The following is a 54125-nucleotide window of genomic DNA, read 5'->3' as shown; positions in this document are numbered from 1 at the left end:
GTCGTCGTCGGCTCACGACGGGCCAACGTGCCGACCGTGGCCGGCCCCACCGAGCGCACCGCGTATGCCGAGCAGCTGCGCAAGGAAGTGTCCGAAGCGCTCCACGCCCACGTGGTCGCCGAGTCTGCTGCCCCCCTGGACGCCCGCGACCCCGGCCGCCCGGCCCCCTCCCTGCCCCACATCGGCGACGTTCCTGTAGCTCGAAATGAGAGAGGCATCCGGCGTCTTGTTTCCGCTCTGTGAGCGAAGGGTGCGCGATGGTGTCGGTGCTGGGAATGCTGGAGGAGCGGGAGACAGCGGCCCGTGTGCGGGTGGAAGGGCTACGGGAGGAAGTCGCCCGGTTGGCTGAGGTGTTGGAGGCCGCCGAGATCGAGCTGGACCGGCGGGTGATCGCGAGGGAAGAGCTGGTCGAGGCCCTAACAGCCTCGGCTGCCGAGACCACCGCCGGGTCCGAGGCCGAGGAGAAAGCGGTGGTGTCGCTCGCGCCGGTGCCGGGCTCGACGGTGCCGCCCTGGCGGGAAGGGCTGCCGGTGACGGTTCTGGCGCCGGACTATCAGGGCATTCTGGGCGTGCTGGAACAGCAGCGATCCACGGGTCACGGACCGCTTCGGGCCAAGGAGATCGCGGTGGAGCTGGGCCTTGATGCGACGCCGGCGAAAGTCGAGGGACTGCGGTCGAAAGCCGGGCGCCTGGCGGAGCGCGGGTGGCTCCTCCTGGAGGTGTCGGGGGCGTTCAGTGCCGGCCGGCGGACCGTGGCCGTCGCAGACGCCGGCTCATCCGCGTGACCATCGACCACCGGATCATCGCCTCGCTGGTGGCGGGCAGGGTTTCGGTCCCGGGCCAGACGGCGGGAGTTCATCAGCCACGCGAACGTGCGCTCGGCCACCCAGCGCCTGGGCAGCACCATGAACCCCGCCATGTCGTCGATGCGCTTGACGATCTCCAAGGTCAGGGCGAGTTTGTCCCGGCACCAGCCGACGAGGGAGCCGGTGTAACCGCGGTCGGCCCACACGAGGGTGATGTCGCGGTGCAGACGGCGCAGCCGGATCAGCAGGTCCGCCGCGGCGTCCCGGTCGCCGATGTTCGCGGCGGTGACCGCGACGGCCAGGAGCAGGCCGAGGGTGTCGGTCACGGTGTGCCGCTTGCGGCCCGGTACCTTCTTCCCGCCGTCGTAGCCGCGTGAGACGGCCGGCACCGTCGCGGCGGCCCGCACCGACTGCGCGTCGATGATCCCCGCAGTGGGCTCGGCCTCGCGGCCCTCGCGCTCACGAAGCGTCCCGCGCAGCCGGTCGTGGAACTCGGCGATCAGCCCGTGCTCGCGCCAGCGGCGGAAGAAGGCGTAGACCCGGGCCCATGCGGGGAAGTCCGCGGGCATCGCCCGCCATGAGATCCCGCCCGCGACCAGGTAGCGGATCGCGTCCAGCAGCTGCCGGTGGTAGTAGCCCTCGGGCCGCCCACCCCGCCCCCTGGAACCAGGCCGGCACCGGCAGCAACGGCTGGACGGCCGCCCACTCCGCGTCTGTCATGTCCGACGGATACTGGCGCACCCGGTCCGGATGGTCGGCGGCGTTGCCGGACACGTGCGCGAGGCAATCGCGCGACCCGGCGGGTGAGTTGAAGTGAACGTGATCGACGTACAACAAAGACAACAGGGCCTCCGGGAACCACCGGAATGGGATCGCACCCCCGAGCTACCAGGAGGCCCTGTTTTCACGCGCGGAAACCGCCGCAGTCACCCGATCGAGGCTCCCGTTCGATCGACAGCCTTCGAGATCGGTACGTGCAACAACCACTTACGTGTCGGGGTGCTCCGGCAGGGCGAGCCAGTCCGACCAGGAGATCTCGCGGCCGAGGAAGCGCGGCTGCTCGAACGGCCAGTCGGCGGCGATCCACCGCGGCACCAGCTCGTCGAGGGCCTGCTCGACCTTGCTGTCCACCAGCTCGTCCACCACCCACCAGGAGATCTCGCCGTCCGCGCCGGCCTTCTCCGGTGGGTCGATGTAGACGCAGCCGAGCAGAGCTGTCTCCGCCGCGTCGAACAGCGCGTAGTTGAAAGACTGGTGTGCGGCGATCTCCTTCTCGTGCCGCAACAGGTCGGCCTGGTCGGCCTCGTAGGTCATGGTGGCTGCGGGCCAGCCCCAGGCTGGGCCGAAGATGGTCCACAGCCGCTCGCGCGAACCCATCACAGCCGGATAGTCGAGCGGGGTGTCCGCCTCCTGGATCGGCCGCAGGTGATGACCACTGCCCGGCAGCGGTACCAGGACGGGATGGACGAAGTCATCGGGGAGCCAGCTCATAGCGCCCGACCGTAGCAGCGCGCGGCCGTCCGCTCACCTGGATTTTCCCCGTACACCGCCAGGCCCTGCTCTCATGCCGGGCAGTGCCCGCGATCACCCGATCGAGACGCCCGTTCGGTCGACAGACTCCATGATCGGTATGGCAACGGCTTCTCGGGCCAGTGGGCAGTCCGGCGAAGCCGAACGCCTGTACCGTGAGACCCTGACCATCCGCGAGCGGCTGGTGAAGGCCGAGCCTGGTAACACGGTCTACGTCCGCGACCTGTCCGTCTCGTACGAGCGGCTGGGATTGATGTGTCCGAGCGATGAGTGAGCACCTCAGGCGGCAGAGTGGTTCCAGTCAGCTGTTGCGATGCGACGCCGTCTCCATGAGCAGGGGCCGTCTTGCCTGGAACTGACTGAGGAACTCGGCGTCGCAATCGCCTTTCTTGCGCAGACAGGACAGGATGCAGGCGATGCAGCTCGGGACGTGATCACGCTGCTGACCCCTTGTGAACGAGTTGGCGCCCTTACGCTCAAGGGAGCTGCGCTTCTCGCCTGGGCGCGTGGGCCCACTATGTGACGACGGTCAGGTGTCGCCGCTGTCGGTGTTGGAGGAGTAGCAGTGTTGATCACAGTGATGCTGCTGGTGACTGGCGGCCTGGCCTCGATGGATGGTTACTGCTTGAAAGGGCAGATGTAGCGCAGTGATCAGCACTTGGTCCTTCTCCTCGAACGATGCCTTCGGACCCTGCTGCCTCGAATGCTCGTGCGCAAGGGTGGGGACCGCCTACCAGGAGCGCGCGACCGCGCACGGTCCGGCGCTGGCATTCGCGTGACACACCTAGATCGGCAAGGCCCCATTCCCCGCGCATCTCCGCTCACCGGAAAGGGCTGCGCACTGCCCGGCGGCACCGAGTACGGGGCACCCCCGCGCCTGCGAGGAGAGCTCTACGTCGTCCCGCAGATCGCAGCGAAGGCCCCAGGACCTTGGGGAGGTCACACCAGGTCTGCCAGCAGCCTGCGGGACTGCTGCCTCCATGGCTGCAGTGAGCGCCGACTTCCGGCCCGTACGGCGGTACGCGCGGGCGACGTTGGCGCACAGCATCAGCTGGGACAGCCGCCCGGACCGGGCGTGAGGACGTCGTCAAACTCAAGCAGCACCTTGTCCGCCAGAGCCGGGACAGTGAGGGATGCCGACCACAAGCAAGCGGCGTCGTTGCCCACCGGTGCCCTCCCCCACGACTCCCAGTCGAGGAAGGTGAGCGTCGGCCCGGTCAGATTCGCCCAGCCCAGATCCCCATGCGCACACGACCACTCGGTGACGACGGTGACGACGGTATCGCCGTACACCTCAGTGATCCGGGCTGTCAGGTGCTCCTGTGTCACAACACCGTGCCGAGCCGGGCCGCCGCCCTGGCGGCCGCCGGCGCGTCCGGATCGTCACGGCGTACGCGCAGGAGCGCCTGCCCGAAGTCGGCCGGTCCGGGCCGGACGCCTTCCCCGGACTGCCCCTCGGCCGTCCTACTGCTCCACATACGCGCGGTAGGGGTTGCTCAACCCGACCATCTGCAACTCCCCGGACAGAACACCTAGCCGAGCACGATCTCTCCCAGCTCCTCCAGCCAGTACCTCACCCGGTGCCACCGGCTGCAGAACCGTTTCGGACGCCACCAGCCGCGCTCATCGAGCGGCCGCTGGCACTGCTTGCACCGCTTCCCTCGCGTCTGCTGTCCACCCATGACCGCGACTCTAGCCACCGGATCCGCGGACAAGTGACGGCAGCCAAGCCGGAAAGAAACAGTTACACGAAAAAGCCGACCGGACGCCGAACAAGCGACACACCACCCACCCCGCCCGGAACCCTCGGTGACGGTGAGGTCTGGGGGTCGGCGTGACGGCGGATGAAGGTGAAGACGAGCGAGCCAACCGCGGCCGCCTGCGAGGTCGACGTTGTGCGGGCCGCCCGGACTGGTGGAGCCCAACGGGCGGACGGTCATCCAGTACGGCAGCGACACGTCGACGTCGGTGCCCGGGCAGTAGGGGTGCGGGGGTGATCAGCTCGGCGCAGCGGCTGTACTCGGCGAGGAGGGCAGCTGAATCCTCGGGGTCCTCGGACTTCACGGCGCGGCCTCAGGGTCGCGCACGGCGAGCAGCGCAATCAGGGCGGGAGGGCCTTCGAACAGCTGGGCGAGGGCGGCTCCGGCGCAGGGTGCGAGGGCTGCTGCAGTGGGAGCCGACGCAGCCGGGGGGCGCCGGAAAACCGGCTGTAGTGGGCGGTTTCCCAGCGGTCGGTGACGGCGGCGGCCCGGAGGACGGTGAGGTTGCCGCGTGCGGTTCCTGCCGGCACGAAGAGGACGACGATCAAGGCGTACGGGCCGGGTAGGAGGGCGAAGGCGATCAAGGCGGGATATCAGTCTTCCGCGTCAGTGAGCTGAGCCGCCAGCTCGATCACCAACTCAACGACAGAGGCGAGTTCTGCCACGTGACGACTGACGGCGCGCCAAGCTTCCCGCAGCGCTCCCTCCAGCCACGTGATGCGCTCGTTCAAGGCCCGTACTTCGTCCGCAAGCCCGCGGATCTGCCGGCGGCTTCGGCCAAGCGCGGCAGTGACCTCGGTGCTGCGCTTGGTGAGCTCCTCAACCATCTCGGCGTGACGGCGACAGGCCCTGGACAACTCGGCGGCGAGTTCCTCCGCGCGCCGCTCGGCATGCATCAGCCGGGTCCGAAGTTCCCCTGACTGCTCCTGTGCCTCAGCCAGCTGTAGCCGCAACCCCCGGTCGCGCCCCCTAACCCACCCGGTGTAGAGGCGTTGCGTGATGGCGATCTCCTTCTCGGCCTCCGCAACCGCCACCCGGAGCCTCGAACTCGCCAGGTTCGGGTCCGTGGACATGACAACACCATTCTCCGGCTGCCCTTCCCGCAACGCGGCAAGAATGTGGAGACCCCTGATCACTTCCGGCCGGGTGCTGCGCTTGCCGGAGAGCATCTTCGACAGGTCCGGCACGCTGGCCGCCATGGAGTGGACCCGCTCCACGCGCGCGAGGTCGTCCAGACCACTACTGACCTTTGCGAGGGTGTCCCCGGCGGCGGCGGCCACCGCCCGCAACCGTTCAAGGAACTCCCGTTCCCCCGGGGAGAGCCTCGGGTCGAGTGGGGCCATCGAGCGCCCGCGGCGGTTGATTCCCTCCCCGCCTCCGCTCATGCGTCCTCCCCCCGCGCTACCGCAGCGCCTTCTTGCCGGGAGGCGGCAACTTGCCCGTCCTGAGAAATACCTCCCACCCCGTTTGTTGCCCCTGGTGGCACAAATCCTCCCGCCTGCATCTTCCCAAGAGGAGCACCGACGGGGTGCCTGGTTGGGAGAAGTCGCCATGCCGAAAAGGATCAGCCGCCGGGCCGGGGACCGCGAGGTCCAGACCCTCCCGAGGCAAGCGGGCACACGTTCCGTGGAGCTGCTCGGCCTGGTTGTCCTCATCACACTGGCCACGGTGGTGTACATGGTGGCAGGCGCGACGGGCTTTTCCGTGATCATGAGCGCGGGAGGCGGGCTGTTCGCCACCTGGCGAGCCGGTGAGGCGCGATCCGCGCAGCGGGACCCCGCCCACGACGTCGTGCGTCCAGAGGCCGCCCGCCCACGCCGAGCGCCAGGGCGCCCTGCCCCTGGCGGTCGGCCGCAAGAGTGACAGCGCATGAGCGCGGCCGAACCGCTCGAGGGCACCCGACCGCGAGCCCGAAAAGGATCGGACGGCGATGTCGAGAACCCGCGTCCGGCTCCGTCCTCGGGGTGAACGCGGCCACAATGGCTCGCACGAGACCGAGGAGAACCAGGATGGCCAAGTACCTGCTGCTGAAGCACTACCGCGGCGCCCCCGCTTCGGTCAACGACGTGCCGATGGACCAGTGGAGCCCGGAGGAGATCTCGGCCCACGTGCAATACATGAACGACTTCGCGGCCCGGCTGGAGAAGACCGGCGAGTTCGTCGACGCTCAGGCGCTCGCCCCCGAGGGAGTGTGGGTCCGCTACGACGGTGAGGGTCGCCCGCCGGTCACCGACGGCCCGTTCGCGGAGACCAAGGACCTCATCGCCGGCTGGATGATCATCGACGTCGACAGCTACGAGCGTGCCGTCGAGCTGGCCGGGGAGCTGTCGGCCGCGCCGGGGGCCGGCGGCAAGCCGATCCACGAGTGGTTGGAGGTGCGCCCGTTCCTGGGCGCGCCGCCCACCATCACGGAGTGACGTCGCCGATGGGCGAGGTCCTGCTCAGGAGCCTCACGCCGGCGTGCTCACCATCCTCGTCCGCCGCGGAGCCGACTTCGCGGTGGCGGAGGACGTGCAGGACGCGCTGGTCGAGGCGCTCCGCGTCTGGGCGGCCGACCCTCGCGGGATGCCAAGGGCTGGCTGGTCACTATGGCCTGGCGCCAGTTCCTCGACACGGCCCGCTCGGACGCCGCCCGCCGCCGGCGCGAGGACCTCGTCGAGGAGGAGCCGGTGCCCGGGCCGGCGCCTGTGGTGGGCGAGACGCTCCGGCTCCACTTCCTGTGCGCCCACCCGTCGCTGACGCCGTCGTCCGCGGTAGCGCTCACGCTGCGTGCCGTCGGCGGGCTCACCACACGCCAGATCGCCCGAGCCTACCTGGTGCCCGAGGCGACCATGGCGCAGCACATCAGCCGCGCCAAGCGCACCGTCTCCGGCGTGCGCCTCGACCAGCCCGGCGACGGCGCCACCGTGCTGCGCGTCCGCTACCTCGTCTTCAACGAGGGCTACTCCGGCGACGTCGACCTCGCTGCCGAGGCCATCCGGCTCACCCGGCAGCTCGCTGCCGGCATCGAAGACGGGTTGCAGGTCGTCGCGGAACTGTCGGCCGACCTCGGTCAAGCTGACCGAGCGGGCGGTGCGGGCGAACAACTCGGCGCCGATGCGCCGCTCCTGCTTCTTGATGGCTCGGCTGACGCGTGCCCGGGAGACGTGCAGCCGCTGTGCGGCCCGGCCGAAATGCAGCTCCTCCGCCAGTACGAGGAATCTCGATGTCCCGCAGTTCACCCGGCCGCCGCCCCCGGTCGACAACTCAGCGGTTATCGAACCGCGTGGAAGTATGGCTTGATCATATGTATGGATCGCAAGATCATTGAGGCATGCCTGCACGCATGAAGAACCGTGAAGAACGCCGCATTCGTCCGGCCCTATGAGCGACGCCATCGACCTGACCGTGATGTACGCGATGCATGGCGCCGTGCGCCGGGAACTGGCCCAGCTCGACCGGGTCACCACCGCCGCCGACCGTGACCCCGTGCGGGTACGGGCCACTGCTGCCGGATGGACGCTGTTCGAGCAGGCCCTCAGCGCGCACCACGCGGCCGAGGACGACGCGCTGTGGCCGCCACTGCGGCGGAATCTGGCCGGCCGCCCGAAGGGACCTGGCGCTGCTGGAGGTGTGGGAAGCCGAGCGCGCCGTCATCGCGCCGGTGGTCCAGGCCATCGACGGCTGCTGACCGAGCCCGGGGTCGCCGCCTACACCGCCCGATGGATCCCGGCCCACACCGCCCTCGACCGCTGGAGTCCAATCACCACGGCCTGACACACGTTCACTACCCGCCGCCCTCACGGCCCGTCGCCCGACCGACTCCGCCCCTCGCCCTCGAAAGCCATCACAGTGTCCCCATCTGCACACGTCACTCCGCTCCAGCGCGTCTCGGATACCGAGGCCGCCGCGTGGCACCAGGTCGTCGCCGCCTCGACGGCCCACGACCTGCCCGGAGTACCGGCCCCCAGCCCCGGACAGATCCACGCCCAGCTCACCCAGCCCGCCCTGGGCAGCCGCCGGCTGACCTGGCTCGCCACCGCGGCGGACGGCGCCCCTGTCGGAGTCGCCGGCCTCCGGTTGTTCACCTCACCGGGCCAGCAGCACCTGGCCGAACTGGAGCTCCACGTCGATCCCGCACACCGGCGCCTGAGAACCGGCTCCCTTCTCCTTTCGGCGGTCCTGGCCGCCTGCCGCGCCGAGAGGCGGCGCAGCCTCGTCGCGACAGCCGCCGCCGGCAGCCCGGGCGAGGCGTTCAGCGAGCGCCACGGCTTCCGCCGCGCGCTCACCCTGGACCACCTGATGCTGCGCCTCGACGAGCTGGACGTGACCGAACTGCTGCGGATCGCCGATGCCGAGCACCCCGGCTACCGTCTGACCAGTTGGACCGGCACGGTTCCCGACGGGCTCGCTGACGCGTTCGCCGCGGCCAAGAACGCCATGAACGACATGCCCGTCGGCGACCTGGACTACGGAAGCGTGGCGTGGGACGCCGACCGCGTGCGCGCCATGGCCAAAGTGGTCGCCGACCGCGGGGACACCCTGCTGACCACCGCCGCCGTCCACGACGACGGCACCATGGGCGGCTACACCGAGATCGTGCTCCCCGGGAGCTCTGGGCCGCGAGCCCAGCAGTACGACACGGCGGTCGTGCCCGCGCACCGCGGCCACGGCCTCGGGCTGTGGGTCAAGGCCGCCATGACGCGGCGGCTGCGCGCCGAGCATCCCGGCGTCGTCGAGATCGAGACGGACAACGCCGACGACAACGTCCACATGCTGGCCGTCAACCACCGGCTGGGATTCCGCTCCTACCGGCGCACCCACGAGTACCAGCTCGACGTGCCCGCGGCCTGAGAGCGACTGACCCGCCGGCCGCGGCCGGCATCCACAAGGAATGAGAGACACGACATGCGTGTGCTGTTGATGGCGTACGGATCGCGCGGCGACATCGCGCCGCTGGCGGGACTGGCGGCGACGCTGCGAGAACTCGGCGCGGAGGTGCGCGTGTGCGCACCGCCGGACGAGGAGTTCGCGGAACTGCTGGCCGGTGTCGGCGCGGAAGTGGTGCCCTTCGGGCGGGACGTGCGCGCGCTGCGGACGGGGGCGCCGCCGTCGGACGCGGCCGCATTCGCGGCCGAGCTGGTCGCCACGCACTTCGAGACGGTCGGCAAGGCGGCCGAGGACTGTGACGTGCTGGTGGCGAGTGGTCTGATGCCGGCCGGCGCCCGCTCGGTGGCCGAGAAGCTGGGCATCCGCTACGTGTACGCCGGCTTCCACCCGTTCGAGATGCCCTCCGCCCACTACCTGCCGTCGCCGCGGCCCGGCCCTCCGGCTCCGCCCGGGATGACCGACAACCAGGCCCTGTGGGAGCTGGACGCCCAGAAGGTCAACGCCCTCTACCTCCAGCCCCTCAATGCCCACCGCGCGGCGATCGGCCTCGCGCCGGTGGACAACGTCCGCGACCACGTCTTCGGCGACCGGCCGTGGCTGGCCGCAGACCCGGTCCTCGGGCCGTGGGAGAACCTCACGAACCTCGACGTCCTGCAGACCGGCGCGTGGATCCTGCCCGACGAACGGCCCCTGCCGAACGACCTGGAGACGTTCCTGGACGCCGGCACGCCGCCGGTGTACGTCGGTTTCGGCAGCATGCCGATGAGCGCGGCCACCGACATCGCCCGGATCACCGTCGAGGCGGCCCGCGCGCAGGGCCGCCGGGTCCTCGTCTCCCGCGGCTGGGCAGACCTGGCCCTGGCGGTCGACGCGGACGACTGCTTCGCCGTCGGCGACGTCAACCACCAGGCGCTGTTCCGCCGGGTCGCCGCCGTCGTGCACCACGGCGGCGCAGGCACCACGACGACCGCCGCCCTCGCCGGTGCACCCCAGGTGGTGGTTCCCCAGTTCGTCGACCAGCCGCACTGGGCCGCCCGCGTGGCCGAACTCGGCATCGGCGCGGCACACGACGGCCCGACCCCGACCTTCGAGTCCCTGTCGGCCGCCCTCAGCACGGCCCTGACCCCCGAAGCGGCAGCACGGGCGAACGCCGTCGCCGGCACCATCCGCACCGACGGCACGACGGTGGCCGCGAAGCTGCTCCTCGACCCGGAGCACGAGCCCCGGTGAACCGCGAACAGATATCCGAGATCGCCCATGCTGACCACCCGATCAAGTCCCCGCTCGACGACGACTCGGTCAGCCGACTGCTCGAACAGGGCCTGCCGCGAGGCGACGAGCGCGTGCTCGACCTCGGATGCGGCACGGCAGAGTGGCTCCTGCGCGCCCTGGCGACCCGCCCGCACCTGCACGCCGAGGGCGTCGACGTCTCCGAGGTCGCCCTGGCCCGGGCCCGCCAGGCGGCGCGCGCACGCGGAGTCGACGAGCACCTGGTCCTCCACCAGCGGGCGGCCGCGGACTTCGGCTCTTCAGAGCCCTTCGACCTGGTGATCAGCGTCGGCGCCACGCATGCCTTCGGCGGTCTCGTGCCCACCCTCGCGGCAGCCCGCGGGCACATGGCTCCCGGCGGCCGCGTCCTGATCGGCGAGGCGTTCTGGGACCGCGACCCGTCACCGGCGGCCGTCGAGACGTTCGGTGACCTCGCGGACCTGGCAACCACGGTGGACCGCGTCGTCGCCGACGGCTGGACCCCCGTCCACGGCCACGTCAGCTCCCGCGCCGAGCTGGACGCCTACGAGTGGGCCTGCTGGGGCTCGCTGGCCGCATGGGCTTTGGACCACCCGGCCGATCCGGCCGCCGCGCAGGTGCTGGAGACGGCCAATGCCCGGCGTTCGCAGTGGCTGCACGGGTACCGGGACAGTTTCGGCTTCGTCTGCCTGGTGCTGCGCCGGACCTCGGAGTGATCGCGTAGGCCACCGACAAGCCCACGCACCAAGACGTCCCCGCACCCGGGGGCCCCGCCATGGCCGCCGCCCCGCGGCGGCCGGAAAGTGACGAAACAGATGCAACCGACGTTCGTACTCGTGCACGGAGCCTTCGCGAACTCCTTCTCCTTCGCGCCCCTTCAGGCCGAACTCGGCCTCCTCGGGCACCGCTCGATCGCCGTCGACCTGCCCGGCCACGGGTTCCAGGCGACCTTCACCCACGCCTATCAGGCGCCGCAGGACCCCGCGGGGCTCGCGAGCGCGCCCGGCTCGATCAAGGGCGTCACGCTCGCTGACAACGTCGCGCACCTGATCGGGATCCTCGAACGGGCCAAGCGGAACGGCCCCGTGATCCTCGTCGCCCACAGCCGCGGCGGTATCACGGCCACGGCTGCGGCCAACGCGCGCCCGGACCTGATCGACCGCCTGGTCTACGTCTCGGCCTGGGCCCCGGTCGACCTCACCGTCAACGACTACTACACCGAGCCCGAGATGGCCACGGTCGACGCGGCTTCCCTGATGTCGGCGCTGGCCGGAAACCCCGCCGAACTCGGTCTGCTCCGCGTCAACTTCCGTACCGCAGATCCGAACGCTCTCGCGGCGCTCAAGGCGGCCTTCCTCGCCGACGGCACCGACGAGCAGTTCCTCACCTTCCTCAACACCTTCCAGCCCGACGAGAACCTGGACGCCGGCGGCCCCGCCGACCGGGCACAGGCCGCGACCTGGGGCCGCATCCCGAAGACCTACATCCGGCTCGCCGACGACACCAGCCTGCCCCTCGCCCTACAGGACCGCCTGATCCGCGAGGGCAACGAGCTGACGCCGGACAACCCGTACGACGTCCACACACTCGACGGCAGTCACCTGAAGTGGCTGGTCGCCCCCGCACCGGCGGCCCGCCTCCTCGCAGAACTCGCCACACTGCCGGCGCCGTCCACTCTGACGTGATCGAAATGGTGTGAGCGGTTCGGTGATCGGACGCCGCTACCGGGTGACAGCCTTCGTCGAGGCTGTCACCCGGCGGCTCCGCGCCGGTCCACAAGCAACCGAAGCACGCCGCCGTCTCCGGAGACCGGCGCGTTCTTCATAGCCCTGCCCACCGTGGATTCCCGGAACCCGCGGGCCTCGCCGCGATTGCGGACATCCGTACGCTCGGCCCCTCCCCTTGGATCGGCCGCTCAGAGAAGCCGCCCGAGGGGCGTCAGGCAGACGCTGCGGCTGGACCGGTCGAACAGGGCACCACCGATGCGTCGTTCCTGCTGTTCGATCGCCTGGCTGACCCGCGCCTGGCTCACGCGCAGCCGGGCTGCAGTGCGCCCGAAGTGCAGTTCCTCGGCCAGAGCGAGGAAGATCTCGACATCGCGTATTTCCACAGTGCCGGGCCCCGTTCGACTCCAGACTGCAAGAGAAGGACCGGAGGTGATCGGGACTACAGACGATCACATCTTGACCTCGAACTGGGCGCGTGCCTCGCACGCACAGCGCGTCCAGGCCTCACCGGCACTACCGCCGTTCCCCGCGCGACCCGGCCGCACTGGGATAATGCACTCAGCAGTCAATCCGGGAACCGTCGGTCGCCGCCTCGGCGGACCACCTGAACCAGATCCGGGAGCCGGGCCCACCGGGCGCCGGGCCCGGCTCCACTCCGTAGAACTCGCGGAGGTCCTCCGGGGACTCGAAGGCGAGCACGATGCTCGGGCGATCGCCGGATTCGAAGCAGAAGACGGCGATCCGGTGGTCCGGGCCCGTGGCGAGGCGGCCCACGGGGCGCCATCCCGCCGCCGGCGCTTCCCGGCCGTAGTACTCCAGCACCTCCTCGCGGGTCCCGTCGTAGGAGTACAGCCGCTCCGCGATCAGATAGGCGTCCCCGCTGTCCTCGGTGCAGTGGGCCTGGGCCGCCAGCCCACCATCAAGGGCCGTGGCCCGCTCGGGACGCAGATCCAGCGCGGGCAGTCCGTTGAGGTTCGCCACGGCCGACTCGGTTCCCTCGCAGGTCGCGAACGGGGCGAAGAAGGAGCAGGCGCTCAGTGTGGTCCCGGCGAACAACACCACGAGCAGCATCCGCAAGCCGATCATGTTCATGGCGGAAGTATGTCCTGGCCGTATTGCCCGGTGAGGTGGGGGACGCGGCTGGCGGGTGGTTTGCCTGCGAGTGCGGTGTGTCCGCGGTGGTGATTGTAGGAGTGCAGTTGCTGGGGGAACGCGTCGCGTCGTTCCTGCTCTGACCGGTAGGGGCGGGCGTAGGCCCACTCGTCCAGCAGGGTGCGGTTGAGGCGTTCGACCTTGCCGTTGGTCTGGGGCCGGTAGGGCCGGGTTCGCTTGTGGGTGATCCCGGCCGCCGCCAGGGTGTCGCGCCAGGCGTGCGACTTGTAGCACGAGCCGTTGTCGGTCAGGACCCGTTCGACGGTGATCCCGGCCCGGGTGAAGTAGGCGTGGGCCCGCTGCCAGAAGGCTGTGGCAGTTTCCTTCTTCTCGTCGGCCAGGATCTCGCTGTAGGCGAGGCGGGAGTGGTCGTCGACGGCGGTGTGGATGTAGCTGTAGCCCAGGCGGGGCCGTTTCTTGCGGCCGGCCTGCCGGCCGAGGGCCTTGTGACCGCCGCCGTCGGCGATGTTTATCACGCGCGCCTCGCCCGGCACCGCGAGCGGAGTCGCCCCTGGGCCCCGTCGACACGCGGCCGCACGGCTGAAGAACGACACACCAATCACAAAGCGGGGGCCGCAAGAGCCTCGCCTGGACCGAGCACCGCGCCCTCCTCACCAGCAGCTCGGCGGCCCGATCGTTCTCAACAACACGGCCTTCACCGACCCGAGTCACCTCATGCGCCGGCTCCGACACGGCCTCCGCCAGATCCACTACCGCAGCGACATCATCGACGGATGCCTCGCCCGCGACCGGACTCACACTCACGACACCACGCCTACAACCTCAGTACACTCGCGTCGTACAAGGAGATCTACCGGTCCAGGCCCCGCCGCAAAGGCGAAAGCCACAGACTGATCACGACTCGACACGCGCCCTGGTCCTCCGCCGGGACACCACCAGATTCATGTCCATCACGCCCGTGCCGGACTTCCGGTGACGCCGGCGCGGGCGGCGAGATCCAGGCAGGCCGGCAGGTGCTCGGGGTCCATTCCCTCCGTTCCCTCCGGCCAGGCCGCGGCCAGCAGCCCGGTGACCGCTGCCTCGTCGACGGCGCGCCGCTCGGCCAGCTCGCGGAACCGCGTGCACTCCGCCTCGAGCACCTCCACCTGCGCCACTGTCATGTACTCGTATTGCAGGAGATCTTCGGCCTGGCCATGGAACTCCTCCTCGGAGTTCAGCCATGGGGCGGCGACGTCGAGATGGTCCTCGCGCAGCTCCTCGGGGTACGGGACGCGGTGCCAGGCGTCATCCTCCCACCAGTAGAGGAAGCCGATGCCGTCACGGCCGGCCTCCTCCCTCAGCAGCTCCTTGGGCAGCCAGTCGGGGCCGCCCGATATCAAGTCGATCTGCCGGCCGTCGGCAGGAGTGTTGTTGCCCCTGCTGGCACCGCCGGCGAACATGGCACGGTCCCCGTCGAACCGTTCCACCCACCACCAGCCGGCGCCCGTGGAAAACTCCATCCATTTCTCGCTGAAGCCGGACGTCTCTCCCCCGCAGGACGCGTCCAGCAGGAAGAAGGTGAGGGCGCGGGCCCATATGCGGTCGGGGTGTTCGAGGTCCTCGGGTCGGCTCGGCTTGTGCACGGTGGTCTTGCTCCTCTTCGGGTGGGTGTGACGGAGCGCAGCCATGCCCTTGCCCCCATGCCCGCAACCTAGCGCGCCGCACTGACAATGCCACCGTCAGCACCACCATGGTCACGAGCAGCCCTTGACGTCCCGACCCCACCCTTGACTGAACGGCGTTGCTCCTACTAGTGGAGGGGTGAAACCACCGTTCCCATCCCCCGAGTCTTGCTCACCTTCAAGAGGCGTGGCAGCAGACCTACGACGAGCTCGCGGGCCCCCGCCGGGGACGGTACGACCGCGCTGCGGCGCCGGCTGATCATCCTCTCCGGGCTTGTAGGCCGGGGCGGCCGTGGCGGTGGGCGCGGACGGGGCAGCCAGGGCCAGCGCCGCCAGGAGGGCCGTCTGCTTGAAGGTGTTCATGGACGGTCAATCCCGGCTGCACCGGCGGCGACACGGCGGGTCGCCGAAACCGCCTTGGCCTAGGCACCACCCGCCTGGGTCCTGTCCGTATGGGTGTTGCCGGTGGCCCAGCTGGTGAGCATGCGGAGGGCGTCTTCCGATGGTGAGCCGGGTTCGACGGTGTAGATACCGAGGGTCTGGTCGGCGTCGCCGGTAGGGGTGAAGGCTTCGAAGCCGAGGGTGAGGTCCCCGGCGAGGGGGTGGTGGTAGCGCTTGGAGCCGTACTTGGGCTGGTACACATCGTGCTCCGACCGCCATCGGCGGAAGTCCCGGTCGCCGGCGGACAGTTCGCCGGCCAGCTGTGCCAGCCGGGATCATGCGGATGGTGGCTGGCGTACAGGTGCAGCATGCCCGCGTTTTCGCGGGCGGTCTCGGGCCAGTCGACGTAGAGGCCGCGGGCTTCGGCGGCGAGGAACACGTAGCGGGCCATGTTCCGCTCCCCGGCCGGCAGGCCCTCGAAGTCTCGGTAGAGTGCGCGGGCCAGGTGGTTGAGGGCCAGGACGTCCAGGCGGTGCCCGAGCAACAGGGCCGGGACGTCGGTGATGTTCTCCAGCACGCGCAGCAGCCCGGCGCGGGCCCTTTGGACCGTGGTCGCATCCGGATGCTGCCCGGTGGGGTTGGCCAGGGCGAACAAGTGGTTACGTTCGGTGTCGTTGAGTTGCAGTGCGTGAGCGACGGCGTTCAGGACGGCCGCGGAGACGGACGTGGTGCGTCCGCGTTCCAGCCGTACGTAGTAGTCCACGCTGACTCCGGCCAGCTGGGCGACTTCCTCGCGCCGCAGGCCGGGCACCCGGCGCGCGCCCGGGTGAGGGGCAAGACCGGCTTGTTCCGGGGTGAGGCGGGCCCGGCGCGTGCGCAGGAAGTCCCGGATGTCGGTCTCCGGCACGGGCTGGCTCATGCTTTCAGGCTAGCCCTGCCGGCCAGCCCCGCCTCGCGCCCGCAAAGGGGGTACTGACGGACCCCCGGTAGGCCGGACCCCGGGACGAGGAGGGTTCTACCTGGGGTTCCGGCCGGCTGGTGCTCTGGACGTGTCGCCCGGCCACAAGGGCCGGCACACCATCCCAGGAAGAAGCACAGCCATGAACAGCACCACTCCGTCCGCCGACCGCAAGATCGTCCTGGTGACCGGCGCGTCCGGCGGCATCGGAGAGGCGACCGCCCGCCACCTCGCCACTGAAGGCCATCACGTCGTCCTCGGCGCCCGGCGCAGCGACCGCCTGGACGCTCTGGTCGCCGAGCTCACCGAGGCCGGCCATCACGCGGAGTCCGCGCAGCTGGACGTGACCGATCGCGACAGCGTGGAGGCGTTCGTCTCCGGCGCGCTGGAGCGCCACGGCCGTGTCGACGTCCTGGTCAACAAGCCGGCATCATGCCGCTGGGCTTCATGGAGGAGCTGCGCGTCGAGGAGTGGGACCGGATGATCGACGTGAACCTGCGCGGTGTGCTGTACGGCATCGCGGCGGTCCTGCCCACCATGGGCGAGCGCCGGTCCGGGCACATCATCAACGTCGCCTCGACCGCCGGGCACCGCGTGGACCCGACCGGGGTCGTGTACTGCGCGACGAAGTTCGCCGTCCGCGCCGTGTCCGACGGCCTGCGCCAGGAGACCACCGACCTCCGCGTCACCGTCGTCAGCCCTGGCCTGACCAAGACCGAGCTCACCCACTCCGGTGGCAACCCCGAGCAGCAGGGCGCGGTGCGCTCCGCGCTCGACGCGGTCGGTATCGACGCCTCGGCGATCGCCCGGGCCATCGGCTACGCCATCGCCCAGCCAGAGGACGTCAACGTCAACGAAGTCATCGTCCAGGGCACCGGGCAGGTCTGACGCCACGCCGGCGGGCAGTCGGCTCGTACGGCCCCGGCTCGACACCTGTCAACGGCCGACCCACTGACACTCGTCTCCCCGGCTCGTCCTCCAGGGGCGGCGGCACGGCGGCCTGGAGGCGCGCGGCCTCCTCGCGGGCGACGTCGTCGGCGTGGCAGGTGCCGCACACGGTCACGTCTCCGGCCGACCAGGCTCCGCCGCGCGCGGTGGTCTCCTCCCAGCGCTCGTCGGTGAACTTCTGCCCGCACCGCCTGCACACGGGGCGCTGCGTCTCCCGCTCGTCGGCACGGCGCTGTGCCTCCTGGGCGTCGGCGCGGGCGGCCTGGTTGCGGTAGAGGGCGTCCCGTCGGGGTTGTCGAGCGCGGCCGTCAGCGGCTGCTCGCTCGTCCGTCCCAGACGCCGCCACACCGCCGCGTCGGCGCCGTGCTCCTGGAGCTGCTCCAGGGTGGCGACGACGACGGGCGCCGCCTGGCCGTAGTCCCGCGAGGTGATCCCTCGGTGGTAGGTGTCGTACCGGCGCGGCGCCCAGTAGCGACGGCCCATCTCTTCCAGCACCTTCACGGTGTTGGCCGCCTTCGCCTCGGTGGTGTCCACGAACACGAACGCCACCGGCGCCACGCCCTCCCGGCCGGTCGGCGGTAGACCCTGCGCCACAGCCGCCTCTCGTGGGCGACGGTCTCGATCGCGTCCGGCCGGGAACGGGGCCAGGTCGATGGTGCGCTTGTCCGCGCCCTGCGGCAGCTTCTGCACCAGGTCGCGGGCGTTCTCGGTGCGGCGGTCGATCTCCAGCAGCAGCACGGGCACACTGGCCGCCGGCGCCCGCACCACCAGGTCCGCCCGCTGCACGAAGCTGTTGCCGAGCCGGTGGCCGATCTCGGTCTGGAAGCCGAGCCGGTGGCCGGCCGTCGAGGTGACCGCCGCGGCGTGGTCGTCGTATCCGGTGCCGAGCAGCTCTTCTGTGTCCGGATGGTACTTCTCCTCGCGCAGCACCGAGACCCGTATGCCCTTCGGCTCCAGCAGCTTCTTCGACTCGCCGTGTCCCCCTCTGGTGAGCACCCCCACCTGTCACTGGTCTTCCTGAACCGATTCGATCCTCACCAAGTGGTGGTCCTGAACATCCAGGAGGTTGTCCCGCGTGAGCTTGTCGTGCTGGTTCTCCGGGCGGGTCAGCTTCCACAGCTGGTCGGGCGTAGCCTTCTGGAGGATCCCCAGCGCTTGCAGCAGTTCCCGGCGTCGAGGTCGGTCGAAGTCCTCCCGTGCTTGGGACGCCTTGGTACATGAGGGTTCCCGGATCCCCGGCGGCCCCTTGACCGCCCGGTCTGACCTGCGGAAACGCCCGGCCCGCCGGGACGGGGCGCGGAGGGGGTGACAGAGGGGTCCACGGAGGGGGCAGCGCAGTCGGCTACGAACAAGGCTGGCTCACGCCAAGCGCAGGTTCGTGTCGTACGAGGACGCGAATACTGCGGTTCTGCCTGTACGCGGACGAACAAGGGCTGGCATGGGTCCGGGGACTCGTCGACCGGAGGGTGGGTTCCCGGGCGCCCGAATCGTCACGGCGGACGTTGTTCGCGCCGATCCCGACAGCGACCGGGCGACCGGGCGACCGGGCGACCGGGCGACCGGGCGACCGGGCGACCGGGCGACCGCCGAAACGTACGACTTTCTGGCAGAGCAGTGGGCCTCGAGCACCCTGGTCGGAGCAGCGGCGTGCGGGAAGCGGTCGAGCTGCGCGTCCATCTGGTGAATTCCCTGCGGGTGAGCGATCCGCAAGGCAGTGATGAGGGCCTGTGTCCGGAGGGAGCGGCGCCCCACGTCTGCCGCGTTGAGCGGTGCGATGCCTGAGCTGCTGCACGCTTCCCGGGGGACCCGCGCAGGGCGTGACTCGACCCAGGTGGTCGTGGCGGGCGCCGGGCGCGGTGGTCCGGGCGGCTTCGTCTCCGTGCCGCAGTCACCGCGCCAGGCTCACTCACAACCCGCTGGCACCACCCGGCACGATCAGGTCTTGCCGTCCTCGTCGTCGCCGCGGCGGGGCCAGATCGCCACGGTGACGAGGACGGCTGCCCACACCCCAAGCGGGGCGAGCGGCCAGTAGTACGTCAGCTCCCCCTCCTGCAGACAGCGCACGCCCCAGATCGCCGACATGAGCACCAGCCCGCCGAGCCAGTACCGCCACTCCGCGAGCCACTCCGCCACGTCCTTACGGTCCCGTTCGGCCCGGGTCGGCGTCGGGGCCGGCAAGTCGGCGGTGAGGACGCCGAGGTCGTCAGCGGTGTGTGCCCGCAGGGCCGCCTGGACCCGGCTCGCATGTTCCTGCACGTCGAGCCGGCCTTCGGCCAGCGCCGCGGCCAGGATGCCGAGGGCCTGATCGCGGTCGGCGTCCGAGACCCGCAGCGCGGGCGTGGAGGACTTGCTGTGGTGGTCGTCCATCGTCTTCCCCCTTCAATCGTTAGAATACGATCGTATCTCAAAGAGGGAAGGTGGCCTGGCCCATGCCGAAGACCGTCGACCGGGCCGAGCAGCGCCGGCAGATCGGCGCCGCACTGCTGCGGCTCGCCGCCGAGCGCGGCCTGGACCAGATCAGCGTGCGCACCGTTGCCGCGGCCAGCGGCCGGTCCGCCGGGGCGGTGCAGAAATACTTCCGCTCCAAGGAAGAGATGCTGGTCTTCGCTGCCGAACTCGCCGGTGAGCGCGTCGAGGAGCGCATGGCGCTCGTGGATACCGGCCTCCCGCTGCGCCAGGCGTTGCGCGCGCTGGTCCTCACCACGCTCCCACTGGACGAGGAACGCCGCGCCGAAGCCGCCGCACAGCTTGCCTTCGCCGTGCAGGCGGCCCACCACCCCCGCCTCGCCGCGATCCGGCGCCAGGTCGACCACGACGTCAGGGAGGTCCTCGCGGCATGGCTCGACGGCGTCGGCTGCCCCCGCGCCGGAGCCACCGCCGACGCCGTCATCGCGCTCAGCGACGGGCTCGCGCTGCGGATGCTCTACACACCCGTCGAACAGGCCTCACTCCTCGACGCCCTCGACCGTGCGCTCGACGCTCTGACACCGGACGAGCCGCCGGTGACCTGAATCGGACATGCAGCGCGTTCTTGACCGAGCATCGGGCGGCGGCGCAGGAGTGCCGGCCGCCAGTCCTACCAAGCAGCCGTCACCCTCGCCTCGCTCCTGATGTGGGCCTGACACTTCGACGACAACTCCTAGAAGGCCGATGAAGATCTTGTTGTGGGGCTGTCCGGCCGTAGGCCGGGCGGCCCCTCGGTTATGTGATGGCGGGGGTGATGGCCCAGGTGGTGCCGGTGTGGGTGGGTCCGAGGTTGATCAGCCGGCGGAGGTTGAGGGCGGCGGCTCGGGTGTGGATCCAGGTGTTGTTCTTGATGGTGCCGCGGTAGCGGAGTCTGCGGTTGCCGTGGTGGACGAGCCAGGCGACGGCCCGTTCGACTGGTGGCCGCCAGCGCCGGTAGTCGGCTTGCCAGCCGGGATCGGTGGCGGCCTGGTGGCGGGCCGCGGCTTGGAGATCGTGGTGGGGGCGGATGGTCAGCACGCGTCCGGCCTTGGCGGTGGTGCACTGCTCGCGCAGGGGGCAGCCGGTGCACAGGTTCTTGAAGGGAGCCGTGCGCTGGTGGTGACGGCCGCCCGGGGCGGAGAGGGAAACGGTGTGTCCGGCCGGGCAGGTCACGATGCCGGTGGTGGTGTCGATGGCGAAGTCGTCGAGGGTGAAGCCGCCGGGGACGGCGGGCCGCAGCGGTGCGGGTTTGAGGAACAGCCGGTGCCCGGCCTCTTCGAGGGCCTGGCGGGCGGGGCCGGTGGAGTAGGCGGTGTCACCGAAAACGTCCACCGGCTCGTTCTCGTCGGCGAGGAGTTCGAGGCCGACTGCGGCTTCGTGGTGCTCGGGTCCGGCCCCGGGACGCACGGCGACGGCCGTGTATAACCCGGTCTCCGGCTCGATCGCGAGGTGGGCCTTGAACCCGTCCTGCTGGTGGGAGCGGGTCTTGTGGACGTGCCGGGACTCCGGATCGACTGTGGAGATCATCCGTTCCGGGGCAGCACATGACGGAAGAGAACCGGCTGACGCTCGCCAAGCTCCTCAGAGACAGGTACCGGGGTCTGGTCTTTCACTCCTCCGCTTCCTCCACGGACTTCGGGGCTTCGAGCAGGGCGTTCATGAAGGACAGGTAGCGGTCCAGGTCCGCGGCCCAGTCGGGCATCGCCAGGTACTGGAACGTGTTTATGGCAACTGCGGCCGCGGCGACGACGGCGGGACTTTCCGGCAAGATGCCGCCGACGCGGGCCCACTGCTCCCACATCACGTCTCCCGTCAGCTGGGCGAGGATCTCCGGCTGGTCCGGCGCGCGTCGCATGAGCACCGCAAGGACGCCGCTCGCCTTCGTGCAGGTGCGCACGGCATGGCAAAGGGCCCGGTCGTCGGCCGTCTCGATGGTGCGCACCATGCCGGTGATGCCCTGGGCCAGGGGGGACTGCGCGAGCAGGTCGGTTCCGGCGAGTTCGGACCGCCGGAGTGCTTCGCGAAGGTGCTCGATCGCCTCGGGGTGGTCTGGCATGGCCTGCTCCAGAGCGTCCAGCTGATCCTCGGTCCCGACGTCGGCGGCGCCGCCGAGTAGCAGCCGGGCACCGGGGTCCATCAGGGCCCGGTGGAAGATGTTCGGGAGGGAAGGCGCCGAGGATCGGGGCAGTTCCAGCCCGACCTCGGCGGCGTGGGCGCGCAGGGTTTCGTCCAGGTCGCGCCGGGGGAAGCGGCGGTTCTCCAGCATCTTGGCGGCGGCATCCTGTCGGGCCTGAAACGCCTTGTCGGAGTTCCCGGTGGGGATCTGCTCGATCCCCGCCCGGGCCAACGGTCGTTTGAGGGTCTCGACCAGGGCCGTCCGTAGCCGCTCGGCGGTGTCCGGGGTCTCGTCCATCGCCCAGAAGACCCATCCGAGCCACCCGATACTGCGGCCGGCCCGCGCAGTGCTCGCCAGCCACAGGGCTCGGGTGAGGATGTCGCGCCGGAGCGCGATGGAGCCGGGCTCGCACCAGGCGGAGGTCTTAGGGAGCCAACCGTGCTGTTGCCAGCGTTCCAACTGCGTCGTGGTGACTGTGCATCCCACCTCTTCAATGATTTGGACCAGGGCAAGATGGGCGGGGGACGGCTTCGTGCGGGCCATGCTCAGTTCCTCCGGTCCTGGTTGCTGGTGGCGAGGACGGAGTACGGGGTGATCGCAGTTCCCAGGGCACTCGCCCATGCCTCGTTCTGCGCGGCCGCGACGGCAATGGCGGCCACCAGGAGAAGCACGGGGACGGGCGGGCTACTGCTTCCGGTGGGCGCGGGCTGGTTGTCCACGTACGGTTCGGGCTTCACGAGAAGACGGCCCTGCGCTTCGCGGAGTCCGCACGAGCTCTGCTGGAGCAGACTGCCGAGACCGACCCCTGATGGGGGTTCTTGGAAACGACTGGTTTGCCCTCGCGTCATTTGATCCAGTTCTCACGACTGGGGAGGGTTGGCAGGTATCACGCTGGCGACAAGCCGGGGCCGCGAGGCTGGTCAGGTGCAGCCCGTGCTCGCGGCCCTACTCAAGGCTGCACGAGAATCTTCCGGGCCTATTTCGTCTCTTCCGTGGGAATGGCTGGCCGTGCCGCGTAGCGGCTGCGCATCGCGTCGCTGGCTGCGGGGCCCGCGGTGAAGACGTAGGCGGCGCTGTCGTCAAGTCGGCGGCCGGTTTTGGCGTCGACGACCACGGGCTCGACTTCCTCACCGCTGTGCGCGTCGACGAGGATCATGCTGCGCTCCGTCGGCGTGAGGCGGGAGTTGCCCCACGCGGCCAGGGCGACGATCACCGGGCGCAGGGAGCGCCCGAGTTCGGTCAGGACGTACTCGTGCCGGACAGGGCTGGTCTGGTAGGGCCGACGCTCCAGCAGACCGTCCGCAACCAGGGTCTTCAGCCGGGTGGTAAGCATGCTGGAGGAGATGCCCAGGCTCTCCTGGAACTGGTCGAAGCGGGTGTAGCCGTCGAAGGCGTCGTGGAGGATCAGCAGTGTCCACCACTCGCCGACGTGTTCCACCGTCGTGGACAGCGGGCACTCCCGGTCCTCCAGCCTGATCCGGCTTGCCACGGCGACCATCCCCTCAGTTACTGCTAAAATCGAAGTTAGTAGCTTCTATTTTAGCAGTTGGGACGGGAGCGGCGCCTCGTCTACCCGCACCCGGGAACGGAGCACAACGTGACCACATCCATCAGCGAATCACTCGAAGGCCGACGCGCTCTGGTCACCGGCGGCACCAAGGGCACCGGAGCCGCCATCGCCCGACGCCTGGCCCAGGCCGGTGCGACCGTGCTGGTCACCGCCCGCAGCCGCCCCGACGACGTCGAGGAGAAGACCTTCATCGCCGCCGACCTGTCCACCGCCGGAGGCGCCGCCCACGTCGCCTCCGAGGTGGACGCCCGCGTGGGAGGTGTCGACATCCTGGTCAACACCCTCGGCGGCTCCGAGGCACCGGCAGGAGGATTCGCCGCGCTCGGCGAGGACGACTGGGCAAAGGAGCTGAACACGAACCTGCTGGCCGCCGTCCGCCTGGACCGGGCACTCCTACCGCACATGCTCGCCAAAGGCAGGGGCGCGATCGTGCACGTCACCTCGATCCAGCGCCGCATGCCGCTGTGGAACGGCACCCTGGCCTACGCCGCCGCCAAAGCCGCCCTGACGACCTACAGCAAAGGACTGGCCAACGAGGTCGCCCCCCACGGCGTCCGCGTCAACACCGTCTCACCCGGCTTCGTCCAGACCTCGGCCGCCGACAACCTCGTCGCCCGGATCGCCCAGGACGCCGGTATCACCCAGGAAGCGGCGCTGGGCCGGCTCATGGACTCCCTGGGAGGTATCCCGCTCGGCCGTCCCAACCAGCCCGAGGAAGTTGCCGAGCTCGTCGCCTTCCTCGTTTCCGACCGCGCCTCGTCCATCGTCGGCGCCGAGCACGTCATCGACGGCGGCACCACCCCCACCGTCTGAACCCGCCACCACTATCAGGAGCGTCATGCACGACGACCAGCCCCGGACCATCACCCCGGACGACCTGCCCAAGGTGATCACCCGCTACCTCACAGCGCACCGCGCCCACGACACCGCCACCGCGGTCACGACGTTCACCGATGACGCCACAGTGATCGACGACGGCAACACCTACCGGGGAAGCGCCGCGATTGAGCAGTGGCTGGACCGATCCGCCACCGAATTCACCTACACCATCCACCTCACGAACGCTCAGGAGACCGACACGGCCCACTACATCGCCACACACCATCTCGAAGGCAACTTCCCCGGCGGCACCATCGATCTCCGCTATCGGTTCACGCTGCGCGACGACCTCATCGAACACCTCGCCATCGAAGCCTGAGCCCGCCCCCACACCACCTGTCCCCGCCCAGGAGAGACCCCACCCACCCAGACCGCCCCGTCCCAGCCCTCGTACCCATCCAGCCACCCGACCAAGAGCCAGCCCTCAGGTTCGGCATCCACCCGCAGTTCCGGAGTCCAGCCCAGGAGCGCCCACGGGCCGTGGCTCGGCTTGATCACCTTTCCGGCCTCGAAGAGGGCCGACAGGGCGTTGTCGACGGACCCGTCTTTCGGGCCGCCAGGGGTTCCGGCGCCGAGCGCGGACTTGATGTCCCGGGTCCGCATGGCTCCAGCGGCAAGGACGGCGAGGATCTGGGCGTCCAGGTTGTTGCGCTGCGCCTTGACCGGGGGGCGAGGGATGTTCACCGCGGCGGCCGAGGCCGCGCCGTGCTCCAGGGCGGCGTCGGAGGTGCCGCCGGTGCCGTCCCCGCCGGACAGGTCGTGGTAGAGCTGTTCGTCGAAGGCGCGCGGCCGCCCGCCGCGGCCCCCTCGGCGTCGGCGGTTGGCCACGTGGTCGCGGCACTCGGGGCTCGTGGTGGCGATGCCCCGGCGACGCGAATGGCGGATCGCCCTGCTCGAGGAGGCCTTGTCACCCAGCACCCGCTCCGGCGTCGTACGCGGGCGACCGGTGACCGCGCGTGGAACGCGGATCGCGTCAAGGACCTGGACGAACGCAGTGGCGTCGTTGACGTTGCCGGGCTCAAAACGATCGACAGCGGCAAGCCTCGGCCGTCGACGGCGAGGTGGACCTTGGTGGTCAGTCCGCCTCGGGATCGGCCGAGGGCCTGGCGCGTCTGCGAGCGGCCCGGATCTTCCAGTCCGTCCCCGTCTGCGGCCCCGCAACCGGACCCACCAGCACGCGGCGACGGTCCACTCCACCCGGCCCACCGCGTCGTCACGGATCCGGACGTGCTCCAAAAGCCTCGCCCACGTGCCGTCCGCCTGCCAGCGGGCGAACCGCTCGTAGACCGTCTGCCACGGCCCGCACCGCTCAGGCAGATCGCGCCACGGAGCCGCAGTCCGCAACCGCCACAGCACCTCGTTGCCCACCTGCCGGTGATCACGCCACGGGCGACCGCGCCCCTCCACCTGCGGCAACGAGGGCACTATCCGCTCCCACGCCGCATGGAAGGACCGACTGCCGCCTCACGACTGGGTACCCGGGACCGTCGGGTCTGCCTGGTGTCCGTCGTGGGCGTGGTCGGCGGGGTGGGGAGGGTGATCGCGCCACAGGGCAGCCATGTCGTGGAGCTGCTGGAGGAGCTGCGCGCGCACCCTATCCCGCGGGTCGGACATTCCCCTTCCGCGTCCTGTCAGTTCAGGCCGCGGAAGGGGGAATTGACGCGAATCAGCGCTTGAGCGTGAAGGTGAAGTCGCCGGAGAGCCTGGCGTCCAGCCGGACTGCCGAGACGAGACTTCCCTCCGCGATCAGGCGCTCGACCTCGGCCCGTGCGAGACCGCAACCCTCGGCGATGAGCCGTACCGGCCGGACCGGTATCCGGGCCGCGAAGCGGACCGAGACGTCGATCACCTCGCGGTGCAGGTGGTTCGAGCCGCCGGTGTCGAGGCGCCAGGCGCCGTCCCAGTCGAGGGCGATGCGGTTGCGACGCTGCAGGACCGGGTCCTGGAGCAACTCGGCGGCCAGACCGTGGTCGTTTTCGTGCAGCCGGTCCAGCAGCTCCGGTCGTACGGAGCGGACGTTCGCCCGCTCGAAGACCGTGAGCTTCGCCGTGTCCCCGCACCCGGTGCAGAGGACGAGGAGCCAGGCGTCGAGCGCCTTGTGGTTCGCGTTGACGCGGAACTTGCCGCTCGCCCGGAAGTGGCGGGACGCGCACGCATGGCAACGACGGCGGACGAGGGGCAGGCAGGTGGGAGCGACCACCCAGGTGTTGAGCACAGGTGTACACCGGTTTCAGTGAGAAATCCGCAGCAGGAAGCAGCACGGCGCGCAGATGCGCGACGCGCGACCGATCAGCTCTTCGGGGGTCTCACAGGGTGTACAAGGGCCTGCCTTCGGCTCGACGACACGTTCAGGCAGCACGCTAAGCCCGCACGGCCGCGCCGTTCCACCGGTTTTTCGGGGCACACGCGGGAACGGCTCGGCTCCCCGGGCGGCGACTTCGCACCCGCTGCCCCGGACGGTCGGTCACTCGCCGGAGACCGCCACGGTGAAGGGTGGCACGGCCGGCCTTGGCGGATAGAGTCGAGTGCGTTCATGTGATCGTCGAAGCCCTGGTTCGGGGCACCGAGGAGCCGCGTCCCGATGCGCCACCCCGCCTCCCCGTACGCCGCGCGTCTCGCCGCCTACGGGGCGGTGGCCACCCGCTTGTCCCTGCTGAGCGACCGGCGACTCGCCGGCGTGGTGGCGTCCGCTCCTCCGGTCGGGTCCGGCATCGGCGGCAGGTCCGCGGAACTGGACATCGACGGGACACGCGTCTTCGTCAAGAGGGTGCCGTTGACGGACGTCGAGATCCGGCCGGAGAACGTCCGGTCCACGGCGAACCTCTTCGCTCTGCCGATGTTCTACCAGTACGGAGTGGGCTCGGCCGGTTTCGGTGCCTGGCGGGAGCTGGCCGTCCACACCATGACCACCCACTGGGTCCTGGGGAGGGAGTACGAGGGCTTTCCCCTGATGTACCACTGGCGGGTGCTGCCCGACTCCCCTCCCGAGGGCGTCGTGGACGGGTTCGGGGGCATCGCCGGGGCGGTCGCCCACTGGGACGGCTCCCAGGCCGTACGCGCGCGGCTGGAGGCCATCGGCCGGTCCTCCCACAGCCTGGTGCTCTTCCTGGAGCACGTGCCGCAGACACTCGGTACGTGGCTGGTCGAGCACCGCGGGGCAGCGGCGCCGGTCGGGGACGGCTCTTCCTACTCGTGGGCCGAGGATGCCTTGGCGCGGGGTGCCGCGTTCATGCGCTCTCGCGGGCTCGTGCACTTCGACGCCCACTTCCGCAACCTCCTGACCGACGGCCGGCAGATCTACTTCGCGGACTTCGGACTGGCCCTGAGCTCAGGCTTCGAGCTGTCGGCGGGCGAGGAACGGTTCCTCTCGGACCATCTCGCGTACGACCGCCACTACACCGCGAGCCACCTGCTCCACCACCACGTCGTCGACCGCGTGCGGGGCGGTACGGAAGCGGACGTGTTCCTGCAGGAGTGGATCGCCGGTCGAAGGCCCGACGGTGTCCGGCCGGAGATCGCGGCGATCATCGAACGGCATGCCCGGGCCGCCGTCGTCCTGGACGGCTTCCACCGCCGGCTGCTGACGGAGAGCAAGCGGACGCCGTTCCCGGCCGCCGAGCTCGACCGCGCCGCGGCATACCGAAACGCAGCGGCCCCACGCCCACCCACGGATCCACGGTCCACCGCGGCCTCTCACCTTCGGGCCGCACCTCCCACCAGTCATACATGACCCCATGATCACCCGGCTCCTCGCCGACAGCAGCGCGGCGGCGGCCACCGGGCCCGGGAATCGGTCCTGGACCGATGGCCGCCGTGTCCGGCTGTCTGGCATGCTGCGGACCATGACCTACTGGGACCCGATACCGACCGTCCGCGCCCTGGTAGGGGAGCCCCATCCGCTGTGGCGGGGCGACCTGGTGAGGCACGACTGGTCCAGCCCTGCGCCCGACGGGTGGGAGCGGCGGGACTGGCGGAACGTCCCGGGCCCCTTCTACACGGCCAACACCGACAACTGCTTCACCGGACGTCAGTGCGCGCCGCACCAGGTCGCGTACGAGGACGAGTACTGCTCCGAGTTCGTCTACCGTCAGCCGGTCCGGGACGTCGAGGTCCACGAGCTGACCTGCGCCGCGGAATGCGACCCGTTCGGGGCGTACGGCGGCGACGGCGACTCCTTCTGGACCCCCGAGCTGGTCCGGGACTGGTGGCGCGAGCGCGGCAAGGCCCGGGAGTGGGCCATGCGCGTGGGGTGGGGCGAATGGGCGACGTCCGAACGCGCGGAGCTCCGCGACGCTGCGGCCGGCGCGCGGGCCTACGCCGCTCACCTGGGCCACGGCCTCGGGGAGTACCTGCGCGACTACGTGTTCTGGCTGGCCGAGGGCCGTCCGGCCGCCCCCGGCGAGCGGCTGCCGAAGCTGGACGCATAGGCGCGGCGCCCCTCGTCGTGTCACCGGCATCCCCGTGCCGCGCCCGGTTCTCGTCCCCTGGCCTCGGCAGAGGAGCCGGGCCGACGTCAGCGGTCCCGGCTGCGGAGTCCCACCGCGGTGCGGGCACGGCGACACCGACCGCCGGCCCTGGCCGCCCTGCGGCAGAAGGTCGTACGCGTGCCGGTCTCGTGCCCGGCGGGAGGCTGGTCGGCACCGGAAGGCCATCACACCCAGAGCCGCTTCCAAACCGCCGTCATCGCCACCCGCGCCGGCCTGTTGGACGCCCGGGTTACGCCCCCGCCCTGCCCGGCCCCGCCATGCGCCGCCCGGCCCCGCCCGACCCCGCCAGCGCCGGCCGCGGCGCGCGCGAGGGGACGCGTGACGAGACCGCGCGCACCCCCTTCCCCCACGGGGAGCTGCCGGTCCGGGACCCGGAGGCGGGTCGGCTGCCGTTCGAGGCGGACCCGGCTCCCCCTGTGCGACGGCTGACCGAGGCAGCTCTCAGGAAGCGGGCCGGGCGGCTCCTGCCAGCGGTACGGCCTGACGCGTGGGGCTGGGCGCGCCGGAAGGGCTGCTGCCTCCGCGCGGCGATCGAGTCCTACTCCTCGCGGGACGCGTACGCCCCGAGCCGGCTGCACTCGCGCACCGTCGCCGTCACCGGACGCTCCCGCAGGATCTGCCGGGCCCGGTGCTCGCCGAGGCTCGTCGCGTACCAGGGCGCCGCGCCTGCGCTGCGCAGGTCCGCCCTCGCTCGGTGAGCACCCGTACCTTCCGCTGATCCTGATGGAGGGGTCCACGGAGTGGGCTGCTCAGGCTCGTCAGGGTCGTCGGCGACGGTCCGCTCGGCGACGTCGACGAGCAGCTCGGGCATCCGCGGTGCGGAGCCGGCGAACTCGTCGTCCCGGTCACCGCCCTGCCGGGCCCGGAGGCCGGCGAGCCGTGCACGGAGACCTTCGCCTCGGAGGCCCTCGGGCGGGTCGGTGCGCTCCACCCGATGGACGCCACCCAGGCCGCCGTCCGTTTCCGCAACCCTGGTTACCGGGGTGAATCCGGGGCGGTCGAAGGCTGACTGATTGTCGTACGGCCGGCGCGACGAAAAGCCGGCCGGCGGATGCGCCCACCGCGCCGGTCCGGGCGAGGCCATCCTGCGTGTCCTGGCCGAAGGAGGCTGGCCGACCTCCAGCAGGGCGTCGTTCGCCCACTCCAGGACACGTTGCGTGGGAGGTGACCCCGTCCGCGCCGAGCGGTCGTCTTCCGTGCGCCACACGATGCGCGTGCGGCTCGCGCCGACATCGCCTTCCCGCCACACCTGCGGCCGTTCCCGCAGTCTTGTCGGAAGATCACAAGTTCCGCGGTGGCTGGTCCGCTCCGGGTTACGCTCCCGGCTCCGGGTTCCTCGACACCTGCGTCATCCGGGCAACCACGCTGAACGCCCGTGCCTGCCGTGAGATCGCCGTCCGCCCGCGGTTGTTCTCTGTGCAAGCCAACCACCCTGTCCAAGACCTCGCCCAGACCTGTCGGCATCTGGAGGAAGCCGTCGCGGTCCTGCCGCCGTATCACGCCCCCGTACTGCGCCCCGCTCACCGGCCATTGGCACCACGCCCTGGCCGCAGCACCTTCGGCCACGACCGCGTCCACGCGGCGACGATGGCCCCCTGGTCCAGGCCCTGCCCCCGCCCCGCACTCCCCCTGATGGAAAGCCCTGCCCTGTTGACCCTGGCCGAACACCCGACCACAGCCCCGCGGCTCGCCCCATACGGCGCCGTGCTGGGCAGCCGACACGTTGTCCGCCTGCTCGGCGGCACCCTGATCGGGCGCCTTCCCAACTCCATGGTTCCCGTGGGGCTCGTTCTGTGGATCACCGGAGGCGGGGGGTCGCTGACCTTCGCCGGAATGCTGGCGGCCCTCTACGGGCTGGCGTCCGGGCTGTCCCAGCCGGTCAAAGGCAGGCTGATGGACCGCTACGGTCAAACCCGTGTGTCGGCACCGGCCGTGCTCCTCAACGCCGGCTGCCTGGCATCGCTCCCCTTGATCCGGGCGGGCGAGCACCCCGCGGCGGTGACCGCGGTGGTCGGGCTCGCGGGTCTGGTCACACCGCCGCTGGAGGCAGGGCTTCGGGCGCTTTGGCCGACGGTCCTGCCTGACTTCGGGCGGCGCCGAGTCGTCCAAGCCCTCGACACCGGCTCGCAGGGACTCCTCTACATCGCTGGCCCGCTGCTCGCCTCGGGGCTGGCGACCACGCACGGGCCCGACACCGCCTTGGCCGCGACCGCCGCCCTCGGGCTCGTGGGCACGGCGGTCGTCCTGACCGCCGCACCGTCGCAGGCCTGGTGTCCTGCCGCCGGGGTGACCGAAAGAGGACGGCTGATGAGCGCCGGCCTGGTCCTGCTGTTCACCGCGCTGGCGGGAACGGGGTTCGCGTTCGGAGCGATGAACGTGTGGGCCGCGAGCATGGCCGGCACCAACGGGCAGGCAATGCTCTGCGGACTGCTTCCTGCCGTGTTCTCCACCGGCAGCTTCCTGGGCAGTCTGATCTACGCCCGCCGGGCGTGGCCCGGCACGACCAAATCCCAGCTCATCACCACCAGCGCCCTGTTTCTCCTCGGCTGGGCGCCCCTGCTGGCCCAGCCCGGACCCCGCACCGCCTTCGCCCTCACGGCGATCCCTGGGCTTTTCTTCACCTTGATCATCACCAACGGCTTCCACACCGTGGACGCTCTCGCCTCCACTTCCCGCACCACCGAGGCGTACGCCTGGCTGATCCTGTCGGTCGGCACCGGGCAGGCGGCCGGAACCGCGCTCGCCGCAGCCCTCGCCGCCCACCCCGATGTTCTCGCCGCGCTCCCCACCGGCGGCGCCGCCACCGCGCTGACCATCCTCGTCCTCGCCCGCAGCAAGCTCGGCCCAGGCCGTCGCCTCGGCCGCCACCGGCGTCCCCGACAACCTCTACGGCCGCGAAGAGGCGTCGGCCGGCTCCGGGCCGCCGCGTCCCGGACGGTGCGCCCGGGACTTCGGGACCTGTCCCGTCCTGCGGCCCGGACGCTGGGCAAGCCCTTCGGTCGGCGGGGCTTGCCCACCCACCTGGGCCGTGACCGATGGCCGGTCGGCCGCAGACCTGCGTGACCGATCCGCTCCCCCGATCGGTCAAACGGCACGTCAGGCCCGTGACCGGCCCGTGCAACTCCTGACCGAACAGGTGACCGGCCATCGGTCACCGGTCGCCCGGTCTCGCCGGGAAGCCCCGGGCGGCCCGTGACCGACGCCAGCGTCGGGATGCCACTCCCTCACCGGCCGGGCCGCGCTCCCGTGCTCACCGCACCAGGACACGGGGACGACTCCGCCGCAGTCGTGCCGCCTGCACACGCACGCCTGACCCGGGCCGGCGTACGCCACCCCGTGCCGGACCACCCCGCCCGCCGGCCCCTCCGCGACGGCGCCCCGCAGGTCGGCCACCCGAGCGTCACCCGCAGACCGCCCGACCCCGAGCGGAACCGGTCGATCACCCGCACCTCCCCCAGCACCGCCAACGCCTCCGCACCCGGCGCGGTCAGCCGGCGCGGCGACGCCCGGACTCCCCGGCCGCCAGCTCGGCCAGCGCGTCGGCGGCTTCGTCGGTGGACCAGCCGGACAACGAGTCCTCGCCGGCCGCGTCGTCGGCCAGGGCCAGCCATGGGTCATCGAGGCGGAATCGGTGCGTGGCGCCCCCTGCCCCGGCCAGCACCAGGGCCGGGGCACCGCGGGCGCGGGCGGCGGCCCGGCGCTGCAACGCCTCGAACGACAACAACCGCCCCGCCTCCGCGGCCCACACGACCAGTTCGCCGTCCAGGACCAGGTCGTGCGGCAATTGCTCCTCGGCGGCCGCCACCAGGTCCGACCACCGGTCCTGGACCAGCGCCCCGCTACGGGTCTGTACCAGCACCGTGCCGCAGCAGCGCCCGGTGCCCGTCCAGCTTCTGCTCGTACGCCACCCGCGCCCGCACCGCAGCCGGGCCCGGCACCGACTCCGCAGCCTGCGCCAGCAGCGGCTCAACCGGCGGCCTGAGCACCATCCCCGGGGCCTCCTCAGCTTGTTCTTCATCTTCGGTGGGCAGCTGCTGGGTCGGGCGGGCCCATGAATGCGTCGAGCTCTTCGATGATCTTGCGGAGCTCGCGGGCTCCGCGATGCGACATTGCTCGGATCACGCCGTCGAGTAGGGCACGGCCTTCGAGAGGGTTGCCGCAGCAGTACCAGTGCACGTTGACGAACTCGTCGTCGTGCCAGAGTTCGCGCTCGGGGCGATGGACGTAGTCCTTCCACAGGCGCAATGCCGCGCTGATATCGCCTGGCTGGAGGTAGTTCCGCGTGCGTTCGAGGCGAACGAGCTCGGAGAGCGCTCCCGGGGAGAGGCGGTCGATGGCCGGCCTTGAGCGTTGCGACTGGTGCCGGTCCGGGATGCTGGCCCGGATGTGTCCTGGCCGTCTACGCGGCATGGACCTTTCGGTTGGTCGTCATGCCGTACATGGTGCCACGATCTCGAACGGTGTCTCAAACGGGTTCGCTCGCCCGCGGATTCGTCGGACGTGGGGGCGGCCTTCGTCTGATCATGTGCTCCGACCTGACCGCCCGGCGTGATGAACTGTTCTAACTGACCGACGCGCTGCCGTGCGTCGAGGGGCCTGTGGTCTCGCCGGTGGACCTGACGCTGGTGCCCGAGCACCGTCGTGGGCACGGAGCGTTGTACGGAGCCCTCAACCGGGGCCGGATCGACATCGAGCGGTTGCGGACGGAGCTGGCCGAGCTGCCGCTGCCCCGGTTCGAGAGCGGGCGCCTGGTGCTGGCGGTCGATGTGTCGCCGTGGCTGCGTTCGGACGCGCCGTGCTCATCAGACAGGGGCGAGGTCCGCGTCGCAGTTCATCCCGGGCTGGCCGTACTCCTTCGTCGCCGTCCTGGAGCCCGGCGCCACGTCATGGACCGGGATCCTGGACGTGGTCCGGCTCGGTCCCGAGGGCGACGCGACCGCCGTCACCGCCGCTCAGCTGAGGGCCGTGGCCGAGTGGCTCATCGAAGGCCGAAACGGTACTCCCGGTGTCGGTGGTGTGCGAGCAGTACCCGGGGGACCCGGACGCCGCCGAGCAGGTGCCGGGCTGGGTCGACACCGTCGTCTCGCCGGCGGCCCCCCAGGCCGATGAGGTAGGGGTGTCCGATCGCCACTCAGCCGGGAGTTCACGGAGCGCGGCACCACACCTACGGGAGGCGCTACGCCTTCGGGGCGATGTTCTGCCAGCCCCTGTCGAGCAGGTCGAAGGCGCGGCGGATGGCTTCGGCGCTGTCGGTGTGTCCGCGGACGGCGTGAGGCGCTTCGAGGGCGAAGTGGGCCAGGGCGGTGCAGGCGGGGTCGTCGGCGGTGAGGCCGCTTTCCTCGGCGATGACCACCGCCAGGTCGGCCGTGTAGTCCATCCAGGCGGCCTGCTGGTATTCGAGCAGGGCGGGGGTGCTGTTGACCAGTGCGACGAACGCCGCGGCACCGGGCTCGTCGTGAGGGCCGTGCAGGCGGTACTGCAGGGCGTGCTCGCGAAGGGCGGCCGGGACGGACCGGCCGTCGGGGCGTTCGCGTACGGCGTCGATGAGGCGGGTCCTCATCTCGTCCTGGCGGTCGAAGACGAGGGCTTCCTTGCCGGTGAAGTGCTTGAAGAGCGTGGTGGTGGACACGTCGGCGGCGTCCGCGATCTCGCGGATGCTGACGTCGTCGTAGCCGCGTTCCAGGAACAGGCGCAGGGCGGCGTCGGCGATGGACTGGCGGGTGGCCGCCTTCTTGCGCTCGCGGCGCCCCACCGGCGCGGGGGCGGTCTCACTCTCAGCGTGCATATAGGCAATCTACACCACTTGTGGCCCGAGTCAAAAAGTTGAGTCGTTGCACTTATTGGTTCGGTGTGCTTTTCTGGGTTCGCGGTCGCCGGAGGCCGGCCGCGCTTCTTCCCCCTTCCCTGCCCGAAAGCAGTGATCAGCCATGTCCGCAACCGCCCCGACGCCTGCTCGGCGTCATGCTCGCGATGCCGGTGGGCGGGCTGGAGCACATCTCCTGGGTCGTCACCGCCTCCACCCTGGTCACCGCCGTGATCACCCCGGTCCGGGGAAAGCTCGGCGACCTCGCCGCCCGCAAATCCGCCTACCTCGCCTCGATCGCCGTCTTCGTCGCCGGCTCCGCCCTCTGCGGCGCCTCGCAGTCGATGACCCAGCTCATCGCCTTCCCGGTCGTGCAGGCCATCGGCGCCGGCGGCATCGGCGCGGGCGCCTTCGCCCTGATCGGCTCCCTCGTCCCGCCGCGCGAGCGCGGCAGGTACCAGGGGGTGAGCGCGGCCGTCATGCGATCGGCACCGTCGGCGGCCCGCTGTTCGGCGGGTTCGTCACCGGCCACCTGGACTGGCGCCGGGCCCTCTACATCAACCTGCCGATCGGCCTGGTCACCCTGGTGTGGCTCGCGCTGATGCTGCACGCGCCCACGCCACGCCTCAAGGTGGTGCTCGACTGGCTGGGCATCGCCCTGTTCACGATCGCCATCAGCGCGCTGGTGCGGGCCGTGAGTCGGGCGGGCACCACCTACGCCTCGGGCTCCTGGCAGATCCTCGCCCTCGGCGCCGCGGCCGTCGCCGCTCTCGTGCTGTTCGTCGTCGTGGAGAAGCGGGCCACGGAGCAGCTGCTGCCCATGACGGTGTTCACAGGCCATCGCAACTTCCTGCTCGCGATGGCCGCATCCTCGCCGCCGGCGCGGTCACGTTCGGGGCGGGCCTGTTGCCAGATGGCGGGCACCATCTTCCAGAACAGCGTCTCGCTGCGCGACATGGGCGCCGCCGGCAGCTCCATCAACTTCTGCCGCACCCTGGGCGGATCCCTCGGCGTCGCCGTCTTCGGCTCCCTATGCACCCGCGCCCTCCAGGGCCAAGCCCCCGGCAGCAGCGACCGCCTCCTTCCAGCCGTGGCCACCGGCACCAGCCACATCTTCCTCACCGCCGCCCTCGCCTCGCTCTTCGTCATCGACGTGCCGCTCAAGGCCGCCGGGCCTGCGCCCGCCGCCGACCCGGACGAGACCACCGCCACCGCAACCGACACGGCCGCCTGATCCCTACCCCCTGCCAGCAAGCGCCCCGGCCCCTGCCGGACCACAAGATCGGAGCACCACCATGTCCATCACGCCCACGCCCCGCATCGCCATCATCGGCGCCGGCCCCGGCGGTCTGACCTGCGCGCGCATCCTCCAGCGGCACGGCATCCGGGCGGCCGTCTACGACCTCGCCTCCGGCCCCGACGACCGCAACCAGGGCGGCACCCTCGACCTGCACGAGGACAACGGCCAGATCGCACTGAAGGAGGCCGGGCTGGTGGAGGAGTTCACCCGCCTCGCCCGCCCCGAAGGCCAGGAGATGCGGCAGTTCCACACGGCCGACGCCGCGATCCGCTTCCACCAGCGCCCCACCGAGGACCAGTTCTCCGCTCCCGAGATCGACCGCGGCCAGCTGCGCGACCTGCTGCTGAACTCGCTCGAACCGGGCACCGTCCGCTGGGGCCACGCCCTGCAGAGCGTCGAAGGACCCGCCGACGGCCCCCGCCGGCTCCACTTCGCCGATGGCACCGTCATCGAGGCCGACCTCGTCATCGGCGCCGACGGCGCCTGGTCCAAGGTCCGCCCCGTCCTCTCCCCGGCCACCCCCACGTACATCGGCATCAACTACCTCGAAGCCTGGTTCCACGACGTCGACAACCAGCACCCCGAGATCGCCGAACTCGTCGGCCACGGCAGCGCCATGGCAGCCGACGGCGAGCGCTGCCTGTTCGCCCAGCGCAACAGCGGCGGCCACATCCGCGTCTACATCATCCAGTCCGTCCCCGCCGACTGGCTGGCCCAGGTCGGCCTGAACAGCCAGGACACCGACGGCATCCGCACCCTGCTCCTGGACCGCTTCCGCGGCTGGGCCCCCAGCCTGCGCCGACTGATCACCGACAACGACGGCCCCTACCTCGACCGCCCCCTCCACGCCCTGCCCGTCCCCCACACCTGGGAGTCCGACCCCACCGTCACCCTGCTCGGCGACGCCGCCCACCTCATGCCCCCGCTCGGCGTCGGAGTCAACCTCGCGATGCTCGACGCCAGCGAACTCGCCCTCGCCATCGCAGGCCACGACACGATCGCTGAGGCCATCCGCGCCTACGAGAAGAACATGCTGCCCCGCTCCACCGAGATGCAGACGATGCTCGACGGCGCCGCCTCCGGCCTGCTGGACGACGAAACCTTCGACCCCGGCCAGCTCGACGCCGGCTGAACCAACCCCGTGTCGCGGTCGTCGTCCCTGCCCCGGGACAGCGACCGCGACACAGTCGTTCCGATCAGGCTGACCCTGAAACGAGCAGCAAGGCGAGAAGGTCCCGACGGCCGCTCCCGGTGGCGGCCACCAATCGGCGGGGTCCGGCGGACCGTGATGGATCTTGCTCGCGCAAAGGACCGCTCAGGAGAGCCGCAACCCCTGAAGGAGCAGTTCGATCAGCCTTCGAGGGTCGTAGCGGGGGTCACTTTCGCGTCCGATGCAGAGGTTTCCGATGCCGCGCATGAGTTCGTAGGGCCGAATGCCGGGCCTGATCTCGCCGGCGGCGACGGCAGCGTCGAGCAGCTGGGCACAGACGGGCATCAGCCGGTCGAGGAAGTGGGTGTGCAGCGTGGCGAAGCGGTCGCTGTCGGACTGGAGGGCGTCGGCGAGTCCGTGCTTGGTAACCAGGAAGTCCGTGAAGAGGTCGACCCACTGGCGCAGCGCGTCGAACGGGGAGGGGGCATCGGCCAGCAGCTTCGGGCCGGCTTCGGCGCAGGCCTCGATCTGGTGGTGATAGACGGCGGTGACCAGGTCCGCGCGGGTGGGGAAGTGGCGGTAGAGCGTCCCCAGCCCGACACCCGCCCGGGCGGCGATCTGGCGGATCGGTGCGTCGATCCCCGAGGTCACGAACACCTCCGCGGCGGCGTCGAGCAGCGTCTGCTGGTTGCGCACCGCGTCTGCTCGCTTGCTGCGGGCGGACGCTCCTCTGGCCGGGCCTGCTGTGGGCACCACGCTCTCCTTCCTGCGACCGTTGACGAAACGGATCAGCGTTCCATATTCTTAAATGGAACAACGATCCGCTTTCAGGTTAGCTGACTGCGGCCACTCCGCCATACCCGCCGCCGCCCATAGACGGCGGCGGGGGTCATCGAAGGGCATGCTCCTCATGCGCGAATCTGCTGACACAGCCGACACCCTCCACTCGCCGACCCCTGTCCTTTCGGTCAGCCCGGTGGTGCTGCCGTCTCCCGGCCGCGCCGTGGACCTCCAGGTGCGCATCTCCGCGCCGGTGACCGGGAGCGACCTGCCGCTCATTCTGCTCTCGCACGGTCTCGGCTTCTCCCACAACCTTTCCTCGCTCAACGGCTACGCCCCGCTCGCGAACTTCTGGGCCGCACGCGGCTTCGTCGTGATCCAGCCCACCCACCTGGACTCCAGGACGCTGAGCCTGGAGCCCGACACCCCCGGGGCCGTCGCACACTGGCGCACCCGGGCCGAGGACATGAAGCGCATCCTCGACCAGCTCGACGTGATCGAGGATGCCGTCCCGCAGCTCGCCGGCCGCCTCGACCGGCACCGGGTCGCCGTCGCCGGGCACTCCATGGGCGGACACACCGCGAGCCTGCTGCTCGGCGCCCGACTCGCCGATCCCCACGACGGAACGACGGTGAACCTGGCCGATCCCCGGATCAAGGCGGGCGTCCTGCTCGCCGCGCCCGGCCGGGGCGGCGACGCCCTCACCGAGTTCACCGTCGAGAACTACTCCTTCTTCCTGACCACCGACTTCTCCACGATGACGACGCCCGCGCTCGTGGTCGCCGGAGACAAGGACGACTCCGCCTTCCTCACGGTCAGCGGCCCGGACTGGCACACCGACCCCTACGTCCTCTCCCCGGGCCCCAAGTCCCTGCTCACCCTGTTCGACGCGGAGCACGGGCTCGGAGGGGTCTCCGGATACGACGTCGCCGAAACCACGGACGAGAACCCCGAGCGGGTCGCCGCCCTCGCCACGCTCGCTTGGGCTTACCTGCGCAGCGAGCTCTACCCCGGGGACTCCGCCTGGCAGGCGGCCCGCGACGCGTTGACGCACGGCCCCAACCCGGTCGGACGGGTCGAATCCAAGTAGGGCCCTGCGGGCCGACCCCACGGAATGACCCCGTCTGCTGGTCCCCGTGAGCCCTTGGACGACCTGTGGGCTCTGTACGCGAGCAGCGACGTCGTTTTGACATGACATGGGGCGTCGCAGGCTCGGGCGAACAGACGGTGCTCACGAGTACGGGAGCCAGCTGCCGCGGGCCTTTCCCCGGGCGCATCCGTCACTGCCCGGTCCGGTGGGTGAGGGGCTGTTGAGAGGCGGTCGGTGGTGCGAACAGTGCCTGGACGGTTTCGGTGGCCAGGTCTCGCAGCCAGGTGTGGGCGCGGTCGTCGTCGTAGCGCTGGTGCCACAGCAGGTAGAGGGGGACGTCGGGCAACTCGAGTGGCGGCGGCAGCGTGACCAGGCCGAGTCGTTCCCGGGCCGTGCGGGTGACCGCGTCCGGAAGGGTGACGACCAGGTCGGTGCCGAGCGCGAGTTGCAGAGCGAAGGCGGCGGTGGGCCCGACGGCGACGACGCGTCGTTCGAGGCCGCGCGTGGTCAAGGCGTCATCGATCGGGTCGCGCAGGCTTCCGCGCCGCGAGACGGTGAGATGTTCGACGGCCGCGTAGCGCTCGAGACTCAGCGGGCCTTCGGTGAGCGGGTGGCCTGGGCGGACGGCAACGACCAGCCGGTCCCTGCCGACGAGGCGGTGGCGGATGTCGGGGAGCGTCGGAGCGCTGGAGCTTGATTCGAGGTCGACCTCGCCTCGGCGCAGCTCGGGGGTGTCCGTGCCGGGTTCGGCGGGCAGGCGCAGCTGGACGCCGGGGGCCTGGCGGTGGACGGCGGAGATCAGTGCGGTGCCGCAAGCGGCGGTCAGGGCGTCGTGCCAGCGCACGGTGAAGACCCGCTCCAGAGCCGCCAGGTCGAGTTCCTGCTGCGCGGACAGAAGGTGGTGGGCCTGCTGGACGAGGGCGTGGACCTGGGCGCGCATGGCCAATGCGCGGGTGGTGGGGACCATGGTCCGGCCGGTGCGGACCAGGATCTGGTCGCCGGTGGCCTTGCGGATGCGGCCCAGGGAGCGGCTCATCGCCGGTGCGGTGACGTGGAGGCGTGCTGCGGCGCCGGCGACACTGCCCTCTTCCAGCAGAGCGTCCAGTGCGGTGAGCAGGTTCAAATCCAGTTGCATGAGAGTAACTCTACGAGTGAAAAGCATGCACTTGTTGTTAACCGCCGGGGGGCCTAGCTTCGAAGTGCGGGCGCGGACGAGCCGCCCCGCGTCGACCGAACCCAGGGAGCCAGCCATGAGCACAGCCATGCCTTTCGACGCCGACGCGACGCTCCTGTACGACGTGACCGCCGCGGTGAAGGCCGCCGGCGTCACGCTGCGCGACCGCTACACCTCGCACGCCCGAGGCGTGACTTTGGACGAGGTTGTCGAGGAGATCCACGCCAACGACGACGCGGTCCTGGCCGTGCTGCGGGAGCCGCTGCTGCGGGCCCGGCAAGGGTCGCAGTGGGCCGAGGACGAGCTGGCCGGCGGCGCGCTCCCGCCCGGGGAGTGGTGGGTCGTCGACCCCGCCGAGGGCAACATCAACCACGTCCACGGCATGGAGGACTGGGCCGTCACCGCCACCCTGGTCCGCGACAACCAGCCGGTACTCACCGTCGTCCACCTGCCGCTGACCGGCGACACCTACACCGCCGTCGCCGGCGGCGGTGCCCGCCTCAACGACCGCCCCCTGAAGGTGTCCGCCAAGACCGACCTGGGCGCCGCGCTCATCGGCACCGGCCAGGCCAAGCCCGGCGAAGACGAGCGCACCTTCCGGCGGATCGGTGACTCCGTCACCGCCATGCTCGTCAACGGCCTGGTCGTGCGGGTGTCCGTCCCCGCCACGATGCAGCTCATCCACGTCGCCGCCGGACGCATGGACGCGTTCTGGCAGTTCTCCGACGTCCGCTCCGGACTGGTCGCCGGCGCCCTGCTGGTCTCCGAGGCCGGAGGCACCGTCACCGACCTGGCGGGCGATCCCTGGAACGCCGGCAGCCGCGACTTCCTGGCCGCCGCCCCCGGCATCCACGCCACCGCCCTCAAGGTCCTCTCGCCGATCGCCTGACCGGACGTCTCCGCTCTTCCCCACCCGATACCGCAAGGAGCATCACCGCATGGCCACCATCGGCATCCTGGGCGCCGGCCGCGTCGGCACCACCCTCGCCAGCAAGCTCTCCGAGGCCGGACACCACGTCATCCTCGGCCGCCGGAGCCCGACGGAAAAGACCACAGCGGCTGCCGAAGGCACAGGCACCCGCGTCTCCTTCGCCGACCAGCGCACCACCGCCCGCACCGCCGACATCGTGATCAACGCGACGCCCGGCGACAGCGCCCTTGACCGCCTGGCCAGCCTGCGAACCGAACTCGCCGGCAAGATCCTGATCGACGTCTCCAACGCCACCCGCGACGCCGGTGACGGCCTGCCCGGCGACCTGTGCTATCCCGGCAGCAGCCTCGCCGAACAGCTCCAGGCCGCCCTCCCCGACACCCATGTGGTCAAGACCCTCAACACCATGCTGTTCATGGTCATGACCGCTCCCGAAACCCTGGCCACCTCACCGACCGTCTATGTCTCGGGCAACGACGAACACGCGAAGACGACCGTCGCCGGGCTGCTCGGCGACCTGGGCTGGCAGCCCGCATGGATCGAGGACCTCGGCGACATCACCACAGCCCGCGCGACCGAGGCCATGATCCTGGTCGTACCCCACATCCTGCGCCGACACGGCTTCGAGCCCTTCGCTGTCTCCCTCGCCCGATGACATGGACCAGAATCGGTGTCGCGCCGGGTTCTTCGTGCACGGGAAGAACCCCCAGCGTGAGGAGGGTGCTTCCGGTGCCGAGGTCGTCGCCCGGGTGAACCCGGGCCGGCCGCGGGCCACGTGTGGAACTACGCCACTCGGCCCGATGCAGTGCTGCCTGGGCGCGGGTCGAGAGGGCGAACGACTCCTGGCGATCCAAGATCGAGATCCGATGGCCGAGAGGCGGGAGCCGGTCGCGGCCGCCGACCAAGACGTCCGGGGCGTACCGAAGCAGCCTGCGGCGGCCGTAGTCTGCGCGATGGCCGAACCGCCCTGCCGTCGCAGAGGTCTGGAGTGCATCGCGATGACCGGAAAGGCCTGACGCGCCCGCCGAGACCCCCTCGGGCTGGCCCCCACCGCGAGCTTCCTCCAGGAGCAGGGCCGGCGCGCTCGACGAGACGGTGGTGGTGTGCGTCTTCGGCCGGTACGGCTGGTGTGGTGCTTCCAGCTCCGCCTCAGGAGGCATTCACCGAGGCATGACACCGAGCGCCCAGCAGCAGAAGCTCAGCTCGTCCACGTCCTGTTCGATCAGGGCCGACGCCGTGGTACCGCCTGCGTGCCCCGAAGCGCGGAGTGGCAACACCAGGTACGGGCCTCCCCGCGCGGCCTCGGCCTGGAGCCGGGCAGCCATCTTCAGCGGGTCATGGGGAGGAGCGTTCCGGTCGTTCAGTGCCGGCGCGAACATCATCACGGGGTAGCGGCGATCGGCTCGGACGTTGTGGTACGGCGAGTAGCCGGCGAGGTACGGGCCCTCGACCGGGTCATCGGGATCGCCGTACTCCACGGTCGCGGCGGCCAGATGGCTGAAACGGGGAAACCGCAGCATGTCCAGCACCGGCACCCGACTGTAGACCGCCCCGAACGCGTCAGGTGCCTGCAGAGCGGCAACAGCGACGAGCAGGCCCCCGTTGCTGTTGCCGCGCGAGACGAGCCGGCCGGGCGTCGTCCAGCCGGCCGAGACCAGGTAGCGTGCCGCGGCAACGAAGTCATCGAAGGCGTTCTGCCGCCGGGTCTTGACCGCCGCCTCGTGCCAGCCGCGCCCGTACTCGCCACCGCCCCGGATGTTGGCGAAGGCCAGTACGCCGCCCAGCCTCAGCCACGCCGCGTTGACCGGTGCCCAGCGCGGTTCCATCGCGATGTTGAACCCGCCGTAGCCGCTGAGCCGCACGGGCCGCTGCCCGTCGCGCGGCAGGTCCTTGTGGCGGACGACGAACATCGAGACCGGCGTGCCGTCCGGCGACTCGTACCAGACCTGTTCCGTGATGAATGCGGATGCGTCGAGTCCGGCGTCGGGTACGTGGTACGGCGACAGCCGGTCCGCCGCGTAGTCGTAGCGGTAGAGCGACGGCGGCTGTACGTACGAGGTGAAGCTCACCCATACCTCGTCACCGTCCCAGCGGCCGCTGACCCCGCTGACGACGCCTTCGCCCTCGTTGCGGTTGACCGAGCCGAGGGCAGGAAGCTCCAGGTCGCGGAGGTGGGTGCCGTCCGCGGCGTGGATCCGCACCCGGTGCGAGGCCGCGTGCGTGTGGACGGCGTAGAGCCGGCCGCCGACTCCGGCGACCGTCTGGAGCGTGTCCGGGCCCTCCGGTATGAGGGTCCGCCAGGCGGTCGGCTCGGTCAGCGGTGCGAGGCAGAGCCGGCCGCGCGGTGCGTCGAGGTCCGTATGGATGAGCAGCGAGTCGCCGATGACCTGGACCTGGTTGAGGGATCGCATGAGGGGTGCCACCGGTATGAGCTCGCCGTCGGCCAGGCGCAGCAGGTGCACGGTGTTGGCGTGCACGTAGTCCCACATGGACAGGACCGCGAAGCGGCCGCATTCACTGGCCTTGACCGAGCACCAGTATTCCTTCTCGTGATCGTGCCGTCCGCCGAAGATCCGGCGGGCCGGCTTCTGCGACCCCAGCCGGTGCTCGTACACGGCGTGCCAGAGTGCCTCCTCTCCCGGCGGGACCTCGCCGGGCTCAGGACAGGCGGCGTAGAGGAAGCCGGAGGAGTCGGGGAGCCAAGCGGGTGCCGAGTGGCCTGAGCCGCGGGGCCGGTCGGGCAGTACCTGCCGCGAGGCGAGGTCGAGGACGTGGGTCACGGCGTCGTGCGTACCGCCCACGGACTTTCCGAAGGCCACCAGATGGCCGTCGGGCGAGGGCACGGCGAACACCAGCGCCTCCTCGCTCGCCCACGCGCTCGGGTCGAGCACGGTCTCGGGCAGTGCGGCCGCTCCTGTGCTGCGCCGCAGCATGAACGCGAGCTTCTCGTCGTCGGCGCCCGCCTGCCAGAAGAACTCCTGACCGGATGGTCCCGCGGGAATCGGCGGCGACATGCGCGCATACCGGGAGGCACGGGAAGCCTCCGCCCTCAGCCGGTCCCGTCCGGGCACCTCGGCCAGCACGGCGCGGGTGACGGCCTCCTGCGCGGCGATCCACGTCGCGGTCTCCGCGTCGTCGATGCGCTCCAGCCAGGCGTACGGATCCTGGAACCGGCGCCCGTGCACCGTATAGCCGCTGTCGGGATCCTTCCGCGCTGCCGGGAGGTCGATGGGCAGCCTGAGTTCCTTCACCGCACGGCCCTTCTCGACCCGACCCCGACGTGTATGACGGAACTGTACGAGCTCCCGACAGGCCCTGCCCCGGTGATCCTGCAGTGGACGCCGCCCGTCTCTGGGTGAGCTGACGGGGGTTCGCCGACGGGAGTCTAGTGCGGTGCGCCGACCCGTCGGTGTCCTTCGGCAGCCCCTCGGTGCGTGGCCGCGCGGCTACTCGGGGTTGGAAGGCCATCCGTGCCGGGACCGGCCGGGTCCGGCCCTTCGTTTCCGGGAAGCAATCACGAGTGAGAGGGTGGTCGTGGCGAGGAGGCTCCCAATCGCGACCATGCTCACGCCAATCATGAAGAGTCCGGTCGCGTCGTCCGACCAGTCGTAGTAGGCGGCAGCGGTGAGCCCGGTGGTGGTGCCGAGCACCGCGGCCGCGATGTGCTGCCGGGACGCCGCCCAGTAGACCGGTGCCAGCAGTGTCAGGCCGAGCCCGATCACCTGCCAGGCCCCGTAGGGGCCAGTCTCCGAGCCGTCGGCGTGCACGTCGCGGTGCTGGTCCCAGCCCAGCCAGGCAGCCCACGCCGCCATCGCCACCCCGGCCAGCACCAGGGGCGCCAGCTGTTCGAGGATCCGTCTCTGCAGTTCTTTGCGCATGGCTCCAGTGTTCGAACCCGCCCGAGCTCCCGTCAGAGCGCAGGTACTCAACTCCGCGGGAGTAGTTCGCCTCATCGCGGACGGCGGGTTTGTCGAACCGTGCAGCCGCGGCCCGTTCCCTCTTGCTCTCCGTCCACAGTTCAACGCGGCCTGGTGACCTTCGCGATCCGCTCGAGAGCGTCAGGCCGATCGCGCGGGCGGAGGCCGCGGGGTCGGCCGGTGCTACTTCGGGGCAGGGGCTGGGCGCGGTGGGTCGGCCATCGAGATACCCGCTGCCGAAGCCGTGGCCGGCCGGGCGGACGAAGTTCTGGCAGCATTGTGGGGGCCCCGGGGACCCGGCGTACACACCGGCGCCGGGCGCAGCGAGACGCTCGCCGACCCGTCGGCGCCCGCGCGGGCGCCGACGGGGTCAGGATGAGCACCTGCCTGGGGCCTCGTGTCACTGCTGGGGCGAACGACTCCGGGTTCGTCGCTGATCGCGTCGAGTGATCTTCCAGCGCTTGAAGCGGAGGCGGCTCTCGAAGACTGCCACGGTGCGGTCGGATTCACCGTGGGCGCGAACGATGCTGACCCTCGCCCGTGTGCAGACGAGGATCAAAGTCGTGGCACTGGCGGTGAGGAGTACTGCCGCGATCAGCCATGTCGGAAGACCTGACTGAGCCAAATCGGTGATCAGAGTCGGCATGCTCAGACTCCCATCTCATTGGCTGCAGTTCCGTGGGTGCACGTCGCAGGGCTTGCGGTCGCGCGGTGCCGCTTGGCGGCGTGCTTCACCATCCGGCGGACTCGTTCGCCGAAGCGCTTCGGGTCCGAAGCATTGGCCAGAAGCGCCGCGTCATGCCAGTCGGTGTTGGAGCCGCCGAACACGTACATGGCCACTGCCTGAGCCTCCTGGGGGGTGAAGTCGACGAGCAGGAGATCGAGGCACGGGTGGTGCCCGTAGGGCTGTCGATCCAAGTACTGGTCCTCGGCTGACTTGCTCTTGGGCTGCTTGCGGCTCTCGCCATTGACCCCCAGAACGATGTGGTGGCCCTTGAGCTGGCGGGTGTGGATCGGTCGCCAGTTGTCACGCTCAGTCCTGATCTGGCGGTTGAGCGCGGAGACCACACTTTCGTCGTCGTAGAGCTCCACGCCGTCCCAGTCGATGCTGATCAGCCCGTTGAGGACCGCGGAGCGCTTGCGAATCGTCAGGTTCCATTTATGCGCGAAGGCTGCGGCTTTCTCTTCGTCGCTGTGGAACACGTAGGCCGTCATCGCGTCGTGGGCTTCCTTGTAGGCCTTGCAGGTACCCGTCGGAAGGGGCCATGTGGCGGCGATGGCTGACAGTTCGCCGTAGATATCTGCTGTCGGGCGTAGCGTCAGCGGGCGCTTGAACGGCAATGCCTTGGTCAGGGCCTCACGGGTGAGGGGCTGACACCTGAACGCCAGCTGCAGAGCGTCGAAGGGTTTGCGGGAGTCGACGACGAACGGGATCTGGTCGAGCCCGTAACGCTCGCGCAAGTGGGGGCTGTCGGGGATCACGACCAGCCGGGTTGCCACGGCGTCTGAGGCAAGGCCGAACCGCCTGGCAAGTGAGCGGTGCTGCTGGGGCGGCCTGCCAGCCAGCCATCGTGCGGTGCGTCGTGCCATCTTGGTGCGGGGGGACGTCGGAGTGCTGTCATTCCTGGTGCTGATCAAGACCGCAAGCCGCGTCTGAGCCTTCATGCGCTTGTCGTAAGTCATCGGATGCCTTCCCCAGGTGAATTCCTGACACCCGTACAGGGCCTCAACCCGGTGTCACCGACAGCAAGAACAGAAAATGTGATGCAGGTCACATACGACAGTCCGGAAATCTCCAGCTACGAGGAGAAAGGGCATGTCCTCACTGCTGTCGACGGTGAGGTCGCATGGCAGTCCAGTGCGGCGGCTGAACGTCTCCGAGGGGGTCCGGCCAACGTGAGTCGCAAGGGGGCGGCGGGATGATGATCTCGGTCCCGCGTCGACCCGATCGTCTGCTCGCCATGGCGCTGCACCTTCGGGACCAGGAGCTGAGCCTGCGCGAGATCGCGGCCCGGCTCGTCATCACCAAGGGCACGAAGAAGGGCCAGCGCCCTCCCCGGCGACTGTCGTGCGAATGCTGCGCCAGTACGACGAACAGACAGCCGCCGCGTCGCCCGCGGCGGTCGATGTCGTCGGGACTGGCCTGTGTGACCGGCCAGGAAGGGAACACGGGCCCCAGCCACGCCCGCACCGGCCTGCCCGCCTGCTGGTCCTGGCCAGCCGTTTTCCGCCCGTTGGTCGCACTATCGATGACGTGAGGCTAGGGGAAGGGTCGCGGTACTCGATGCCGGGCGCGGCGGCGGTCTCCAGGAGCGGACGCCGCTGTCTTCGCCCCTCGGCCAGCAACCTGAGGGCCATTAGCCGGTGATGTAGGGTCTCGCCGCTCGTGGCATGTCGTTCTTGCGTGACCTGGGCGTTCTTGGCTGTCTCATGGCCTTGTCACCCATGATCAGTCTCAAATCCGTGGCATTTTCTCGCGAGGGCGAGGTCGAGGCGGCTTGTCCGAGTCGGCCGAGTACACCACGCTGAGTCCCGAGCACGAGGGCTACCGGCGAGCCCAGATCGCGCACCGATGAGTTTTCCGGCCGCGTTGGTCTATACGCCGGACACCACGAACGGAAGGCTGGGCCATGCGGAAACTGATCTACGGCATGAACCTGACCCTGGACGGCTACATCGCCGCCGCCGGCGACGACATCGGCTGGAGCGGACCGCCGAGCGACGAGCTGTTTCAGTGGTGGCTCGACCACGAGCAGGCGTGTGGCCTGTCGCTGTATGGGCGCAAGCTGTGGGAGGCGATGAGCTCCTACTGGCCGACCGGCGACCAGCAGCCGGGCGCCACCCCGGCGGAGATCGAGTTCGCGCGGAACTGGCGGGACACGCCGAAGGTGGTGTTCTCCTCGACGATCGACAAGGTCGACTGGAACACCCGCCTGGTCACCGGCGACGCGATCGCCGAGATCACCCGGCTCAAGGCCGAGGACGGCGGCCCAATGAACATCGGCGGCGCAACGCTCGCCGGGGCGGCCATGCGCGCCGGGCTGATCGACGAGTACGCGATCGCCGCCCATCCGGTCCTGGTGGGCGGCGGCACGCCGTTCTTCACCGCGCTGGACAGCTGGGTGAACCTGAACCTGGTGGAGACGCGGACGTTTCCCGGCGGCGTGGTCCTGACCAGGTACGAGACAAGACGCTGAGTGTCCCGTCGCGTTGAGCTTGTCTGTGGATCTTGTGCTGGGCTGCGACCGAGCTGCTGCTCGGCGAACTCGGACTCGGACTCGGACTCGGACTCGGACTCGCCGGTCATCGCACGTCCCCCACCGCCACCCTGTCCGGCGGTGAGCGGCAGCGGCTGGCCGTGGCCAGAGCGCTCATAGGCTCGCCGGATGTGGTTCTGGCCGATGAGCCCACCGGTGCTTTGGATGGTGAAGCCGCCCATGCGGTCGCCGAGCTGCTCTTCGCCCTACCCGCACAGCGACAGTGCGCGCTCGTGGTCGTCACGCACGCCCCGTAGGTGGCCAAGCGGGCGGATGTGGTGCTGACCTTGGCCGGCGGGAAGCTGGAAGGTGTCCGGTGAGGTCCGAAGGCCGTTCCGGCAAGCGTCTGTTGTGGGCCCTTGGGTACCGCATGGCTCGTACTCGAGGCGGATCGGCACACCGGGCAGCTCTCATGCTGGCCGCCGTGCTCGCTCTCGGTACCGTTTGCGTGGCGGCCCGTGGCCGCTCGGAGGCGCGTGAGCGGCGCCTGCTGCTCCTCGACGTGCTCGGCATCCCGGTCCGTGGCCGGGCCGTGGTGGTGGCAGCGGAGGCCGCTCGGCCGCTCGTCTGCGGGATCCTGGCCGCCTGCGCCCTGGCTGTGACCGTGTCCGTGACCTCGTTGGAGCTGCCGTTCACCGGATACTGGGTGTGGGCCGAGGACCTTCGGGCGGCACTCGGGTGGCTGCCTGCGTGCGCGATGGGTACGTTCATCGTGCTGCTCGGGGTGAGTGGGGCCGGCTGTCTTGTCCGCCGTCGGCGTGAAGGGGCGGCGGGTGTCCCGCTCGGGCCCGTCCGGTGGCCGGTGGCCGAGCGTGGTGTTCGTCTGTGCTGTCGTCGTGGCCGCATGGGGGTCGGAGCACCATGCACCGCGGGGAAGATCGCCTTCACGGTCGGGGCCATGGCTGCCCTGATCGTTCTTCCCTACGCCACCGCTCGACTTGCCCGGCGCATAGGGGCCCGTCTCGCACGTAGCGGGGACAGGCGTGGAGACGCGGCGAAGATCGTGGCCGGGCGATGGCTCGCGGCCCGGCCACAGGCTCTGGCCCGGCTCAGCGCCGCTCTCGTCGTCGGCCTCGGCATCGTGGTCATCGGGCAGGTCATCACCACCCAGTTCACCGGACCTGCCGACGCTGCCCGGACCCGCTACAACGCCGGGGGCGGCACACTGGTACAAGTCCGGTCCCGTAACATCCCCGCCACCGCCGACGCGTTCGTCGCGGCTGTCGGCGTCGAGCAGGTGGTGCGCTACTCTCCCGAACCCGGTGGGGCGGGCGTGCGGCTCACTGGCACCTGCCGAGGCCTGGCCGCGCTCGGAACCATCAGCTCCTGCCCCGTCGAGCCGGTCAGCGTGGAGAAGGTGTGTTCACCAGCCTGTCGCCGCTGAGCCGGAAAGTGTTCGCCACGGCGGAGATGCTGCCCCGCCCCCCAGTCGCGGTATGTGCGTGTGCCGCTCCCGCACAAGGAGAACAGGCCGCCCACCGGCAGCTGATCGGGCCCATGACCGCACAGCCCGGACAGTCCTGGTACCTGGGGGCGGCCGCCCAGGCAGCCCAGGTCCGGTGGCTGCTGGACGTCGCCCTTCTCGGCATCGCGGCGCTGGCCGCCGCAGGTGCTCTCGGCGCCGCAGGGGTGTTCATCGAACAGCCCCAGGCCCTCGGCCCACTGGCGGTCTATCAGACTGGGAGAAGCTTCTACCAGCGGATCGCCCTGTTCAACCTCGCCCTGCCCCTGACAGCCGTCGGAGTCGTCGGATCGACCGTGGCGGCCGTTCTGGGCGCCTTGATGATCAACCTGGGCAACGGCGGCTGGATGTCCGCTGCCCTCCTGGGCGCCGGAATCGCAGTCGTGGCCGTGTGGGGTGTCGTCGTGGCCTGGTCGTGCGGGCGCACCGCGTCCACCCATGCCGCTTCATGGGCGCCACGAGCCGACTGAGCATCCAGGTGCCGGCATTTCGGCTCCGGCGCCCGCCTCCGTGGGACAGCGCCGGAGCCGATCGTGCCCGAGCGGCAGCGAAACTGCTCCCACGAACACCAGCGCACGTTCTGGGGCTGTGCAGCACCTGGTCGACCAGCTGACCGCAGCGGACTGGCTCACCCACGCCGCCGTGGAACGTTCTCGGACTGGGCCACTGGGGTCCCTGCCGGACGACCAGACCACCGCCAGTGCCGCAGCATGGTCCCCGTCCATGGGTAGGGCCAACCACATGCCCCCAGTCGGCCTGGCCGTCCCCATGCTCCGGTTGGCCGCCATGCTCGACCCCGCCGGAATCTCCCTGCCAGCCCTCACCAGCCGTCCCGCCCCTGATCACCTGACCGCCACCGGACCCCACAGCCAGGCCAGGCTGAAACCCCGGCAAGTGCCGACGATGCGATCGCCGCCGCCCTGTGGACCCTGCGCCGCTGCAGACGCGACACCAACACGAACGGCCCAACGGTCGACCACCCCAAAGGAACGGCATTGTCATGCTTTCGATAGGGGGAAAACGGCCATACCGAGCGTCACGCGCCCCGTTTCGGGGCCACGAGAGAGGTAACGGGGTGGCGGCGCCTCAGGGCCACCGGTCAGGCTTCGGCGCCCTGGACATCCCGGGGCGGGGTGGCGGCGACTGCGGTCTCCTGCGGTGCCTGCGACCGGTCGGCGAGCTTGAGCCAGATCACTCCGGCGATGATGACGGCCAGCCACACGGCCTGGATCCCGGTGAGGGCCTCGTCGAAGAAGACGGGGCCCAGCAGGGCTGCGCCGACCGCTCCAATCCCAGCCCAGACCGCGTAGCCGATGCCGACGTCGATGGTGCGTAGGGCGGTGCTGAGCGCCCAGAGCGTCAGCAGGAAGAAGACCACGGCGACCAGCGACCACGACACGCGGGTGAAGCCGTGACTGCCGCCGACGGCGAGCGCGTAGCCGACCTCGAAGGCTCCGGCGAGCAGGAGCATGAGCCAGGAGTTGGCGGAGGAAGCGGAGTTGCGGGCGGGGGTGGACATGCGAGCGGTTCCCTTCGTGAAGTGGGGCGGGGTGGGGTGGGGTACGGGGTGGGGGCTCAGGCGGCGCCGCTGAGCTGGAGGCCGACGACTCCAGCGATGATGACGACGATGCCGAGTGCCTTGCGCCAGCTCAGGCGCTGGCCGAACAGCAGCGCTCCCAGGAGGGTGATGCCGATGCCTGCGACGGAGGTCCACAGGGCGTAGCCGACGCCGACGTTGAAGGTCAGGAGCGCCTTGCTGAGGAAGAAGGTGGCGATGGCGCCGCTGATCAGGGTGGCGGCGGTCCAGAGGCGGTTGCGGAAGCCCTCGGCCTTGCCGGCTGCCATGGCGACGGCGATCTCGAAGGCGACGGCGATGGCGAGGTAGAGCCACTGCATGGCGGGGTCCTTTCACTAAGGGTGAGGGGGCGGCGCGTTACGGGCCGGCCCGTCGTCGCTCGGGGCGGGTGGCCCGGGGGCGCCGGTCAGGCGGCGCGGATCAAGCAGGCGTTGTCGAGCGGTGGCACGAGGGTGCAGTACGGCTGGGTCGAACGGGTTCAGTGCCGTGGCGTTGCACAGTTCGTGCGGGAGGTCGGGGTTGGCCAGGGCCGCGATGCCCAGGGCCGTCAGGTCTGCGTGCCTTGATCCAGGGCGCGTGCGGCGGCGTCGTGGTGGTGGTGGTGGTGCAGGCCGCCGTTGGCGATGACGGGCAGTGCGGTGGTGGTGCGAGCCAGTGCGGTCAGGTCGGTCCCCTGCCGCCGGCCGGTCCGGCGTCGGCGAACCAGTCGGAGCCGCTGCCCGCGAGGTGCAGTTCGTCCGGCTCCGGCGCCGGCAGCCACGGTGAAGAAGCAGGCCGCCTCGCGGGGGTGTCGGGCAAAGGTGCGCGGGTTCGGTGACCTTGGCCCGCGAGAAGCGGACACCGACGGAACCGGTTGCAGGGTCAGGCCGGCCAACTCGGTGGCTGGCGTCGGCTAGGGCCACGGCGCGTACCTGCCCGGGGCCGGGGGTCGGGGGTCGGGGTGGCTCGGTGCCATATCAGCATCCGTCGAGTCCGCAGGCGGCGCCCGGGACGGCGGCGGTCTGCTCGTCCTGGGCGGCGTGGATCGCCGCACGCAGCTGTGCGGCGCGGGGGACGCCCTCGATGCGGGTGCCGCCGACGAGGAGGGTGGGCACGGACTGGATGCGGTGGGCGGCGGCCTCGCGCAGGGCCTGCTGGTGGGTGTCGCGGTAGGTGCCGTTGTCGAGGGCGGCGCGGAAGGCGTCGGCGTCCAGGCCGATGTCGCGGGCGAGTGCGGTGAGCACGTCCGGCTGCCCGAGGTCCAAGTCCTCCTGGAAGAAGGCTCGGAACACTCGGCGGGTGTACTCGGTGCCCTTGCCCTGCTCGGCAGCGTACTGGTGGCCCTCGGAGGCCAGGCGGGTGTAGGGCTGCGGGGAGACGGTGGGCAGGGTGATGTCGACGTCCATACTGCGGGCCATGGGGTAGACGGCGCGCCGCCAGATGTCGGGCAGGTAGGTGTCCTCCGGCCGGAGAGTGGGCTGGGGGTGGGGCCGCAGCTCGAACGGCTTCCACTCGATCTCGACGTCGAGGCCCTGCGTGGCCTCTTCCAGCGGGCCCTCGGCCAGCATGCAGAAAGGGCAGACGTAATCGGACCAGATCTGGATCTTCACCGGTTCGCTCATCGCAGGTGGCCTTTCCGGCCGGTCAGGAACTCCTGGAAGGGCACTTCGTGTCCCTCGACCGGAGCGTGTGTCACCGTGAGCGGCCAGGTGGTGGGGTCGTTGGAGAAGAGGGAGTAGGAGTCGGCGTAGTCGAAGCCGTAGGCGCCCGCGGTCCTGCGGTCGGCCGCGTACACGACGTGCGCGACGTCGAAGTAGAGGGCGGCCATGTAGCACAGGGCGCAGGGTTCGCCGGAGGCGATCAGGGTGGATCCGGCGACGCCGAAGCGGCCGACCTTCTTCGCCGCCGCGCGCAGGGCGACGACTTCGGCGTGTGCGGTGGGGTCGTTGTCCTCATGGACCCGGTTGAAGCCGGTGCCCAGTACGCGGCCCTCGCGGACGACGATCCCGGAGAAGGGGATGCCGCCGTCGGCCACGTGCGCGCGGCTGATCCTGACTGCCTCCTCCACGTGGGGGGTGAGGTGGTCGGGAAGCTGGGTCTGGTCTGCATGGGACATCACTCCTCGAATAACGACGGCCGGGTCCGGCCCGCCTGCGGGTTTCGGGGGCGGGGCGGGAGTGGCGCGGGCACGGGGAACCTCCAGTAAAGTTGCTTGTACCTGCAATCAAATCCTGCCCAAGCTGAGTCGGTGACACAACCGGGGGACGCCAGGAGTTTGCATGAGCATGTACTCTGCTGTCAAACAGCGACCCCGAGAGGACGCACCTATGGCAACTTCATCCTCGGCACCCCTGCGCACGTCCGACCAGGCCGTCTGGAACCGCGTACTCGCCCTGCACTCGCACGTCGAGCGGGAGCTGACTCACGCGCTGCAGCGCCAGCACGGGATCGGCTTGTCGGAGTACCGCTCCCTGGAGCACCTGCACCACTCCGACAGGAGCGAGCTGCGCATGCAGGATCTGGCCGAGCGGGTGGGCCTGGGACAGTCCTCGGTCACACGCCTGGTGGGGAGGCTGGAGACAGCCGGTTTCGCTTACAAGGACCTGTGCCCGTCAGACAAGCGCGGCGTCTACGCGGTGATCACCGACGACGGGCGCCAGCGCTACCAGGCCGCGCGCGCCACCTACACGGAAGTACTCTCCGCGACCCTGAACACCTTCACCGGCGACCCTGAGCTGGGCCCCACCGTGCAGGCCCTGCGTGCCACCCAGGGCTGACCCCGCCCCTGTGTCCCGCATGGCGCTGCACCCCCGAACCCCGGCCCACCCAGCGGACCGGAGTTCTTCCGTGCGCAAACAATTCTCATGGCATGGATCACCATCACTTCGCTCAAGTACTTGCTTGACCAAGCATGCTCCTGCCCGGATATCGTCGGAGTTCGACGGGATACCGAGACCCACCTAACGCCTCGCGATCACACGGAACACCATAGGTGCCCGCCTGCGCGTCCGGAGCGGAGGCCCGATGGCCGGAATGTCCGGCCGGCTTGCCCACCTCGGCGCGCACCGGCCGGGGTGGGGGGGGCCCCGCGCGGGGGGGGGGGGGCCGGGGCCCGGTTGGGGTTGCCCCCCGTGGGGTTTAAAAAATATAACCGGGCCGGCGGAAATGAAATTTTAGTGTATGTTTTAAAAAACGTTACGATGCCGCG

The 54125-nt window shown here is 70.4% G+C and carries 56 protein-coding genes and 8 pseudogenes; 29 read left to right on the top strand and 35 right to left on the bottom strand.

Annotation, left to right across the window (positions count from 1 at the left end):
* Positions 1-595: 595 nt before the first annotated feature.
* Together ACFVGY_RS14780 and ACFVGY_RS14775 are read right to left on the bottom strand one after the other, a co-directional pair.
* Positions 596-1414, bottom strand: coding sequence for an IS5 family transposase (locus ACFVGY_RS14780; protein ID WP_385676340.1), 819 nt, complete (start codon positions 1412-1414; stop codon positions 596-598).
* Positions 1415-1793: 379 nt separating this feature from the next.
* Entirely contained in the window at positions 1794-2297 is a 504-nt protein-coding gene (locus tag ACFVGY_RS14775) for an N-acetyltransferase (RefSeq protein WP_385676268.1), read from the bottom strand.
* Between the two features lie 139 nt (positions 2298-2436).
* Between ACFVGY_RS14775 and ACFVGY_RS14770 the strand changes: the two genes are divergently transcribed.
* Positions 2437-2610 carry a hypothetical protein gene (locus ACFVGY_RS14770; protein ID WP_385676265.1) on the top strand — a complete coding sequence of 58 codons (174 nt, stop codon included), beginning with the start codon at positions 2437-2439 and terminating at the stop codon, positions 2608-2610.
* 773 nt (positions 2611-3383) lie between these two features.
* On the opposite strand, the gene ACFVGY_RS14765 is transcribed toward ACFVGY_RS14770, so the two are convergent.
* The 4 genes from ACFVGY_RS14765 to ACFVGY_RS14750 form a co-directional block, all read right to left on the bottom strand.
* A complete protein-coding gene (locus ACFVGY_RS14765) occupies positions 3384-3665 on the bottom strand; it encodes a hypothetical protein (protein WP_385676262.1) in 282 nt (93 codons plus the stop codon).
* A 203-nt stretch (positions 3666-3868) separates the two neighbouring features.
* Positions 3869-4018, bottom strand: a complete 150-nt coding sequence (locus ACFVGY_RS14760; RefSeq protein WP_385676260.1) for a hypothetical protein — start codon at positions 4016-4018, stop codon at positions 3869-3871.
* A gap of 419 nt (positions 4019-4437) precedes the next feature.
* Complete coding sequence (locus ACFVGY_RS14755) at positions 4438-4680, bottom strand: hypothetical protein (RefSeq protein ID WP_385676257.1); 243 nt, start codon at positions 4678-4680, stop codon at positions 4438-4440.
* Positions 4681-4689: 9 nt separating this feature from the next.
* The gene (locus tag ACFVGY_RS14750; protein WP_385676254.1) at positions 4690-5481 is read right to left on the bottom strand and encodes a hypothetical protein; all 792 of its coding nucleotides are present in this window, start codon (positions 5479-5481) and stop codon (positions 4690-4692) included.
* Between the two features lie 624 nt (positions 5482-6105).
* On the opposite strand from ACFVGY_RS14750, the gene ACFVGY_RS14745 reads away from it, so the two are divergent.
* Both ACFVGY_RS14745 and ACFVGY_RS14740 read left to right on the top strand, forming a co-directional pair.
* On the top strand, positions 6106-6513 hold the full coding sequence (locus ACFVGY_RS14745) for a YciI family protein (RefSeq protein ID WP_385676252.1): 408 nt from the start codon (positions 6106-6108) through the stop codon (positions 6511-6513).
* 8 nt (positions 6514-6521) lie between these two features.
* Positions 6522-7107, top strand: a pseudogene (locus ACFVGY_RS14740) (sigma factor-like helix-turn-helix DNA-binding protein); the annotation flags it as partial.
* Between the two features lie 6 nt (positions 7108-7113).
* Here ACFVGY_RS14740 and ACFVGY_RS14735 read toward each other — a convergent pair.
* Positions 7114-7312: pseudogene (locus ACFVGY_RS14735) on the bottom strand (LysR family transcriptional regulator); the annotation flags it as partial.
* A 147-nt stretch (positions 7313-7459) separates the two neighbouring features.
* On the opposite strand from ACFVGY_RS14735, the gene ACFVGY_RS14730 reads away from it, so the two are divergent.
* The 5 genes from ACFVGY_RS14730 to ACFVGY_RS14710 all read left to right on the top strand — a co-directional run bounded on the left by ACFVGY_RS14730 (position 7460) and on the right by ACFVGY_RS14710 (position 11898).
* Complete coding sequence (locus ACFVGY_RS14730) at positions 7460-7852, top strand: hemerythrin domain-containing protein (protein ID WP_385676249.1); 393 nt, start codon at positions 7460-7462, stop codon at positions 7850-7852.
* A 75-nt stretch (positions 7853-7927) separates the two neighbouring features.
* A complete protein-coding gene (locus tag ACFVGY_RS14725; RefSeq protein ID WP_385676246.1) occupies positions 7928-8929 on the top strand; it encodes a GNAT family N-acetyltransferase in 1002 nt (333 codons plus the stop codon).
* Between the two features lie 54 nt (positions 8930-8983).
* On the top strand, positions 8984-10195 hold the full coding sequence (locus ACFVGY_RS14720) for a glycosyltransferase (RefSeq protein WP_385676244.1): 1212 nt from the start codon (positions 8984-8986) through the stop codon (positions 10193-10195).
* On the top strand, positions 10192-10929 hold the full coding sequence (locus tag ACFVGY_RS14715) for an SAM-dependent methyltransferase (protein WP_385676241.1): 738 nt from the start codon (positions 10192-10194) through the stop codon (positions 10927-10929). Before ACFVGY_RS14720 ends, ACFVGY_RS14715 begins: the two co-directional genes overlap by 4 nt.
* Before the next feature lie 99 nt (positions 10930-11028).
* Positions 11029-11898, top strand: a complete 870-nt coding sequence (locus ACFVGY_RS14710) for an alpha/beta hydrolase (protein WP_385676239.1) — start codon at positions 11029-11031, stop codon at positions 11896-11898.
* 233 nt (positions 11899-12131) lie between these two features.
* On the opposite strand, the pseudogene ACFVGY_RS14705 reads toward ACFVGY_RS14710, so the two are convergent.
* From ACFVGY_RS14705 to ACFVGY_RS14685, 5 genes and pseudogenes are all read right to left on the bottom strand, one after another.
* A pseudogene (locus tag ACFVGY_RS14705) lies at positions 12132-12323 on the bottom strand (LysR family transcriptional regulator); the annotation flags it as partial.
* Positions 12324-12498: 175 nt separating this feature from the next.
* Complete coding sequence (locus tag ACFVGY_RS14700; protein WP_385676236.1) at positions 12499-13032, bottom strand: hypothetical protein; 534 nt, start codon at positions 13030-13032, stop codon at positions 12499-12501.
* A pseudogene (locus tag ACFVGY_RS14695) lies at positions 13029-13559 on the bottom strand (DDE-type integrase/transposase/recombinase); the annotation flags it as partial. The pseudogene ACFVGY_RS14695 and the gene ACFVGY_RS14700, both read right to left, overlap by 4 nt.
* A gap of 444 nt (positions 13560-14003) precedes the next feature.
* On the bottom strand, positions 14004-14720 hold the full coding sequence (locus ACFVGY_RS14690; RefSeq protein ID WP_385676233.1) for a hypothetical protein: 717 nt from the start codon (positions 14718-14720) through the stop codon (positions 14004-14006).
* A gap of 416 nt (positions 14721-15136) precedes the next feature.
* Positions 15137-16014, bottom strand: a pseudogene (locus tag ACFVGY_RS14685) (helix-turn-helix domain-containing protein).
* A 181-nt stretch (positions 16015-16195) separates the two neighbouring features.
* On the opposite strand from ACFVGY_RS14685, the pseudogene ACFVGY_RS14680 reads away from it, so the two are divergent.
* Positions 16196-16941 (top strand): annotated as a pseudogene (locus tag ACFVGY_RS14680) (SDR family oxidoreductase).
* 171 nt (positions 16942-17112) lie between these two features.
* Here the strand turns inward: ACFVGY_RS14680 and ACFVGY_RS14675 are convergent.
* Together ACFVGY_RS14675 and ACFVGY_RS14670 are read right to left on the bottom strand one after the other, a co-directional pair.
* Positions 17113-17997: a hypothetical protein gene (locus ACFVGY_RS14675; protein ID WP_385676231.1), complete on the bottom strand. Its 885-nt coding sequence runs from the start codon at positions 17995-17997 to the stop codon at positions 17113-17115.
* A 939-nt stretch (positions 17998-18936) separates the two neighbouring features.
* The gene (locus ACFVGY_RS14670) at positions 18937-19368 is read right to left on the bottom strand and encodes a DUF1707 domain-containing protein (protein ID WP_385676228.1); all 432 of its coding nucleotides are present in this window, start codon (positions 19366-19368) and stop codon (positions 18937-18939) included.
* A 62-nt stretch (positions 19369-19430) separates the two neighbouring features.
* Here ACFVGY_RS14670 and ACFVGY_RS14665 point away from each other — a divergent pair, with 62 nt between their 5' ends.
* Positions 19431-20012: a TetR/AcrR family transcriptional regulator gene (locus ACFVGY_RS14665; protein ID WP_385676225.1), complete on the top strand. Its 582-nt coding sequence runs from the start codon at positions 19431-19433 to the stop codon at positions 20010-20012.
* Between the two features lie 190 nt (positions 20013-20202).
* Here the strand turns inward: ACFVGY_RS14665 and ACFVGY_RS14660 are convergent, their stop codons facing one another.
* The 4 genes from ACFVGY_RS14660 to ACFVGY_RS14645 all read right to left on the bottom strand — a co-directional run bounded on the left by ACFVGY_RS14660 (position 20203) and on the right by ACFVGY_RS14645 (position 23060).
* Positions 20203-20973 (bottom strand): transposase, encoded by a 771-nt coding sequence (locus tag ACFVGY_RS14660; RefSeq protein WP_385676222.1) that lies wholly within the window; start codon positions 20971-20973, stop codon positions 20203-20205.
* Positions 20974-21055: 82 nt separating this feature from the next.
* Positions 21056-22105: a hypothetical protein gene (locus ACFVGY_RS14655; protein WP_385676219.1), complete on the bottom strand. Its 1050-nt coding sequence runs from the start codon at positions 22103-22105 to the stop codon at positions 21056-21058.
* 2 nt (positions 22106-22107) lie between these two features.
* Positions 22108-22299: a hypothetical protein gene (locus ACFVGY_RS14650; protein WP_385676216.1), complete on the bottom strand. Its 192-nt coding sequence runs from the start codon at positions 22297-22299 to the stop codon at positions 22108-22110.
* Positions 22300-22538: 239 nt separating this feature from the next.
* Positions 22539-23060, bottom strand: a complete 522-nt coding sequence (locus tag ACFVGY_RS14645; RefSeq protein ID WP_385676213.1) for a winged helix-turn-helix transcriptional regulator — start codon at positions 23058-23060, stop codon at positions 22539-22541.
* Between the two features lie 99 nt (positions 23061-23159).
* Between ACFVGY_RS14645 and ACFVGY_RS14640 the strand changes: the two genes are divergently transcribed.
* Both ACFVGY_RS14640 and ACFVGY_RS14635 read left to right on the top strand, forming a co-directional pair.
* Positions 23160-23945, top strand: coding sequence for an SDR family oxidoreductase (locus ACFVGY_RS14640; protein WP_385676210.1), 786 nt, complete (start codon positions 23160-23162; stop codon positions 23943-23945).
* 25 nt (positions 23946-23970) lie between these two features.
* Entirely contained in the window at positions 23971-24330 is a 360-nt protein-coding gene (locus ACFVGY_RS14635; RefSeq protein WP_385676207.1) for a nuclear transport factor 2 family protein, read from the top strand.
* Between the two features lie 443 nt (positions 24331-24773).
* On the opposite strand, the pseudogene ACFVGY_RS14630 reads toward ACFVGY_RS14635, so the two are convergent.
* Positions 24774-25457: pseudogene (locus ACFVGY_RS14630) on the bottom strand (IS5 family transposase); the annotation flags it as partial.
* Positions 25458-25677: 220 nt separating this feature from the next.
* Positions 25678-26226 (bottom strand): DUF1062 domain-containing protein, encoded by a 549-nt coding sequence (locus tag ACFVGY_RS14625; RefSeq protein ID WP_385676204.1) that lies wholly within the window; start codon positions 26224-26226, stop codon positions 25678-25680.
* A 366-nt stretch (positions 26227-26592) separates the two neighbouring features.
* On the opposite strand from ACFVGY_RS14625, the gene ACFVGY_RS14620 reads away from it, so the two are divergent.
* Together ACFVGY_RS14620 and ACFVGY_RS14615 are read left to right on the top strand one after the other, a co-directional pair.
* On the top strand, positions 26593-27741 hold the full coding sequence (locus ACFVGY_RS14620) for a protein kinase family protein (protein WP_385676201.1): 1149 nt from the start codon (positions 26593-26595) through the stop codon (positions 27739-27741).
* A 4-nt stretch (positions 27742-27745) separates the two neighbouring features.
* Positions 27746-28438, top strand: a complete 693-nt coding sequence (locus ACFVGY_RS14615; protein WP_385676198.1) for a ferredoxin — start codon at positions 27746-27748, stop codon at positions 28436-28438.
* A 598-nt stretch (positions 28439-29036) separates the two neighbouring features.
* Here ACFVGY_RS14615 and ACFVGY_RS14610 read toward each other — a convergent pair.
* The gene (locus tag ACFVGY_RS14610; protein WP_385676195.1) at positions 29037-29429 is read right to left on the bottom strand and encodes a hypothetical protein; all 393 of its coding nucleotides are present in this window, start codon (positions 29427-29429) and stop codon (positions 29037-29039) included.
* Between the two features lie 701 nt (positions 29430-30130).
* Here ACFVGY_RS14610 and ACFVGY_RS14605 point away from each other — a divergent pair.
* Positions 30131-31561 (top strand): MFS transporter, encoded by a 1431-nt coding sequence (locus ACFVGY_RS14605; RefSeq protein WP_385676192.1) that lies wholly within the window; start codon positions 30131-30133, stop codon positions 31559-31561.
* Between the two features lie 424 nt (positions 31562-31985).
* On the opposite strand, the gene ACFVGY_RS14600 is transcribed toward ACFVGY_RS14605, so the two are convergent.
* From ACFVGY_RS14600 to ACFVGY_RS14590, 3 genes are read right to left on the bottom strand one after another with little or no spacing between them, the layout of a single operon-like run.
* On the bottom strand, positions 31986-32357 hold the full coding sequence (locus tag ACFVGY_RS14600; protein WP_385676190.1) for a hypothetical protein: 372 nt from the start codon (positions 32355-32357) through the stop codon (positions 31986-31988).
* Positions 32338-32487, bottom strand: a complete 150-nt coding sequence (locus tag ACFVGY_RS14595) for a hypothetical protein (protein WP_385676187.1) — start codon at positions 32485-32487, stop codon at positions 32338-32340. Before ACFVGY_RS14595 ends, ACFVGY_RS14600 begins: the two co-directional genes overlap by 20 nt.
* Before the next feature lie 25 nt (positions 32488-32512).
* The gene (locus ACFVGY_RS14590) at positions 32513-32743 is read right to left on the bottom strand and encodes a hypothetical protein (RefSeq protein ID WP_385676184.1); all 231 of its coding nucleotides are present in this window, start codon (positions 32741-32743) and stop codon (positions 32513-32515) included.
* 278 nt (positions 32744-33021) lie between these two features.
* Between ACFVGY_RS14590 and ACFVGY_RS14585 the strand changes: the two are divergent.
* Positions 33022-33502 (top strand): annotated as a pseudogene (locus ACFVGY_RS14585) (transposase); the annotation flags it as partial.
* Positions 33503-33674: 172 nt separating this feature from the next.
* Here the strand turns inward: ACFVGY_RS14585 and ACFVGY_RS14580 are convergent.
* The gene (locus ACFVGY_RS14580; protein WP_385676181.1) at positions 33675-34283 is read right to left on the bottom strand and encodes a TetR/AcrR family transcriptional regulator; all 609 of its coding nucleotides are present in this window, start codon (positions 34281-34283) and stop codon (positions 33675-33677) included.
* A gap of 176 nt (positions 34284-34459) precedes the next feature.
* On the opposite strand from ACFVGY_RS14580, the gene ACFVGY_RS14575 reads away from it, so the two are divergent.
* The 3 genes from ACFVGY_RS14575 to ACFVGY_RS14565 all read left to right on the top strand — a co-directional run bounded on the left by ACFVGY_RS14575 (position 34460) and on the right by ACFVGY_RS14565 (position 36733).
* Positions 34460-34903: an MFS transporter gene (locus tag ACFVGY_RS14575; RefSeq protein ID WP_385676178.1), complete on the top strand. Its 444-nt coding sequence runs from the start codon at positions 34460-34462 to the stop codon at positions 34901-34903.
* Positions 34903-35535 (top strand): hypothetical protein, encoded by a 633-nt coding sequence (locus ACFVGY_RS14570; RefSeq protein ID WP_385676175.1) that lies wholly within the window; start codon positions 34903-34905, stop codon positions 35533-35535. The genes ACFVGY_RS14575 and ACFVGY_RS14570 overlap by 1 nt, the downstream gene beginning before the upstream one ends.
* A 61-nt stretch (positions 35536-35596) precedes the next feature.
* Entirely contained in the window at positions 35597-36733 is a 1137-nt protein-coding gene (locus ACFVGY_RS14565; protein WP_385676173.1) for an FAD-dependent oxidoreductase, read from the top strand.
* Between the two features lie 183 nt (positions 36734-36916).
* Here ACFVGY_RS14565 and ACFVGY_RS14560 read toward each other — a convergent pair whose 3' ends face one another.
* Positions 36917-37504 carry a TetR/AcrR family transcriptional regulator gene (locus ACFVGY_RS14560; RefSeq protein WP_385676170.1) on the bottom strand — a complete coding sequence of 196 codons (588 nt, stop codon included), beginning with the start codon at positions 37502-37504 and terminating at the stop codon, positions 36917-36919.
* Between the two features lie 157 nt (positions 37505-37661).
* On the opposite strand from ACFVGY_RS14560, the gene ACFVGY_RS14555 reads away from it, so the two are divergent.
* Positions 37662-38621, top strand: a complete 960-nt coding sequence (locus ACFVGY_RS14555; protein WP_385676167.1) for an alpha/beta hydrolase family protein — start codon at positions 37662-37664, stop codon at positions 38619-38621.
* A 190-nt stretch (positions 38622-38811) separates the two neighbouring features.
* Here ACFVGY_RS14555 and ACFVGY_RS14550 read toward each other — a convergent pair whose 3' ends face one another.
* The gene (locus ACFVGY_RS14550) at positions 38812-39756 is read right to left on the bottom strand and encodes a LysR family transcriptional regulator (protein WP_385676164.1); all 945 of its coding nucleotides are present in this window, start codon (positions 39754-39756) and stop codon (positions 38812-38814) included.
* Between the two features lie 115 nt (positions 39757-39871).
* Here ACFVGY_RS14550 and ACFVGY_RS14545 point away from each other — a divergent pair, with 115 nt between their 5' ends.
* The 3 genes from ACFVGY_RS14545 to ACFVGY_RS14535 all read left to right on the top strand — a co-directional run bounded on the left by ACFVGY_RS14545 (position 39872) and on the right by ACFVGY_RS14535 (position 41671).
* Positions 39872-40684 (top strand): inositol monophosphatase family protein, encoded by an 813-nt coding sequence (locus tag ACFVGY_RS14545; RefSeq protein ID WP_385676161.1) that lies wholly within the window; start codon positions 39872-39874, stop codon positions 40682-40684.
* Complete coding sequence (locus ACFVGY_RS14540; RefSeq protein WP_385676337.1) at positions 40596-41381, top strand: NADPH-dependent F420 reductase; 786 nt, start codon at positions 40596-40598, stop codon at positions 41379-41381. Before ACFVGY_RS14545 ends, ACFVGY_RS14540 begins: the two co-directional genes overlap by 89 nt.
* Before the next feature lie 122 nt (positions 41382-41503).
* A complete protein-coding gene (locus tag ACFVGY_RS14535; protein WP_385676158.1) occupies positions 41504-41671 on the top strand; it encodes a hypothetical protein in 168 nt (55 codons plus the stop codon).
* Positions 41672-41886: 215 nt separating this feature from the next.
* Here the strand turns inward: ACFVGY_RS14535 and ACFVGY_RS14530 are convergent, their stop codons facing one another.
* The 3 genes from ACFVGY_RS14530 to ACFVGY_RS14520 all read right to left on the bottom strand — a co-directional run bounded on the left by ACFVGY_RS14530 (position 41887) and on the right by ACFVGY_RS14520 (position 46326).
* The gene (locus ACFVGY_RS14530) at positions 41887-43977 is read right to left on the bottom strand and encodes a prolyl oligopeptidase family protein (protein WP_385676155.1); all 2091 of its coding nucleotides are present in this window, start codon (positions 43975-43977) and stop codon (positions 41887-41889) included.
* Between the two features lie 195 nt (positions 43978-44172).
* On the bottom strand, positions 44173-44604 hold the full coding sequence (locus ACFVGY_RS14525) for a hypothetical protein (RefSeq protein ID WP_385676152.1): 432 nt from the start codon (positions 44602-44604) through the stop codon (positions 44173-44175).
* 687 nt (positions 44605-45291) lie between these two features.
* Entirely contained in the window at positions 45292-46326 is a 1035-nt protein-coding gene (locus tag ACFVGY_RS14520; RefSeq protein WP_385676150.1) for a hypothetical protein, read from the bottom strand.
* 236 nt (positions 46327-46562) lie between these two features.
* Between ACFVGY_RS14520 and ACFVGY_RS14515 the strand changes: the two genes are divergently transcribed.
* The 5 genes from ACFVGY_RS14515 to ACFVGY_RS14495 all read left to right on the top strand — a co-directional run bounded on the left by ACFVGY_RS14515 (position 46563) and on the right by ACFVGY_RS14495 (position 49832).
* A complete protein-coding gene (locus ACFVGY_RS14515; protein ID WP_385676147.1) occupies positions 46563-46901 on the top strand; it encodes a hypothetical protein in 339 nt (112 codons plus the stop codon).
* Positions 46902-47273: 372 nt separating this feature from the next.
* Positions 47274-47840: a dihydrofolate reductase family protein gene (locus tag ACFVGY_RS14510; protein WP_385676144.1), complete on the top strand. Its 567-nt coding sequence runs from the start codon at positions 47274-47276 to the stop codon at positions 47838-47840.
* A gap of 32 nt (positions 47841-47872) precedes the next feature.
* Positions 47873-48157 carry an ATP-binding cassette domain-containing protein gene (locus ACFVGY_RS14505; protein WP_385676141.1) on the top strand — a complete coding sequence of 95 codons (285 nt, stop codon included), beginning with the start codon at positions 47873-47875 and terminating at the stop codon, positions 48155-48157.
* A 155-nt stretch (positions 48158-48312) separates the two neighbouring features.
* On the top strand, positions 48313-49284 hold the full coding sequence (locus ACFVGY_RS14500) for a hypothetical protein (protein WP_385676138.1): 972 nt from the start codon (positions 48313-48315) through the stop codon (positions 49282-49284).
* A 113-nt stretch (positions 49285-49397) separates the two neighbouring features.
* Positions 49398-49832: a hypothetical protein gene (locus ACFVGY_RS14495; protein ID WP_385676136.1), complete on the top strand. Its 435-nt coding sequence runs from the start codon at positions 49398-49400 to the stop codon at positions 49830-49832.
* Positions 49833-50461: 629 nt separating this feature from the next.
* On the opposite strand, the gene ACFVGY_RS14490 is transcribed toward ACFVGY_RS14495, so the two are convergent.
* From ACFVGY_RS14490 to ACFVGY_RS14470, 5 genes are all read right to left on the bottom strand, one after another.
* A complete protein-coding gene (locus ACFVGY_RS14490) occupies positions 50462-50881 on the bottom strand; it encodes a DMT family transporter (RefSeq protein WP_385676133.1) in 420 nt (139 codons plus the stop codon).
* Positions 50882-50937: 56 nt separating this feature from the next.
* Complete coding sequence (locus ACFVGY_RS14485; RefSeq protein ID WP_385676130.1) at positions 50938-51258, bottom strand: DMT family transporter; 321 nt, start codon at positions 51256-51258, stop codon at positions 50938-50940.
* Between the two features lie 227 nt (positions 51259-51485).
* Complete coding sequence (locus ACFVGY_RS14480; protein WP_385676127.1) at positions 51486-51698, bottom strand: hypothetical protein; 213 nt, start codon at positions 51696-51698, stop codon at positions 51486-51488.
* 196 nt (positions 51699-51894) lie between these two features.
* Positions 51895-52539, bottom strand: coding sequence for a DsbA family protein (locus tag ACFVGY_RS14475; RefSeq protein ID WP_385676124.1), 645 nt, complete (start codon positions 52537-52539; stop codon positions 51895-51897).
* On the bottom strand, positions 52536-53033 hold the full coding sequence (locus tag ACFVGY_RS14470) for a nucleoside deaminase (RefSeq protein ID WP_385676121.1): 498 nt from the start codon (positions 53031-53033) through the stop codon (positions 52536-52538). The genes ACFVGY_RS14475 and ACFVGY_RS14470 overlap by 4 nt, the downstream gene beginning before the upstream one ends.
* Positions 53034-53244: 211 nt before the next feature.
* On the opposite strand from ACFVGY_RS14470, the gene ACFVGY_RS14465 reads away from it, so the two are divergent.
* Positions 53245-53694, top strand: a complete 450-nt coding sequence (locus tag ACFVGY_RS14465) for a MarR family winged helix-turn-helix transcriptional regulator (RefSeq protein WP_385676119.1) — start codon at positions 53245-53247, stop codon at positions 53692-53694.
* The last annotated feature ends 431 nt before the right edge of the window (positions 53695-54125 follow it).

Origin of the sequence: Streptomyces sp. NPDC127106 (genome assembly GCF_042677605.1) — a bacterium.
Lineage (GTDB): Bacteria > Actinomycetota > Actinomycetes > Streptomycetales > Streptomycetaceae > Streptomyces.
This window is presented reverse-complemented; position numbering and strand designations above follow the sequence as displayed.

Excerpts from the sequence above, each read along its gene's own strand:
- ACFVGY_RS14515 (WP_385676147.1), top strand. The coding sequence starts at position 46,563 with ATGATGATCTCGGTCCCGCGTCGACCCGATCGTCTGCTCGCCATGGCG.
- ACFVGY_RS14730 (WP_385676249.1), top strand. The coding sequence starts at position 7,460 with ATGAGCGACGCCATCGACCTGACCGTGATGTACGCGATGCATGGCGCC.
- ACFVGY_RS14475 (WP_385676124.1), bottom strand. The coding sequence starts at position 52,539 with ATGAGCGAACCGGTGAAGATCCAGATCTGGTCCGATTACGTCTGCCCT.
- ACFVGY_RS14750 (WP_385676254.1), bottom strand. The coding sequence starts at position 5,481 with ATGAGCGGAGGCGGGGAGGGAATCAACCGCCGCGGGCGCTCGATGGCC.
- ACFVGY_RS14710 (WP_385676239.1), top strand. The coding sequence starts at position 11,029 with ATGCAACCGACGTTCGTACTCGTGCACGGAGCCTTCGCGAACTCCTTC.
- ACFVGY_RS14635 (WP_385676207.1), top strand. The coding sequence starts at position 23,971 with ATGCACGACGACCAGCCCCGGACCATCACCCCGGACGACCTGCCCAAG.
- ACFVGY_RS14620 (WP_385676201.1), top strand. The coding sequence starts at position 26,593 with ATGCGCCACCCCGCCTCCCCGTACGCCGCGCGTCTCGCCGCCTACGGG.
- ACFVGY_RS14550 (WP_385676164.1), bottom strand. The coding sequence starts at position 39,756 with ATGCAACTGGATTTGAACCTGCTCACCGCACTGGACGCTCTGCTGGAA.
- ACFVGY_RS14645 (WP_385676213.1), bottom strand. The coding sequence starts at position 23,060 with ATGGTCGCCGTGGCAAGCCGGATCAGGCTGGAGGACCGGGAGTGCCCG.
- ACFVGY_RS14720 (WP_385676244.1), top strand. The coding sequence starts at position 8,984 with ATGCGTGTGCTGTTGATGGCGTACGGATCGCGCGGCGACATCGCGCCG.
- ACFVGY_RS14615 (WP_385676198.1), top strand. The coding sequence starts at position 27,746 with ATGATCACCCGGCTCCTCGCCGACAGCAGCGCGGCGGCGGCCACCGGG.
- ACFVGY_RS14665 (WP_385676225.1), top strand. The coding sequence starts at position 19,431 with ATGCCGAAGACCGTCGACCGGGCCGAGCAGCGCCGGCAGATCGGCGCC.
- ACFVGY_RS14525 (WP_385676152.1), bottom strand. The coding sequence starts at position 44,604 with ATGCGCAAAGAACTGCAGAGACGGATCCTCGAACAGCTGGCGCCCCTG.
- ACFVGY_RS14490 (WP_385676133.1), bottom strand. The coding sequence starts at position 50,881 with ATGTCCACCCCCGCCCGCAACTCCGCTTCCTCCGCCAACTCCTGGCTC.
- ACFVGY_RS14595 (WP_385676187.1), bottom strand. The coding sequence starts at position 32,487 with ATGGTGCTCAGGCCGCCGGTTGAGCCGCTGCTGGCGCAGGCTGCGGAG.
- ACFVGY_RS14575 (WP_385676178.1), top strand. The coding sequence starts at position 34,460 with ATGCTCGCGATGCCGGTGGGCGGGCTGGAGCACATCTCCTGGGTCGTC.
- ACFVGY_RS14655 (WP_385676219.1), bottom strand. The coding sequence starts at position 22,105 with ATGGCCCGCACGAAGCCGTCCCCCGCCCATCTTGCCCTGGTCCAAATC.
- ACFVGY_RS14510 (WP_385676144.1), top strand. The coding sequence starts at position 47,274 with ATGCGGAAACTGATCTACGGCATGAACCTGACCCTGGACGGCTACATC.
- ACFVGY_RS14700 (WP_385676236.1), bottom strand. The coding sequence starts at position 13,032 with ATGAACATGATCGGCTTGCGGATGCTGCTCGTGGTGTTGTTCGCCGGG.
- ACFVGY_RS14485 (WP_385676130.1), bottom strand. The coding sequence starts at position 51,258 with ATGCAGTGGCTCTACCTCGCCATCGCCGTCGCCTTCGAGATCGCCGTC.
- ACFVGY_RS14760 (WP_385676260.1), bottom strand. The coding sequence starts at position 4,018 with ATGGGTGGACAGCAGACGCGAGGGAAGCGGTGCAAGCAGTGCCAGCGG.
- ACFVGY_RS14580 (WP_385676181.1), bottom strand. The coding sequence starts at position 34,283 with ATGCACGCTGAGAGTGAGACCGCCCCCGCGCCGGTGGGGCGCCGCGAG.
- ACFVGY_RS14745 (WP_385676252.1), top strand. The coding sequence starts at position 6,106 with ATGGCCAAGTACCTGCTGCTGAAGCACTACCGCGGCGCCCCCGCTTCG.
- ACFVGY_RS14670 (WP_385676228.1), bottom strand. The coding sequence starts at position 19,368 with ATGGACGACCACCACAGCAAGTCCTCCACGCCCGCGCTGCGGGTCTCG.
- ACFVGY_RS14545 (WP_385676161.1), top strand. The coding sequence starts at position 39,872 with ATGAGCACAGCCATGCCTTTCGACGCCGACGCGACGCTCCTGTACGAC.
- ACFVGY_RS14500 (WP_385676138.1), top strand. The coding sequence starts at position 48,313 with ATGCTGGCCGCCGTGCTCGCTCTCGGTACCGTTTGCGTGGCGGCCCGT.
- ACFVGY_RS14470 (WP_385676121.1), bottom strand. The coding sequence starts at position 53,033 with ATGTCCCATGCAGACCAGACCCAGCTTCCCGACCACCTCACCCCCCAC.
- ACFVGY_RS14660 (WP_385676222.1), bottom strand. The coding sequence starts at position 20,973 with ATGATCTCCACAGTCGATCCGGAGTCCCGGCACGTCCACAAGACCCGC.
- ACFVGY_RS14520 (WP_385676150.1), bottom strand. The coding sequence starts at position 46,326 with ATGACTTACGACAAGCGCATGAAGGCTCAGACGCGGCTTGCGGTCTTG.
- ACFVGY_RS14465 (WP_385676119.1), top strand. The coding sequence starts at position 53,245 with ATGGCAACTTCATCCTCGGCACCCCTGCGCACGTCCGACCAGGCCGTC.
- ACFVGY_RS14555 (WP_385676167.1), top strand. The coding sequence starts at position 37,662 with ATGCGCGAATCTGCTGACACAGCCGACACCCTCCACTCGCCGACCCCT.
- ACFVGY_RS14495 (WP_385676136.1), top strand. The coding sequence starts at position 49,398 with ATGACCGCACAGCCCGGACAGTCCTGGTACCTGGGGGCGGCCGCCCAG.
- ACFVGY_RS14605 (WP_385676192.1), top strand. The coding sequence starts at position 30,131 with ATGGAAAGCCCTGCCCTGTTGACCCTGGCCGAACACCCGACCACAGCC.
- ACFVGY_RS14565 (WP_385676173.1), top strand. The coding sequence starts at position 35,597 with ATGTCCATCACGCCCACGCCCCGCATCGCCATCATCGGCGCCGGCCCC.
- ACFVGY_RS14775 (WP_385676268.1), bottom strand. The coding sequence starts at position 2,297 with ATGAGCTGGCTCCCCGATGACTTCGTCCATCCCGTCCTGGTACCGCTG.
- ACFVGY_RS14690 (WP_385676233.1), bottom strand. The coding sequence starts at position 14,720 with ATGGCTGCGCTCCGTCACACCCACCCGAAGAGGAGCAAGACCACCGTG.
- ACFVGY_RS14770 (WP_385676265.1), top strand. The coding sequence starts at position 2,437 with ATGGCAACGGCTTCTCGGGCCAGTGGGCAGTCCGGCGAAGCCGAACGC.
- ACFVGY_RS14570 (WP_385676175.1), top strand. The coding sequence starts at position 34,903 with ATGCTGCACGCGCCCACGCCACGCCTCAAGGTGGTGCTCGACTGGCTG.